Origin of the sequence: Kineococcus endophyticus, from assembly GCF_040796495.1 — a bacterium.
In the GTDB taxonomy this organism is placed as follows: Bacteria; Actinomycetota; Actinomycetes; order Actinomycetales; family Kineococcaceae; genus Kineococcus; species Kineococcus endophyticus.
Genome location: NZ_JBFNQN010000004.1, coordinates 54,452 through 110,529, shown reverse-complemented (window position 1 = coordinate 110,529; position 56,078 = coordinate 54,452). Strand labels below are relative to the sequence as shown.

Annotated in this window: 61 protein-coding genes (2 of these 61 running past the window's edge); 32 read left to right on the top strand and 29 right to left on the bottom strand. The window is 74.9% G+C overall.

Translation table 11 applies throughout. The features are described from left to right. Window positions 1–643: the 5' portion of an ABC transporter substrate-binding protein gene (locus tag AB1207_RS06630; protein ID WP_367637113.1), read on the bottom strand. It extends 947 nt beyond the left edge of the window; 643 of the gene's 1,590 nt are visible here — the first part of the coding sequence; it begins with the start codon at window positions 641–643; its stop codon lies beyond the left edge, outside the window. Window positions 644–865: 222 nt separating this feature from the next. Here AB1207_RS06630 and AB1207_RS06625 point away from each other — a divergent pair, with 222 nt between their 5' ends. The 3 genes from AB1207_RS06625 to AB1207_RS06615 are packed head-to-tail and all read left to right on the top strand — an operon-like array spanning window position 866 to window position 3,880. Beyond that, window positions 866–2,041, top strand: coding sequence for a four-carbon acid sugar kinase family protein (locus AB1207_RS06625; protein ID WP_367637112.1), 1,176 nt, complete (start codon window positions 866–868; stop codon window positions 2,039–2,041). Then, the gene (gene pdxA, locus AB1207_RS06620; RefSeq protein WP_367637111.1) at window positions 2,038–3,069 is read left to right on the top strand and encodes a 4-hydroxythreonine-4-phosphate dehydrogenase PdxA; all 1,032 of its coding nucleotides are present in this window, start codon (window positions 2,038–2,040) and stop codon (window positions 3,067–3,069) included. The genes AB1207_RS06625 and pdxA overlap by 4 nt, the downstream gene beginning before the upstream one ends. A gap of 7 nt (window positions 3,070–3,076) precedes the next feature. Then, entirely contained in the window at window positions 3,077–3,880 is an 804-nt protein-coding gene (locus AB1207_RS06615) for a DeoR/GlpR family DNA-binding transcription regulator (protein WP_367637110.1), read from the top strand. A gap of 415 nt (window positions 3,881–4,295) precedes the next feature. On the opposite strand, the gene AB1207_RS06610 is transcribed toward AB1207_RS06615, so the two are convergent. After that, entirely contained in the window at window positions 4,296–5,210 is a 915-nt protein-coding gene (locus AB1207_RS06610; RefSeq protein WP_367637407.1) for an NAD-dependent epimerase/dehydratase family protein, read from the bottom strand. 64 nt (window positions 5,211–5,274) lie between these two features. Here AB1207_RS06610 and AB1207_RS06605 point away from each other — a divergent pair, with 64 nt between their 5' ends. Further along, window positions 5,275–6,366: a Gfo/Idh/MocA family oxidoreductase gene (locus AB1207_RS06605; protein WP_367637108.1), complete on the top strand. Its 1,092-nt coding sequence runs from the start codon at window positions 5,275–5,277 to the stop codon at window positions 6,364–6,366. Then, on the top strand, window positions 6,363–7,292 hold the full coding sequence (locus tag AB1207_RS06600; RefSeq protein ID WP_367637107.1) for an NAD-dependent epimerase/dehydratase family protein: 930 nt from the start codon (window positions 6,363–6,365) through the stop codon (window positions 7,290–7,292). The genes AB1207_RS06605 and AB1207_RS06600 overlap by 4 nt, the downstream gene beginning before the upstream one ends. Window positions 7,293–7,298: 6 nt before the next feature. Here AB1207_RS06600 and AB1207_RS06595 read toward each other — a convergent pair whose 3' ends face one another. Together AB1207_RS06595 and AB1207_RS06590 are read right to left on the bottom strand one after the other, a co-directional pair. Further along, on the bottom strand, window positions 7,299–7,802 hold the full coding sequence (locus AB1207_RS06595) for a GNAT family N-acetyltransferase (RefSeq protein ID WP_367637105.1): 504 nt from the start codon (window positions 7,800–7,802) through the stop codon (window positions 7,299–7,301). 1 nt (window position 7,803) lies between these two features. Beyond that, a complete protein-coding gene (locus AB1207_RS06590) occupies window positions 7,804–9,036 on the bottom strand; it encodes a VWA domain-containing protein (RefSeq protein WP_367637103.1) in 1,233 nt (410 codons plus the stop codon). A 70-nt stretch (window positions 9,037–9,106) separates the two neighbouring features. On the opposite strand from AB1207_RS06590, the gene AB1207_RS06585 reads away from it, so the two are divergent. The 5 genes from AB1207_RS06585 to AB1207_RS06565 all read left to right on the top strand — a co-directional run bounded on the left by AB1207_RS06585 (window position 9,107) and on the right by AB1207_RS06565 (window position 12,903). Next, window positions 9,107–9,931: an oxidoreductase gene (locus AB1207_RS06585; protein WP_367637102.1), complete on the top strand. Its 825-nt coding sequence runs from the start codon at window positions 9,107–9,109 to the stop codon at window positions 9,929–9,931. 62 nt (window positions 9,932–9,993) lie between these two features. Then, complete coding sequence (locus AB1207_RS06580; RefSeq protein WP_367637101.1) at window positions 9,994–10,926, top strand: aldo/keto reductase; 933 nt, start codon at window positions 9,994–9,996, stop codon at window positions 10,924–10,926. Between the two features lie 87 nt (window positions 10,927–11,013). Next, the gene (locus tag AB1207_RS06575; RefSeq protein WP_367637099.1) at window positions 11,014–11,856 is read left to right on the top strand and encodes a phosphatase PAP2 family protein; all 843 of its coding nucleotides are present in this window, start codon (window positions 11,014–11,016) and stop codon (window positions 11,854–11,856) included. Between the two features lie 7 nt (window positions 11,857–11,863). Then, window positions 11,864–12,469: a bacterial proteasome activator family protein gene (locus AB1207_RS06570; protein WP_367637098.1), complete on the top strand. Its 606-nt coding sequence runs from the start codon at window positions 11,864–11,866 to the stop codon at window positions 12,467–12,469. A gap of 101 nt (window positions 12,470–12,570) precedes the next feature. Further along, window positions 12,571–12,903 carry a hypothetical protein gene (locus tag AB1207_RS06565; protein WP_367637097.1) on the top strand — a complete coding sequence of 111 codons (333 nt, stop codon included), beginning with the start codon at window positions 12,571–12,573 and terminating at the stop codon, window positions 12,901–12,903. 34 nt (window positions 12,904–12,937) lie between these two features. On the opposite strand, the gene AB1207_RS06560 is transcribed toward AB1207_RS06565, so the two are convergent. Continuing rightward, entirely contained in the window at window positions 12,938–13,537 is a 600-nt protein-coding gene (locus AB1207_RS06560; RefSeq protein WP_367637095.1) for a TetR/AcrR family transcriptional regulator, read from the bottom strand. A 159-nt stretch (window positions 13,538–13,696) separates the two neighbouring features. On the opposite strand from AB1207_RS06560, the gene AB1207_RS06555 reads away from it, so the two are divergent. After that, the gene (locus tag AB1207_RS06555; protein ID WP_367637093.1) at window positions 13,697–15,934 is read left to right on the top strand and encodes an MFS transporter; all 2,238 of its coding nucleotides are present in this window, start codon (window positions 13,697–13,699) and stop codon (window positions 15,932–15,934) included. A 57-nt stretch (window positions 15,935–15,991) separates the two neighbouring features. On the opposite strand, the gene AB1207_RS06550 is transcribed toward AB1207_RS06555, so the two are convergent. The 5 genes from AB1207_RS06550 to AB1207_RS06530 all read right to left on the bottom strand — a co-directional run bounded on the left by AB1207_RS06550 (window position 15,992) and on the right by AB1207_RS06530 (window position 19,810). Beyond that, window positions 15,992–17,236 carry a saccharopine dehydrogenase family protein gene (locus AB1207_RS06550; protein ID WP_367637091.1) on the bottom strand — a complete coding sequence of 415 codons (1,245 nt, stop codon included), beginning with the start codon at window positions 17,234–17,236 and terminating at the stop codon, window positions 15,992–15,994. Window positions 17,237–17,302: 66 nt separating this feature from the next. Then, window positions 17,303–18,193, bottom strand: a complete 891-nt coding sequence (locus AB1207_RS06545) for an alpha/beta hydrolase family protein (RefSeq protein WP_367637090.1) — start codon at window positions 18,191–18,193, stop codon at window positions 17,303–17,305. Window positions 18,194–18,260: 67 nt separating this feature from the next. After that, window positions 18,261–18,455 (bottom strand): hypothetical protein, encoded by a 195-nt coding sequence (locus AB1207_RS06540; protein ID WP_367637089.1) that lies wholly within the window; start codon window positions 18,453–18,455, stop codon window positions 18,261–18,263. Then, window positions 18,421–19,260 carry a rhomboid-like protein gene (locus AB1207_RS06535; RefSeq protein ID WP_367637087.1) on the bottom strand — a complete coding sequence of 280 codons (840 nt, stop codon included), beginning with the start codon at window positions 19,258–19,260 and terminating at the stop codon, window positions 18,421–18,423. Before AB1207_RS06535 ends, AB1207_RS06540 begins: the two co-directional genes overlap by 35 nt. Window positions 19,261–19,345: 85 nt before the next feature. Further along, window positions 19,346–19,810: a GNAT family N-acetyltransferase gene (locus AB1207_RS06530; RefSeq protein WP_367637086.1), complete on the bottom strand. Its 465-nt coding sequence runs from the start codon at window positions 19,808–19,810 to the stop codon at window positions 19,346–19,348. A gap of 226 nt (window positions 19,811–20,036) precedes the next feature. On the opposite strand from AB1207_RS06530, the gene AB1207_RS06525 reads away from it, so the two are divergent. From AB1207_RS06525 to AB1207_RS06510, 4 genes are all read left to right on the top strand, one after another. Beyond that, entirely contained in the window at window positions 20,037–20,585 is a 549-nt protein-coding gene (locus AB1207_RS06525; protein WP_367637085.1) for a DUF1062 domain-containing protein, read from the top strand. A gap of 81 nt (window positions 20,586–20,666) precedes the next feature. Next, on the top strand, window positions 20,667–20,957 hold the full coding sequence (locus tag AB1207_RS06520; RefSeq protein ID WP_367637084.1) for a hypothetical protein: 291 nt from the start codon (window positions 20,667–20,669) through the stop codon (window positions 20,955–20,957). Between the two features lie 121 nt (window positions 20,958–21,078). Further along, a complete protein-coding gene (locus AB1207_RS06515; RefSeq protein ID WP_367637082.1) occupies window positions 21,079–22,056 on the top strand; it encodes a chymotrypsin family serine protease in 978 nt (325 codons plus the stop codon). 56 nt (window positions 22,057–22,112) lie between these two features. Further along, window positions 22,113–22,334 carry a hypothetical protein gene (locus tag AB1207_RS06510; protein WP_367637081.1) on the top strand — a complete coding sequence of 74 codons (222 nt, stop codon included), beginning with the start codon at window positions 22,113–22,115 and terminating at the stop codon, window positions 22,332–22,334. Here the strand turns inward: AB1207_RS06510 and AB1207_RS06505 are convergent. Next, a complete protein-coding gene (locus tag AB1207_RS06505) occupies window positions 22,315–23,217 on the bottom strand; it encodes an HAD family hydrolase (RefSeq protein ID WP_367637080.1) in 903 nt (300 codons plus the stop codon). The two genes, AB1207_RS06510 and AB1207_RS06505, sit on opposite strands and share 20 nt — an antisense overlap. A gap of 306 nt (window positions 23,218–23,523) precedes the next feature. Here AB1207_RS06505 and AB1207_RS06500 point away from each other — a divergent pair, with 306 nt between their 5' ends. Beyond that, window positions 23,524–24,789, top strand: coding sequence for a sensor histidine kinase (locus tag AB1207_RS06500; RefSeq protein WP_367637078.1), 1,266 nt, complete (start codon window positions 23,524–23,526; stop codon window positions 24,787–24,789). Between the two features lie 16 nt (window positions 24,790–24,805). Here the strand turns inward: AB1207_RS06500 and AB1207_RS06495 are convergent, their stop codons facing one another. The 4 genes from AB1207_RS06495 to AB1207_RS06480 all read right to left on the bottom strand — a co-directional run bounded on the left by AB1207_RS06495 (window position 24,806) and on the right by AB1207_RS06480 (window position 30,113). Next, window positions 24,806–26,269 (bottom strand): diguanylate cyclase domain-containing protein, encoded by a 1,464-nt coding sequence (locus AB1207_RS06495; RefSeq protein WP_367637076.1) that lies wholly within the window; start codon window positions 26,267–26,269, stop codon window positions 24,806–24,808. Then, window positions 26,266–27,504, bottom strand: a complete 1,239-nt coding sequence (locus tag AB1207_RS06490; RefSeq protein ID WP_367637074.1) for an EAL and HDOD domain-containing protein — start codon at window positions 27,502–27,504, stop codon at window positions 26,266–26,268. Before AB1207_RS06490 ends, AB1207_RS06495 begins: the two co-directional genes overlap by 4 nt. A 34-nt stretch (window positions 27,505–27,538) precedes the next feature. Beyond that, entirely contained in the window at window positions 27,539–29,140 is a 1,602-nt protein-coding gene (locus tag AB1207_RS06485) for a GAF domain-containing protein (protein WP_367637073.1), read from the bottom strand. Window positions 29,141–29,291: 151 nt separating this feature from the next. Beyond that, window positions 29,292–30,113 (bottom strand): HAD family hydrolase, encoded by an 822-nt coding sequence (locus AB1207_RS06480; protein ID WP_367637072.1) that lies wholly within the window; start codon window positions 30,111–30,113, stop codon window positions 29,292–29,294. Window positions 30,114–30,222: 109 nt separating this feature from the next. Between AB1207_RS06480 and AB1207_RS06475 the strand changes: the two genes are divergently transcribed. Beyond that, the gene (locus tag AB1207_RS06475; RefSeq protein WP_367637070.1) at window positions 30,223–30,879 is read left to right on the top strand and encodes a hypothetical protein; all 657 of its coding nucleotides are present in this window, start codon (window positions 30,223–30,225) and stop codon (window positions 30,877–30,879) included. On the opposite strand, the gene serS is transcribed toward AB1207_RS06475, so the two are convergent. Further along, entirely contained in the window at window positions 30,863–32,137 is a 1,275-nt protein-coding gene (serS, locus tag AB1207_RS06470; RefSeq protein ID WP_367637068.1) for a serine--tRNA ligase, read from the bottom strand. The genes AB1207_RS06475 and serS overlap by 17 nt on opposite strands. Window positions 32,138–32,225: 88 nt before the next feature. Between serS and AB1207_RS06465 the strand changes: the two genes are divergently transcribed. Beyond that, window positions 32,226–33,323 carry a diacylglycerol/lipid kinase family protein gene (locus AB1207_RS06465; RefSeq protein WP_367637067.1) on the top strand — a complete coding sequence of 366 codons (1,098 nt, stop codon included), beginning with the start codon at window positions 32,226–32,228 and terminating at the stop codon, window positions 33,321–33,323. Here the strand turns inward: AB1207_RS06465 and AB1207_RS06460 are convergent. From AB1207_RS06460 to AB1207_RS06445, 4 genes are all read right to left on the bottom strand, one after another. Beyond that, a complete protein-coding gene (locus tag AB1207_RS06460; RefSeq protein ID WP_367637065.1) occupies window positions 33,268–35,136 on the bottom strand; it encodes an EAL domain-containing protein in 1,869 nt (622 codons plus the stop codon). The genes AB1207_RS06465 and AB1207_RS06460 overlap by 56 nt on opposite strands. A gap of 222 nt (window positions 35,137–35,358) precedes the next feature. Beyond that, entirely contained in the window at window positions 35,359–36,303 is a 945-nt protein-coding gene (gene pheA / locus AB1207_RS06455; protein WP_367637064.1) for a prephenate dehydratase, read from the bottom strand. A 59-nt stretch (window positions 36,304–36,362) separates the two neighbouring features. Continuing rightward, the gene (locus AB1207_RS06450) at window positions 36,363–36,668 is read right to left on the bottom strand and encodes a WhiB family transcriptional regulator (RefSeq protein ID WP_367637063.1); all 306 of its coding nucleotides are present in this window, start codon (window positions 36,666–36,668) and stop codon (window positions 36,363–36,365) included. Window positions 36,669–36,746: 78 nt separating this feature from the next. Further along, a complete protein-coding gene (locus tag AB1207_RS06445) occupies window positions 36,747–38,024 on the bottom strand; it encodes a glycosyltransferase 87 family protein (protein ID WP_367637062.1) in 1,278 nt (425 codons plus the stop codon). A gap of 141 nt (window positions 38,025–38,165) precedes the next feature. Between AB1207_RS06445 and AB1207_RS06440 the strand changes: the two genes are divergently transcribed. The 3 genes from AB1207_RS06440 (at window position 38,166) to AB1207_RS06430 (ending at window position 43,160) form a co-directional block, all read left to right on the top strand. Then, window positions 38,166–40,373: an alkaline phosphatase family protein gene (locus tag AB1207_RS06440; RefSeq protein ID WP_367637061.1), complete on the top strand. Its 2,208-nt coding sequence runs from the start codon at window positions 38,166–38,168 to the stop codon at window positions 40,371–40,373. A gap of 202 nt (window positions 40,374–40,575) precedes the next feature. Then, a complete protein-coding gene (locus tag AB1207_RS06435; protein WP_367637060.1) occupies window positions 40,576–42,036 on the top strand; it encodes an aldehyde dehydrogenase family protein in 1,461 nt (486 codons plus the stop codon). 14 nt (window positions 42,037–42,050) lie between these two features. Next, on the top strand, window positions 42,051–43,160 hold the full coding sequence (locus tag AB1207_RS06430; RefSeq protein WP_367637059.1) for an NAD(P)-dependent alcohol dehydrogenase: 1,110 nt from the start codon (window positions 42,051–42,053) through the stop codon (window positions 43,158–43,160). Between the two features lie 15 nt (window positions 43,161–43,175). On the opposite strand, the gene AB1207_RS06425 is transcribed toward AB1207_RS06430, so the two are convergent. Beyond that, window positions 43,176–43,619: a MarR family winged helix-turn-helix transcriptional regulator gene (locus tag AB1207_RS06425; RefSeq protein ID WP_367637058.1), complete on the bottom strand. Its 444-nt coding sequence runs from the start codon at window positions 43,617–43,619 to the stop codon at window positions 43,176–43,178. Between the two features lie 72 nt (window positions 43,620–43,691). Here AB1207_RS06425 and AB1207_RS06420 point away from each other — a divergent pair, with 72 nt between their 5' ends. The 7 genes from AB1207_RS06420 (at window position 43,692) to AB1207_RS06390 (ending at window position 49,816) form a co-directional block, all read left to right on the top strand. Then, window positions 43,692–44,927, top strand: coding sequence for an FAD-dependent monooxygenase (locus AB1207_RS06420; RefSeq protein ID WP_367637057.1), 1,236 nt, complete (start codon window positions 43,692–43,694; stop codon window positions 44,925–44,927). A gap of 55 nt (window positions 44,928–44,982) precedes the next feature. Beyond that, window positions 44,983–45,597, top strand: coding sequence for an RNA polymerase sigma factor (locus tag AB1207_RS06415; RefSeq protein WP_367637056.1), 615 nt, complete (start codon window positions 44,983–44,985; stop codon window positions 45,595–45,597). Beyond that, the gene (locus tag AB1207_RS06410; protein WP_367637054.1) at window positions 45,584–46,411 is read left to right on the top strand and encodes an anti-sigma factor; all 828 of its coding nucleotides are present in this window, start codon (window positions 45,584–45,586) and stop codon (window positions 46,409–46,411) included. Before AB1207_RS06415 ends, AB1207_RS06410 begins: the two co-directional genes overlap by 14 nt. A gap of 72 nt (window positions 46,412–46,483) precedes the next feature. After that, window positions 46,484–47,416, top strand: coding sequence for a metal ABC transporter solute-binding protein, Zn/Mn family (locus AB1207_RS06405; protein ID WP_367637053.1), 933 nt, complete (start codon window positions 46,484–46,486; stop codon window positions 47,414–47,416). Next, window positions 47,413–48,228 (top strand): metal ABC transporter ATP-binding protein, encoded by an 816-nt coding sequence (locus AB1207_RS06400; protein WP_367637051.1) that lies wholly within the window; start codon window positions 47,413–47,415, stop codon window positions 48,226–48,228. Before AB1207_RS06405 ends, AB1207_RS06400 begins: the two co-directional genes overlap by 4 nt. Then, entirely contained in the window at window positions 48,228–49,139 is a 912-nt protein-coding gene (locus AB1207_RS06395) for a metal ABC transporter permease (RefSeq protein ID WP_367637049.1), read from the top strand. The genes AB1207_RS06400 and AB1207_RS06395 overlap by 1 nt, the downstream gene beginning before the upstream one ends. A 44-nt stretch (window positions 49,140–49,183) precedes the next feature. Further along, window positions 49,184–49,816, top strand: coding sequence for an FMN-dependent NADH-azoreductase (locus tag AB1207_RS06390; protein ID WP_367637048.1), 633 nt, complete (start codon window positions 49,184–49,186; stop codon window positions 49,814–49,816). A gap of 19 nt (window positions 49,817–49,835) precedes the next feature. Here AB1207_RS06390 and AB1207_RS06385 read toward each other — a convergent pair whose 3' ends face one another. Then, a complete protein-coding gene (locus AB1207_RS06385) occupies window positions 49,836–50,612 on the bottom strand; it encodes an SDR family NAD(P)-dependent oxidoreductase (RefSeq protein WP_367637047.1) in 777 nt (258 codons plus the stop codon). A 69-nt stretch (window positions 50,613–50,681) separates the two neighbouring features. Here AB1207_RS06385 and AB1207_RS06380 point away from each other — a divergent pair, with 69 nt between their 5' ends. Then, on the top strand, window positions 50,682–51,638 hold the full coding sequence (locus tag AB1207_RS06380) for a phosphotransferase enzyme family protein (protein ID WP_367637046.1): 957 nt from the start codon (window positions 50,682–50,684) through the stop codon (window positions 51,636–51,638). 17 nt (window positions 51,639–51,655) lie between these two features. On the opposite strand, the gene AB1207_RS06375 is transcribed toward AB1207_RS06380, so the two are convergent. After that, window positions 51,656–52,279, bottom strand: a complete 624-nt coding sequence (locus tag AB1207_RS06375; RefSeq protein WP_367637044.1) for a TetR/AcrR family transcriptional regulator — start codon at window positions 52,277–52,279, stop codon at window positions 51,656–51,658. Window positions 52,280–52,378: 99 nt separating this feature from the next. Between AB1207_RS06375 and AB1207_RS06370 the strand changes: the two genes are divergently transcribed. After that, complete coding sequence (locus AB1207_RS06370; protein WP_367637043.1) at window positions 52,379–53,128, top strand: SDR family NAD(P)-dependent oxidoreductase; 750 nt, start codon at window positions 52,379–52,381, stop codon at window positions 53,126–53,128. A 6-nt stretch (window positions 53,129–53,134) separates the two neighbouring features. Here AB1207_RS06370 and AB1207_RS06365 read toward each other — a convergent pair whose 3' ends face one another. From AB1207_RS06365 to rpmB, 6 genes are all read right to left on the bottom strand, one after another. Then, the gene (locus AB1207_RS06365) at window positions 53,135–53,977 is read right to left on the bottom strand and encodes a phosphotransferase family protein (RefSeq protein ID WP_367637042.1); all 843 of its coding nucleotides are present in this window, start codon (window positions 53,975–53,977) and stop codon (window positions 53,135–53,137) included. 94 nt (window positions 53,978–54,071) lie between these two features. Beyond that, window positions 54,072–54,572 (bottom strand): GNAT family N-acetyltransferase, encoded by a 501-nt coding sequence (locus AB1207_RS06360; protein WP_367637041.1) that lies wholly within the window; start codon window positions 54,570–54,572, stop codon window positions 54,072–54,074. Window positions 54,573–54,584: 12 nt separating this feature from the next. Next, entirely contained in the window at window positions 54,585–54,707 is a 123-nt protein-coding gene (gene ykgO / locus AB1207_RS06355) for a type B 50S ribosomal protein L36 (protein WP_367637040.1), read from the bottom strand. 22 nt (window positions 54,708–54,729) lie between these two features. Continuing rightward, window positions 54,730–55,035 (bottom strand): 30S ribosomal protein S14, encoded by a 306-nt coding sequence (gene rpsN / locus AB1207_RS06350; RefSeq protein WP_367637038.1) that lies wholly within the window; start codon window positions 55,033–55,035, stop codon window positions 54,730–54,732. Continuing rightward, window positions 55,035–55,202, bottom strand: a complete 168-nt coding sequence (rpmG, locus tag AB1207_RS06345; protein WP_367637037.1) for a 50S ribosomal protein L33 — start codon at window positions 55,200–55,202, stop codon at window positions 55,035–55,037. The genes rpsN and rpmG overlap by 1 nt, the downstream gene beginning before the upstream one ends. Then, window positions 55,202–55,438 (bottom strand): 50S ribosomal protein L28, encoded by a 237-nt coding sequence (gene rpmB / locus AB1207_RS06340; RefSeq protein WP_367637036.1) that lies wholly within the window; start codon window positions 55,436–55,438, stop codon window positions 55,202–55,204. Before rpmB ends, rpmG begins: the two co-directional genes overlap by 1 nt. Window positions 55,439–55,522: 84 nt before the next feature. Here rpmB and AB1207_RS06335 point away from each other — a divergent pair, with 84 nt between their 5' ends. Together AB1207_RS06335 and AB1207_RS06330 are read left to right on the top strand one after the other, a co-directional pair. Beyond that, window positions 55,523–55,774, top strand: a complete 252-nt coding sequence (locus AB1207_RS06335; protein WP_367637035.1) for a type B 50S ribosomal protein L31 — start codon at window positions 55,523–55,525, stop codon at window positions 55,772–55,774. Between the two features lie 110 nt (window positions 55,775–55,884). After that, window positions 55,885–56,078, top strand: the 5' portion of a protein-coding gene (locus AB1207_RS06330) for an ABC transporter ATP-binding protein (RefSeq protein WP_367637033.1). 715 nt of this gene lie beyond the right edge of the window; only the first 194 of its 909 coding nucleotides appear in the window; it begins with the start codon at window positions 55,885–55,887; its stop codon lies beyond the right edge, outside the window.

Below are 56,078 nucleotides of genomic sequence, written 5' to 3'. Positions count from 1 at the left end.
GGTAGGTGCCGGTACCGCGGTCGTGGGAGGTCATGACGAAGGGCCCGGAGCCGAGGCCGTCCTGCAGTTCCTCGGGGCGGTTCGCCGCCGCGGGGGTGATGAGGATGTTGCTCATGAGCGCGTCGAGGGTCGGCAGCGGCCGCTCGGTGTCGAGGGTGAACGTCCGGTCGTCGAGCGCGGTGACCGTGGGGATCTCGGGGAAGAAGCTCGCGACGAAGCTGGCGTCGGTGTCGGCGTAGCACTGCAGGGCCGTGGCCACGTCCTGGACCGTGACGGGCGACCCGTCGGAGTAGCAGGCCTCCGGGCGCAGCCGGACGGTCCACCGCGTCGGCTCGGTGAGCTCGAAGCTCTCCGCGAGCACCAGCGCGGGTTCCACGTCCGTGCCGATCTCGGTGAGGGCCTGACGGACGGCCCTCTGCACGGTGACGGCGGCGTCGAACTGGTTCAGCTTGTTGTCCAGGCTGACGAGCGAGCGGTTCAGCGCCAGCGTGAGGGTGTCCGGGCCCGGGGCACCGGTGGGACCCGCACAGGCGGTGAGCCCACCCAGGCCGCCGCCGACGAGTCCGAGGCCCGCCCCGCCGGCGAGCAGCGTGCGGCGGCTGAGCGGGGAGCGACCGGGTGGTCGGGGTGTCGCGGTGGTCATCGGTGACCCCTCATCTCGGCGGGACGGACGGGCTCGTCCTGATCTGCTGGTGCTCTGCTGGTGGTCGAGTGCTGGTCGGTCTGCGGGCGCCGGTGCCGGGGGTGCCGGACGGCGTCGTCCGACGAGCACTGTGCCACCCGTGCTCGAAACGCGCAACGCTCTAGCGCGAAACGCGCAGGCTGTGGAAGCATGGCCGCCACCAGAGCCACGAGGAGGTGACCCGTGACCGCACCCGCTACCCCCCGCACCGCCCCCACCAGCACAGGCTTGCGACGCGTCGTGGCCGACGACCTCTCCGGCGCCGCCGAGGTCGCCGGCGTCCTGCTCGCCCGTGGCCGGGACTGCGAGGTCATCCTCGACGGCTCCCCCCGCGACTCCCTCGCCACGTCCCTCCGCAGCCCGGCGGACGAGGGCGTCACCACCGTCGTCGACACCGACCACCGGGCGGTCGACCCCGCGTCGGCCCGCGACGCCGTGCGGGCCGCCACCGCGGACCCGGCCGGGGCCGCACTCGTCGTCGTCAAGGTCGACTCGCTGTGGCGCGGCAACGTGGGGCCCACCGTCGACGCGCTGCGCGACAACGGTTTCCAGGTCGTCGTGGCCGGCGCGCTGCCGTCGCTGGGCCGGACCGTGCGCGGGGGGCTGCCCGTCGTCGGTGACGTCCCCCTCGCCGACACCGCGCTGTGGGCCCTCGAACCGCACCCCGCGCCGCGAGCTGTGGCGGACCTGCTGGACGGGCCGGTCACCGCCGTCCCCCTCGACGTCCTGCGCGCCGGGTGGACGCTCGGCGGGCAGGACCTGTCGGTGCTCGACGGGGAGACCGACGCCGACCTGCGCGCCGCTGCGACCGCCGCCGTCGACGCCGTGACCGGCGGCCGTCGCGTGGCCCTCGTGGGCAGCGCCGCCCTCGTCGCCGCCGTCGCCGACACCACGTCCGCGCCGCCCCGCGGCACCGCCGCCCCCCTCGTGGCGCCCGGGCACCGGCCGGTGGTCCTCGCGGTCGGCAGCGGCTCGGCCGCGGCGACTGCGCAGACCGCGCACCTGCGAGCAGCCGCCCTCGTGGACGATCACACCCACCTGCTGACGATCGATCCGGTGGACCGACCAGGCGAGGCCGTCGCCGACCTCGCGCGCCGCGTCGGCCGGACGCACCCCGCCGCCGACCTCGTCCTCACCGGCGGTCAGACGGCCCGCGCCGTCCTCGACCACCTCGGCGTGCGCCGGCTGCGGCCGGTCGCCCAGCCCGACCACGGCGTCGTCGTCAGCCTCGCCGACGACGGCCGCCTCGTCGCCACCAAACCCGGCAGCTTCGGGCAGGACCCGACGCTCACCGACCTCGTCCGGCTGCTGCGTGCTCTGCGCAGCGGCGCCCCCACCGCACCCCAGGAGATCCTGTGACCCCCTCGACCGCCGTCATGGACGCCCGGCCCGCGATCGCCGTCACGATGGGCGACGGCGCCGGGGTCGGCCCCGAGGTCACCGTCGGGGCCCTCCTCGACCCCGCCGCCTACCGGGACGGGCGGCCCGTCGTCGTCGGGGACGCCGAGCGGCTTCGGCAGGCCGCGCGAGCCCTGGGCGTCGAGGCGGACGTGGTGGTCGTCGAGGACGTGACCGCCGCCGAGTTCACGCCCGGTCGCATCAACGTCGTCGACCCGGGCCTGCTGCCCGCGGACCTGCCGTGGGGCGAGCTGTCTGCCGAGGCCGGTCACGCCGCCCACGAGTACGTGCGCATCGCCTGCGGACTCGCGATGGCCGGGGACGTCCAGGCCATCTGCACCGCGCCCCTCAACAAGGCGGCCCTCCACGCGGCCGGTCACCTGTACCCGGGACACACCGAACTCCTCGCGCACTTCTGCGGTGTGGAGGAGGTGTCGATGATGCTGACGACCCCGCGCATCAAGGTCATCCACGTCACGACCCACATCGGGCTCCTCGACGCGATCGCGCGCATCGAACCCGGTCTCGTCGAGCGCACCATCCGTCGCGGTGCCGAGGCCCTGCGGCGGGCGGGGAACCCGAACCCCCGCATCGGGGTCTGCGCCATCAACCCGCACGCCGGGGAGAACGGCCTGTTCGGGTACGGCGAGGAGGCCGAGAAGATCACTCCGGGTGTCGAGGCCGCGCGGGCGGCGGGCGTCGACGCGGTCGGCCCGCTGCCCGCCGACACGGCGTTCTTCCTCGGCGGTCGCGGTGACTACGATCTGATCGTCGCGATGTACCACGACCAGGGCCACGGCCCCGTGAAGGTGCTCGGGATCGAGGCGGGGGTCAACATCACCGTGGGGTTGCCCGTGATCCGCACGTCGGTCGACCACGGCACGGCGTTCGACATCGCGGGAACCGGACGGGTGGAGGTCGGCAGCATGGTCGAGGCGTTGCGGCAGGCCACGGAACTCGCGGGTGCGCCCGCACCGACGGGGGCGTGAACCGGGCGTGAGCGAACCCGCCACCGCGTCGGGGACCGAGGCGCGACGCCGGGAGATCCTGCACCTGGCCAGCACGTCCGGGCTGGCCAGCGTCGAGGAACTCTCGGCACGGCTCGGCGTGACGGCCTCCACGATCCGCCGCGACCTCGCACGGTTGCGGGACCAGGGCCTCATCACCCGGACCTACGGCGGCGCCGCCCCGTCCGTCGCGCACCCGGAGCAGTCGCTGCGGCAGCGCACCGGTGAGGCGTTCGAGGCCAAGCGCGGCATCGCCCGCTGGGCGGCCCGTCAGGTGCGTCCGGGTGAGACCGTGATGCTCGACGCGGGGACGACCGTCGGCGCGCTCGCCCACGAACTGCGACGGTGCGCACCGCTCACCGTCGTCACCACGGGCCTGACCGTCCTGGACGAACTCGCCGACGCCGACGACGTCGAGGTCGTCTCCCTCGGGGGTTCCCTGCGCCACCTCAGCCAGGGTTTCGTCGGCCCCCTCACCGAGGCCGCGCTGGAACGCGTCACCGCCGACGCCGTCTTCCTCGGCGCCGACGGGGTGAGCGCCGAGGACGGGATCTGCGAGGCCGACCAGCAGCAGACCCGTCTGAAGGAACTCATGGCGCGACGCGCGGACCGCGTGCACGTCCTCGCCCACGCCGCCAAGCTCAGCCGCCGCCCGTTCCACGCCTGGGCGCCGATGCCCGCGGGGTGGACGCTCGTCACCGACGAGGGCGCCGACCCGTCCGCCCTCGCCCCGTTCCACGCGGCGGGCGTGCGGGTCGTGGTGACCGACGGAGAGGGTGCCGAGGTTCCCTGAGCCCGGGTCGGGGCCGGCGCCAGCACGGCCGGGCACCCACCAGGACACCCTCGAATGTCACCACGTGGGGTGAGACGTGGGTGTCCTCCGCGCGTCGCCCTGGCGACGTCGAGCGGACACCCACGGGTGTTCCCACGCCCGATCCCACGTAAGACCGGCTACGGGACCGGCCCGACGGTCGTGATCGCGACCGGGACGCCGGTCCCAGGCCCGGTCCGACCACCACGCGGGCTCCGGGCCCTCCCGCGCGGTCCGGACCCGTCGGGGAGGACGTCGGGACCGCGGGTGTCAATAGGTCTCCGCCGTCACCGGCCACAGCACCCCGACGAGCCACTGCGCCAGCAGCGCGAGCACGACGACGACGAGCACCAGCAGCGGCCCGAGCACGCGCACGTCCCTCATGCCCGCCCCGACCTCACCCCTGCTGCCGGGGGTCCCGCAACACGTCCCGCCACGAGTGCTGCGGCTCGAACCCGAGCAGGTCGCGGGCCTTGTCGATGCAGTAGAACGTCTCGTCGCGACCCATCTCGCGCCGCACCTCGACGCCCGCGTAGAACTCCTCGACGACCTCCTGCGTCGTGGCGGCGACCGACATGTCGGCGTTCGCCACGTTGAAAACCTGGAACCCCAGGCCGTCCGTCTGCAGGGCCTTCAGCGTCGCCTGCCCGAGGTCGCGGGTGTCGATGTAGGCGAAGACGTTGCGACGGCGCAGGGACGGGTCCTGCAGGAACGCCGGGAACTTCTCGGCGTACTCGTGGGGCTCGACGACGTTGTTGATGCGGAACCCGTAGACGTCCGCGCCCGTGCGCGCCTGGAAGGAGCGGGAGACGACCTCACCGGCGACCTTCGACATCGCGTAGGAGTCCTCCGGCACGACGGGGTGCTCCTCGTCGACGGGGACGTAGAGGGGTTTGCGCTCGCCCTGGGCGAAGCAGATGCCGTACGTCGTCTCCGAGGAGGCGAACACCACCTTGCGGATCCCGAGCCGCGTCGCGGCCTCCAGCACGTTGTAGTGCGCACGGATGTTGGTCTCGAACGTCGTCGCGTCCGGGGCCCGCAGGATCGTGGGGATCGCGGCGAAGTGGACCACGGCGTCGTAGGCCGAACCCCCGGGAGCGCGACCGGGGCCGTCGAGGTCCGCCGTCGTCGGCATCCCCGCCAGCGCCGAGTACACCTGGCCGGTGTCGGTCAGGTCGACGTGCAGGTCGGTCACGTCGGGGTGGCCGAGCGGGCTGAGGTCCGCGTTCGTCACGTGGTGCCCCTGGGAGGCCAGGTAGGGCGCGACGTGGTGTCCGGCCTTGCCGCTGCCGCCCGTGAAGAAGATGCGCATGCGCCCACCCAACCACCCCGTCGGGAACTCGCCAGGCCAGAGCACGGGGTCTACGGTCGCGGACGTGGACGCAGCCCCCCTCCGCCTCGGCGTCGTCGGCACGGGATTCCGAGCCGGACTGTTCCTGGACCTCGTGGCCCGGGTGCCGCACCTCGTCGAGGTGACGGGCGTCCTGGGCCGCAGCCGCGCCTCCACCGAGGCCGCGGTGGCCGGTCGGGGCCTGCCCGTCGCCGACGACCTCACCGGTCTGCTGGGAACCGCGCCGGAACTCGTCCTCGTCGCGGTGCCCGTCGCTGCGGCACCCGCAGTCGTCACCGACCTCGTGACCCGCGGCGCGCGGGTCCTCACCGAGACGCCCCCGGCCCCGGACCTCGACGGACTGCGGGCGCTGTGGGACGCAGTGGGTGCGAGCGGGCGCGTCCAGGTCGCCGAGCAGTACCTGCTGTTCCCCCACACCGCCGCCCGCCTGCGCGTCGTGCGGGACGGCCGGATCGGGGACGTGACGTCGGTCCAGGTCTCCTCCACGCAGACGTACCACGCCACGTCGCTGGTCCGGGGATTCCTGGGCGTCGGTGCCGCGCCGGCCCGTGTCGTCGCGAGCGCCACCACCGCGCCCCTGGCCGACCCCATCGCCCGCCCGGGCTGGACGGGCGACGCCACCCCCCGACCGCAGACCACGACGGTGGCGACCCTCGACGTCGGGGACGGTCGCAGCGCGCTCTACGACTTCACCCAGACGCAGACGCGGAACCCGTTGCGCACCCGGCGACTGGTGGTGCGCGGCAGCCAGGGCGAACTCGTCGACGACCGGGTGGTGCGGCTGGCGGACGCGACGACCGTCCTCACGTCGTCGCTGGAACGCCGGCAGACCGGTCACCAGCAGGACGTCCAGGGTCTCGACCTGGACCAGATCTCCCTCGAGGGCCGGGTGGTGTTCCGCAACCCGTTCGTCGGGTCGCGGCTCTCGGACGAGGAGGTCGCGCTGGCCGAGCTGTTCCGGCGGTCGACCGCATGGGTCCGCGACGCGGGTCCCGAGCCCTACCCGCTGGCCGCCGCCGCGCAGGACCACCTGCTCGGCCTGGCCATCACCGAGTCCGCGCGCACGGGGCAGCCGGTCACGACGACCCGCGAGGCGTGGGCGGGCGCGCTGGCGTGAGGGCGGTCGTCCTGGGGGTCAACGGGATGACGGGGCGCGCGATCGCCACCGCGCTCGTCGCCGCGGGCCACGAGGTCGTGGGCACCGGTCGTTCCGCGGAGCGGTTCCCGGCCGTGCTGCGCGACCTCGGGGTCGAGTTCCTGCGGTCGGACCGCGACGACCCGGCGCAGGTCCTCGCCGCACTGGGGCCGGGCGCGGACGTGGTCGTCGACGTGGTCGCCTACACCGCCGCGCACGCCCGCCGCGTCCTGGCCGCCTCGTCGGGCATCGGGTCGGTGGTCGTCGTCTCGAGCAAGGCCGTCTACGTCGACGACCGGGGACGGCACTCGAACAGCGACGACCCACCGGACTTCGGTCGGCCCGTCGCGGAGGACGACCCCGTGCTGCCCCCGGACCCCTCGGGGAACCACGCCTCCCGCGAGGGGTACGGGCCGAACAAGAGGGCGGTCGAGGAGGTGTACCGGTCGGCCGACGTTCCGGTCTCGGTGCTGCGCCCCTCGCGCATCCACGGCCCCGGAGCCACCGCACCGCGGGAGGCGTGGGTCCTGGACCGCATCCACGCGGGGCAGCGGGTGTTACGGCTCCCCCACGCCGCGGACGCCGGGAACCACCCGACCGCCGCGGCCAACCTCGCGCGTCTCGCGGTGCTGTGCGCGGAACACCCGGCCCACCGGGTGCTGAACAGCGCCGACCCGGGAACCCCCACGGCGGGCGAGGTCGTGCAGGCGGTCGCCGCGGCCGCCGGCGTGGACGTGGACGTCGTCGACGACCCCGCCGGCCAACCCTCGCCGTGGAGTTCCTGGCCGCCGTTCTTCCTCGACACGAGCGCCGCCGAGGCGCTGGGGTACCGGCCCGTCGGGACGCACGCCGAGACGGTCGTCGCGAGCGTGCGGGACCTGCTCGCCCGCCGGAGGGCGTCGTCCTGACCGGCCTCAGGCCGTCGGCACCCAGAACCTCAGCTTCTCGCCGCGCCGTCCCTCGAACAGCCCACCGTTGGCCTCGATGACCCGGCGGGAACCCACGTTGTCGACGTCGCACGTCACGAGCACGCACTCCAGCCCCAGCGCGTTCGCGACCGGCAGCACGGCCGCCAGCATCGCCGTCGCGTGCCCGCGCCGCCGCGCGGCGGGGGCGACCCAGTACCCGACGTGCCCGCCGAGGTCGCGCAGCCGCGGGGTCAGGCGGTGCCGCACCTGCACCCGCCCCAGGAACTCCGCCCCGTCCACCCACCACAGGTTCGTGGAGGGGACGAAACCCTCGGGTCGTGGAGTGCCCTCGCGGGCGTCGGCGACGAAGCGGTCGGTCCAGGCGTCGAACTCCGCGTCGTCCATCCCCGCGACCCCGGCGTAGGTCGGGTGGTCGTCCCACTCCCCCGACCGCGCGGCCCGGCGGACCGAGCCGGCCAGGGACGAGCGCGGGGCGACGAGGGACGGCACGTCAGGACAGGCCCTGCAGCGCAGGCGCTCCCGGCGGGTAGTACGCACGCATCCAGCTCGGGAACTCCTGCAGGATCCGGTCGTACAACTCCTCGTCGCTCACCGCGTCGAGGTCGTCGAGGGCGAAGAAGCCCGTGTTGTCGTACTGCCGGTCAGCCAGGGTGTCGAGCTTCTCGAGGATCCCGTAGTTGCTGCGACCGATGCCGATGAACTGCCAGAACACGGGTTCGCGCTCGACGGCGCGCAACGCCTTCTCGGTGCCCTTGTTGTCGGTGACCCCGCCGTCGTGGAAGAACAGCACGAGGGTGGGGATGTCGAGGGGTTCGCGGGCGACGTAGCGCGCGACGTCCTCGATGACGGCCTTCTCGTTGTTCCAGCCCTCGGCCTCGGTGTAGCGCTTGGCGGTGTAGGTCTGCAGCCACTGCGGCAGGTCGCCGATGGTGATGTCCTCCAGGCGCTTGGCCCGGCCGCCCATCGCCCAGGCCTGCATCTCCGCGCCGTCGTCGACCTGCGCGGCGACGGGCGCCACGCGTTCCACGGCGCGGGAGAACACGCCCTTGCGGTAGAGGGAACTCGTGCTGCCGGAGACGTCGAGCACGACGACGACCCGACACCGCAACCCCGTCATCTTGTGCTTGGTCAGGACGAGCGCGACCTGCTGCTTGCGCAGGTTCAGCGCCTTGCGCATGTCGACGGGCAGCTTCTCCTCACCCTTGGTGAGGGACACCGCAGGGGCAGCAGGTACGGCGGCGGGTTCCACAGAGGGTTCGTCGACGTCCACCCCGAAGTCCGTGGCCAGGCCGGCGAGGCCGTTGTCGTACCCCTGACCCACGGCGCGGACCTTCCACGCGCCGCCGCGCTGGTAGACCTCGGCGAGGACGACGACGGTCTCCGCGCCCAGCCGGGACGGGGAGAACTCGACGGTCGACGACCCGTCCTCCAGGACCAGCCGGACGGTGGTGCCGGCGAACGTCGAGCCCTCGGTCTCGGGGCTGGCCACGACGACGACCCGGTCGGCGCCCGGGCGCAGTGCGCCGAGGTCGAGCGCGAGCTGCCGCCCGTCGAGCCGCACCCCGGGCGCGGACGGCTGGTTGAAGAACACCATGTCGGCATCGCCGCCGACCTTGCCGTCGGGGTTCACGACGAGGGCGGTCACGTCGACCGGTCCCTCCACGCGCACCCGCAGGGACGAACCGGTGAGCGGGGCGTTGCCGCCCTCGGTGAGCGTGGTCACCGTCCTGTTCTACCGGACCGGGGAGCAGTCCCGGGCAGACAGGGGAGGTGAGGGGTGACAGGGTGCGGGCATGTCCACCTGGTTCATCACCGGCTGCTCGACCGGCCTGGGGCGCTCGCTCGCCGAAGCCGTCCTCGCCCGCGGCCACCGCGCCGTCGTCACCGCCCGCGACGCCTCGAGGGTCGAGGACATCGCGGCGGGTCACCCCGACTCCGCGCTCGCCCTGTCCCTCGACGTCACCTCCCCCGAGCAGGTGGCCGCGGCCGTCCGCGCGGCCGAGGAGCGGTTCGGCGGCATCGACGTCGTCGTCAACAACGCCGGGTACGGCTACCGCGCCGCCGTCGAGGAGGGGGTGGACGCCGACGTCGAGCGGCTGTTCGCCACCCACGTCTTCGGGGCGGCCTCCGTCCTCAAGGCCGTCCTGCCCGGGATGCGGGAACGCCGCAGCGGGACGGTCCTCAACATCTCCTCGATCGGGGCCCACGTCTGTCCGCCCGGGTCCGGGTACTACGCGGCGGCCAAGGCGGCCCTGGAGGCGATGTCCCGCTCGTTGCGCACCGAGCTCGCGCCGCTGGGCATCCGCGTGACGATCGTCGCCCCGGGCGGGTTCCGCACGGACTTCGCGGGCCGGTCGCTGACGCAGTCCCCCGAGCCCATCGCCGACTACGCCGAGACCGCCGGTCCCCGGCGCATCGAGAACGACACCGCGCACGGCACCCAGCCGGGCGATCCCGCGAAGGCCGCCGAGGCGATGATCGCGCTGGCCGAGGCGGAGAACCCGCCGTCCGCGGTGTTCCTCGGGTCCGACGCGCTGTCGGCGATCGAGGGCGTGCTCGAGCAGCGCCGCTCGGAGGTCAACGTCTGGCGCGAGCTGAGCACCAGCACCGACTTCTGACGCGGTCCCCGTCCAGGTCCCGTCCGGATGTCGTGGACGACGCCCTGTGGTTGCCTGACGCCATGACACGCATCGGGACCTCTGACCTCGACGTCCGCCCGCTCAACCTGGGCGGCAACGTCTTCGGCTGGACCGCCGACGAAGCCACCTCGCACGCCGTCCTCGACGCCTTCGTCGAGGGCGGCGGGGACTTCATCGACACCGCCGACGTGTACTCCGCCTGGTCCGACGGTGGCGCCGGGATCTCCGAGACGATCATCGGGAACTGGCTCGCGAAGACCGGCAAGCGCGACCAGGTCGTCATCGCCACCAAGGTCGCCAGCAAGGAGGACCGCAAGGGCCTGGGCGCCGAGAACATCCGCGCGGCCGTCGACGAGTCGCTGCAGCGCCTGCAGACCGACCGCATCGACCTGTACTGGGCCCACCAGGACGACAGGGACACCCCGCTGGCCGAGACCCTCGGCGCGTTCGACGAGCTCGTCACCGCCGGGAAGGTCCGTGCGATCGGCGCCTCGAACTACACCGGCGCCCGCCTCACCGAGGCCCTGGAGACCTCGCGGCGCGAGGGCTTCGCGAGCTACGTCGCCGCGCAGAACCACTACAACCTCGTCGAGCGCGAGGAGTACGAGCGCGACGCGCTGCCCGTCGTGGAGGCGAACGGGCTGGCCTCGCTGCCCTACTTCTCGCTGGCCTCGGGGTTCCTCACGGGCAAGTACCGCCCGGGCCGGCTCGCGGACTCCCAGCGACAGGCGAACGCCGCGGCCTACCTGGACTCCCCGCGCGGCCCGCGCGTCCTGGAGGCGCTCGACACCGCGGCCGCCGCGCACGGCGTCGACGTCGCCACCGTGGCCCTCGCGTGGCTGCGCTCGCAGCCGACCGTCGTCGCCCCGATCGCGAGCGCCCGCACGGTGGAGCAGCTGCCCGCGCTGCTGGCCTCGATGGACCTCGAGCTGACGTCCGAGGAGCTCTCCGCTCTGGACCACGCCTCCCGCTGAGCGGGAGGTCGGCGGCTCACAGGAACGACACGTTCCCTGCACGCGCTGCGGTACGCACGGCTCGCGTGCGTACCGCAGAGTGGAGGGATGAGCACGACTGCCGAGCACCAGCCCTGGAGCCCACCCCGCACCGCGTCCGCCCGCCGGACCTGGTCCGCGGTGGCGCTCGGGGCTGCGTGGTGGCAGCTCGCGGCCCTCGGCGTGCTGTACGTCGTCTGCGTGCGGACGGCCACGGGGCAGCGGCACGAGAACCGGCTGCACACCCTCGCCCTGGAGAACCGCGGCTCGGAGACGGGGTGGCTGCGCACGGCGTTCGACCTCGTCGACCGGTTGCAACCCCACCACCTCGTGCTCGGGGTCGCCGTCGTCGGGCTCGTGGGGGTCGTGCGGGGCCGCCTGGGCGCGGCGGTGCGCGGCGTCGTCGTGGCGGCCGGGACGCTCGGGGTGACGGAACTGCTCAAGCTGGTCCTGCTGGAGCGGCCGGACCTGCTCGAGCACAGTTCGTCGGCCAACAGCCTGCCGAGCGGGCACACGTCCGCGGTGCTCGGCCTGGCCCTGGGTCTCCTGGTCGCCGGGCCGCGCTGGCTGCGCGCTCCGCTGGCGCTGGCCGGCGCGGCGGCCGCGGGCGCGATGGGCGCCTTCGTCATCGCCGACGGGTGGCACCGGGTGAGCGACGTCCTCGCCTCGGCGCTGGTCGGCTCGATCGTCCTGTGCCTCGTGCAGGTCCTCCCGCACCGCGGTGAGCGGCGCCGCGGCGCGCTCGTGCGGCTCTCCCTCGTCGTGCCGGCCGCCGCGGCCGCCGCGCTCGTCGTCGTCTACGCCGGCGACGCCTCGCTGACGACGTCCTACCTCCTGGCCGGCACGGTCGTCGCCCTCACCGTGCTGGCGGCCTCGCTCGCCCTCCCGCGAGAGGTGGCGCGCAGGGGCTGAGGGCAGGATGGGGGTCATGTCCGAGCACACCCACGGCTTCCCCGAGGACCCGACCCCGCCCGACGCCCCGCGCGAGACCAGCGACGGCCCGGACCCCCGCGTCGTCGTGGTGACGCCGCAGGGCATGGGCATCGCCGAGCCTCCCGAGGACGGCGAGCCCGGACCGGCCGACATGGTCTCCCAGCCCGCGAAGGTCATGCGGATCGGCAGCATGATCAAGCAGCTGCTGGAGGAGGTGCGGTCGGCGCCGCTGGACGAGGCGGGGCGCAACCGGCTCGCCGAGATCCACGAGCGCTCCCTCAGCGAGCTCGAGGACGGCCTGTCCGCCGACCTCGTCGAGGAGCTGCGCCGGATCGCGCTGCCGTTCGCGGAGGGGCAGGCCCCGTCCGAGAGCGAGCTGCGGATCGCCCAGGCCCAGCTCGTCGGCTGGCTCGAAGGCCTGTTCCACGGCATTCAGACCGCTCTCGTCGCCCAGCAGATGGCGGCGCAGGCGCAGCTGCAGGAGATGCGGCGCGCGCTGCCCGGCGGCAGCGTCCCCGGGGGCCCGCAGGGCCGGCCCGGGGGCGACGGGATGCCGCGCGTGCAGCCCGGCGGGACGGGGCAGTACCTCTGAAGCTCGCGTTCTGGCGGCGCACGCCCGACCCCCTCGGCGAGGGGGTCTGGGCGCGCGCCGCGCACTCCGCCGACCGCGCCGTCCGCCGCGTCGAGATGGTCGTGGACGGCACCCCGCCCGGGCCCGCCCGCGTGGCGCTGGAGGAGTTCCTGCCCCGCGTGGACCTCGTGGCCCGCGCCGTCCGCGCGCAGTGCCTGCGGGCGCAGCAGGAGGCCCCGTCGGCGGGGGACCTGCTCGTGCCCGGGGGACCCGACGGGGAGCACCCGGAGATCCACCGGCGCCTGACCCGCACGGCCACCGCGTGCGCGCAGGTCGCGGAGGCCGCCGCGATGGTGCGGGTCGCGGGCGCCGACGGTGGTCCGGCGGACCCGGGGCTGCTCGCCGCCGTCGAGCGCGCCGTCGTCAAGGCCGAGACGCTGGCCGACCTGCGCTGATCCCCGCCCCGCGGACGCCGGGCGTGCCCGCCGCTCAGGACCGGACGGGTGCGGTCCAGAGACCCACGAGGGCGTCGACCAGCCCGTCACCGCACTCGGTCCAGGTGGCCCGGGCCGGTTCCCGGCCCTCGGCGAGGTCGGCCTCCCGGTCGGCGACGACGTGGACGCTGAGGATCCGGGCCATGTCGCTGCGTTCGCGCAGGACCGCTTCGGGCAGGTCCGGCAGGCACGACCGGAACCCGTCCACCGTGCGCCGCAGCGGTTCCGAGCGCAGGGCGTGCTCGACGTAGCGCGCGTGCCGGCGCGGGTCGGCGGCGAGCTGGGCCGACAGCCGCCCGAACCAGGTCGGCGACCCGAGCGACTCCAGCACGACGATCGAGGGCCGCACGAGGCAGTCGACCCAGTCGCGGACGTCCCCCGACCCGGCGATCCGCTCGACGAGGTCCGTCCGGACCTGCTCGACGGCCTCCCGCCGCCGTTCGACGACGGCCTCGACGAGGTCGGCGGTGGTGCCGAAGTGGTAGCCGACGGCCGCGTTGTTGCCCTGGCCCGCAGCCGCACTGATCCGGCGGTGCGAGACCCGCTCGATCCCCTCCTCGGCGAACAGCCGCTCGGCCGCGTCGAGGATCGCCACCCTCGTCGCCTCGCTCCGCGCTGCGTTGCGCACCTGCGCCGTGACCATCACCCCTCCTTGGTTGCCCCTTGCAACGACCATTGTCCCCGTGGTCCACTGAGTCAAGCAGTTGTCTTAACTCTCCCGCCCCGAAGGACCTCGATGTCCACTCCCCTGCCCGTGAGCGCACCCGAGCGCCCCGAACGTCCCGTCGGCGTCGTCGTCGCGGTCCTCGCCCTCGGCGGGATCTCCGTCGCCCTCATGCAGACGCTCGTGATCCCGATCGTCTCCCAGCTCCCGACCCTGCTGGGGACCACGACGTCGAACGCGGCCTGGGCCGTCACCGCCACGCTGCTCGCCGGGGCCGTCGCCACCCCCATCGCCGGACGGCTCGGCGACATGGTCGGCAAGCGTCCGCTGCTGCTGGCCAGCCTCGCCGCCATGGTCGTCGGTTCGGTCGTCTGCGCGCTGTCGGACAGCCTCGCCCCGATGGTCGTCGGCCGGGCGCTGCAGGGGTGCGCCGCGGGCGTCATCCCCCTCGGGATCAGCCTGATGCGGGACGTCCTGCCCGCCGAGAAGCTCGGCCCGGCCACCGCGCTCATGAGCGCCTCGCTGGGCGTCGGCGGCGCCCTGGGCCTGCCGGCGGCCGCGCTCATCGCCGACCACCTCGACTGGCACTGGCTGTTCTGGGTGTCCGCCGGTCTCGGCGCCGTCGTGCTGCTGCTCGTCCTCGCGCTCATCCCCTCGGTCCGCACCGCCCGCGGCGGACGCTTCGACGCCCTCGGTGCCGTGGGCTTGTCGGCCACCCTCGTCGCGCTGCTGCTGGGCGTCTCGAAGGGGAAGGACTGGGGCTGGACCAGCGTCGAGACGCTCGGCTGCCTCGTCGGCGGCGTCGTCCTCGCGGTGCTCTGGGGCAGCTGGGAACTGCGCCACCGCGCCCCGCTGGTCGACCTGCGCACGACGGCCCGGCCGCAGGTGCTGCTGACGAACCTCGCCTCGGTGGCCCTCGGGTTCGCGATGTTCGCGATGTCCCTCGTCATCCCCCAGCTCATCCAGCTCCCCCGGCAGACCGGGTACGGCCTCGGTGAGTCCATGCTCGTCGCCGGGCTCGCGATGGTCCCCGGGGGCCTGGTCATGATGGTGACCGCGCCCGTCTCGGCGAAGGTGACCCGCCGGTACGGCCCCAAGGTCAGCCTCGTCGTCGCCGCGCTCGTCGTCGCCGTCGGCTACGGCACCGGCGTCTTCCTCACCCACGAGGTCTGGCAGTTGTCGATCGTCACCGGGATCATCGGCGCCGGTGTGGGTTTCGCCTACGGCTCGATGCCGGCGCTCATCATGTCCGCCGTCCCGGTGCGCGAGACCGCGTCCGCCAACAGCTTCAACACCCTCGTCCGCTCCGTCGGGTCCTCGGTGGCCAGCGCCGTCTCCGGCGCCGTCCTCGCCTCCTCGGCCACCGTGGTCGGCGGCGTCGCCATCCCCGCCGAGAACGGTTTCCGGACCATCCTCCTCGTCGCCGCGGGAGCCGCCGCGGTCGCCGCCGTGATCGCCGCACTCATCCCGCGAGCCGCCGCCGAGAGCCCCGCGGCCGCGGCCGGAGCACCCGCACCCGCAGCCGCACCCGCCGTCGGGCGGTCCGTCGTCGGCACCGTGCTGACCGACGGGACCCGACCGCTGGCCGGCGCCGTGGTCACGATCACCGACCCGGCGGGACGGCAGGTGGCCCGCGGCACGTCCGCCGACGACGGGACCTTCGCTCTGGCCGTGCCCACCGGCGGCACCTACCTGCTCATCGCAGCCGCCGGGCACCTGACCCCGCAGGCCGTCCTGGTGGCCATCGGCTCCGGACCGGTCCGCGCCGACGTCGTCCTCGCCGGGCGGTCCACCGTGGCCGGGCGCGTGCTGCGCCAGGGTTCACCGGTCGCGGCGGCCGTGGTGACGCTCACGGACGCCACGGGCCGGGTGGTCGCCTCCGCCGGAACGGACGCCGCCGGGAACTACGCCCTCGAGGGGCTCACGGGCGGGTCCTACGTCGTGACGACCCGCGCCGACGGCAGGCGCCCCGCGGCCCGCGCGGTGCAGGTCGGCGACGACGAGGCCCAGGCGCTCGACCTCGTCCTCGAGGTCGGCGGCCGCGTCGACGGCACCGTCACCGCCGGCACGGGCGTGCACACCGGGGCCGTCGTCACCCTCACCGACGCCGACGGCGAGGTCGTCGCGACCACGACGACCGGACCCGACGGCCGGTACGCCTTCGACGACGTGGCCGGCGGCGACTACACGCTCACCGCCTCGAGCTGGGCGCCGGCGACCGGCAGCGTGCAGGTCGACGACGGGCTCACCGCCCGCGCCGACCTGCACCTCGGCGGGGTTCCGCAGCCGCGTCAGGAGTCCGCGCCGACGGTGACCACCGAGACGTGAACCAGTGCCGCGTCGCCGCCCACCGCTGAGTCCCGGGACGAGCGGTGGGCGGAACCGTCAGCGGACTCCGGGGTCCTCGACGTCGAGGGTGAAACCCCTGTCGCGCAACCGGTCCGCGAGGACGGTCCCGATGCCGGTGGCCGGGGTCAGGACGCCCGCACGGGCGGGCAGGCGGTCGCCGTCGACGGCGAGGGCCAGGGCGCTCTGCCCGAGCATGACGGCCGTCGCGGCGTAGCCCGGGTCGCCCTGGGCGGCGACGGTGACGGTCGCGCGGCGGCCGGACTCCGTGCGCGCGTCCACCCGCAGCCGGAAGTGACCGGTGCGGCGGGTGCGTTCGCTCGGGCCCGTCCCCGGGGCCGGCAGCAGGCGGTCGAGGAGCGGCCGGACGGGTCCGACGGCCAGCAGCCCGGTGAGCCCGGCCAGGACCCCCGTGACGGCGCCGGCCGTGAGGGCCGCGGTGCGCCCGGAGAACGCCATGACCTCCGCGTACCGCAGCCTCGGTCCGTAGGCGTGGCCGAGCAGCGCGTTGCTGCGCCGCACCACGCGGGTGTTGTAGGAGGCCATGACGAAGGGCGCGACCCAGTCCCCCGTCGCCGCGCGCCGGTGGGGGCGGAAGGCGTCGCGCTGCGGACCCAGGTCGGGTTCGGCCGCCCGGTCGGGGCTCAAGGCGTACGGGTCGCGCACGAGCCGGCGCGCGGCCTCGTCGCGGCGCGCGGTGTCCAGCTGCAGGCGCAGGGAGTCGACCGTCCCGCCGCTGAAACCCCCACGCGCGGAGAGGACGTCCAGCGTGGCGCTCGCGAGCGGACCGGCGTCGTGCGCCTGCGCCCACTCGTGCGCGAGCAGCACGGCCAGGTCGGAGGGCACGGAGTCGAAACCGCAGGAGTGCACGATGCGGGCCCCGCTCGCGCGGGCGGCCTCGTCGGCCGCGTCGATGCTGCGCCGCACGAACAGGACCTCGCCCGTCAGGTCGGCGTAGTGGGTGCCGGCCCGGGCGCACGCCTGCACGAGGGGCAGTCCGTGCCGCAGGTACGGGCCGACCGTGGAGACGACGACGTGCGTGGACTCGGCCAGCCGTCGCAGCGACGCCTCGTCGGAGGCGTCGGCCACCACCAGGGGCCAGTCCGCGGCGCGGGGTCCGAGGTCCCGCGCCACGGCGGCCAGGCGCTCGGGCGAACGGCCGGCCAGGGCGATCCGCGTCCCGGCGGGTGCGTGCGCGGCGAGGTGCTCCGCGGTCAGCCGCCCGACGAAGCCGGAGGCCCCGAACAGCACGACGTCCAGGTCTCGGTCCGCGTCTCCAGCCACGCCGTCACGCTAGCCCGCAGGCGACGGTCCCACGCGCTGCGGGGAGGCCTCCGGCGACGTCACCCTTCACAGGGCGAGGAGGAACTCGACCGCCGTCGCCAGCACGTCCGCGGGGAGTTCGTGGCCGCCGTCGAAGGGCAGTCCGGTGCACACCCCGGGGGCGAAGGCGTCGAGCACGTCGCGGACGCCGTCGGCCGGGAACAGCGGGTCCGCCCCTCCCGCCGTCACCAGCACCCGCTGGTCACGCAGTTCTGCCGCGAGGGCCGGGAGGTCGCCGGCGGGCACCAGGCCCGGGACGAACCAGGCCGGGTTGTGCGGGATCCGGTCACGCACGAGCGAGGCCACCGTCGCCGCGCCGCAACTCACGACTCCCCTGCTCAACCGCGGGTCGAAGGCGAGGGAGAACAGGGCGACCTGCCCTCCGAGGGAGTGCCCGACGATCCCGAGCCGGGAACCCGCGCCGACCTCCTCGCGCAGCCAGGTCGTCGCGACGGCGACGTCGCGCGTGTGCTGGGCCTGCAGGGAACTCCCGCGTGCGACCCGGTGGAACGCGTCGAGCTTCTCGTCGGCGGCCGGGTCCGTCGTCCAGCCGCGCTGCCGCTCCTCGAAACCCTCGAGGTCGGGGCACACGACGACGGCGCCCGCCTGGGCCGTCCTGAGCCCGTAGGCCAGGTGCGGGGCACCGGCGATCCCGGCGATCTCGCTCTTGCCGCGGCCGAACTCACCGCCGTGCTGGTGCACCGCGACGACCGCCACGTTCCTCGGCTGCTCCGGGGTGAGGAGCCAGCAGGGGACCTCGCCGTCCGGGGTGACGAGGACGACGTGCTCGACCGCGACGTCGGGCGCACCCGGAGGTGACGGCGCCGGCCGGCGGCGCACGTCGAGGGGCTCGTGGGTCGCAGCGGGGGCGAGGCCGAGCAGCCGTCGCACCAGCGCGCGGTCGTGGGTGTCCACCATGCCGCGAGCCTTGCGTGACCCGGTCCCGCCCGGCAAGCCGCCCCCGGGGGAACGGTCCCGGGCGCCGTCAGGCCGGCCGGAACTCGGCCTTCGGCGCGAGCGACGCGACCGGCGGACCGGGCGTCACGACCGTGTCGGGGGTGAGCACGTCGTCGCCGCCGGCGGGACCGGGGACCCCGGCCGGCGCGGAGGGGACGAACAGGGGGGCGACGAACCGTGCCGAGGGGTCAGCGGGCGTGGGCCCGTCGGCGACCGCGGACACCGCGGACACCGCCCGCGCCGCGGCGGGCCCCGCCGGGGAGTGCGCCCCCGACGCCCCGGCAGCGCTGCCGACGAGCAGGCTCCCGGCCAGGCCGACCACGGCGGTCACGACAGCTCGACGGTGCCTCACGGGTTCCTCCTCGCGCCGGACGGGTGACCTCCCATCGGCGCGGACGGCCCGCCCCTTGAGCCGGCGGGGCCAGCGGGGCCAGGACCAACCCGAGGCCCAGCGCGACGAGGTGGCCGACGCCCGTGAACCCCGGGTCGACGGCCAGGGCGAGGAGGGCGACGGCGACCGCACCGACGACCCCGGCCGTCCGCCACCGGCGCGGACCGGAGGCCACGAGGAGACCCGCCACGCACGCCAGCCCGTAGCTGACCCCGACGTCGACGGCACTGCGGACGGAGGGGTCGACCCACCCGAGCCGCAGCCCGGCGAGGAGGAGTCCCGCGACGACGCCGGTCGCGCCGACGTGCCCCACCGCGAACGCGCCGAACGTCGCGGCCCGGCCGAGGCGCCGTTGCGCCAGCGCCAGGACGGGGACGAGCAGACCCAGGACGAGCAGCCCCGGACCCGACGGCACCACCACGGCGCTGAGGAGCAGGACGCGCAGGGGGTGCACGGCCAGGTTGTCCAGGTTGGTGCTGGCGGCGAGGACGGCCCGGGCGCGGTCTGCGGCGGGCAGGAACCACAACCCCGCGAAGACCACCAGCACCAGCCCGGCGTGCACGAGCGCCACGTCGCACGCCCGTCCTCCGGTGCGGACGCGCGAGTGCGGGGCGACGGCGGTCGTGACTGCGCTCACCCGTCGAGACTGGGCGGCCCGCCTGTGCCCCGGCCCTGTCCCGGCTGTCGACGCGACCTGACGTCCGCGATCCCCCGTCGCGGTCTCAGGAGGGTTTCTTGAAGTACACGGCCGACTCCTCGAAACCCAGAGCACGGTAGAACTCCCCGGCCCGCCGGGTCGCGAGCGCCACGTACACCGCGCCGGCGCCGCGGGCCCACTCCCCGGCGGCCTCGAGCAGCAGGCGTCCGCACCCCGACCCGCGGAACTGCGGGGCGACCACGACCTCCTCGACCCAGCCGACGTTCCCGTTCGCGTGGAACGCGGGGTGCACGAGGACGTGCACGTACCCGACCACCGGGGTTCTCCCCGCCGGTTCGACGGCGGGTTCGACGGCGGTTGCGACCAGCACCGTCGCGGCGTCGTCGGCCAGGACGTGCGCCAGCGACCGGGCGAAGGCGACGCGTTCGGGGACGAAGGAGGTGGCGAGTTCCACGGCCAGGGGCAAGAGCGCCTCCTCGTCCTCCGGCTGCGCGGGACGGACCAGGAACTCGGGGACGTCGGGGCTCACGGACCCGTTCTCCCACGACGGGACCCGGTGGCGCGACCCTGCGGGAAAACTCGTCGCCCGCGTCGGCTCTGCGCCGCTACGTTCGGCGGGTCCCGTTCCCCGACCGAGGGTGAGCCGTTGTCCATCCGGTGACGTTCCCGAGCGCTGTCCCCTCGCGCGTGGCCCGGTGTTCCGTGGTGCTGCGTGCTGCTGGTGCTGCCCACGAACCCACCGAACGGTGCCCTCCATGCCCACGACCACCTGGGCGGTCACGCCCACGCGCCTGCCCCTCGTCGCCCGCCGCTGCCACCGCTGTCCCGCACAGCGTTCCCGGGCGAGCGGCCGGTTCCGTCTCAACGCCAACGGGAGGCTCCTCGACGCCTGGCTCCTGGTGCTCTGCACCGGCTGCGGCGACACCGCGAACCTGACGGTGTTCGAACGGACCCACGTCCGGTCCGTCGACCCCCGGCTGCTCGACCGCCTGCACGGCAACGACCCAGACCTCGTCTCCGAACTCCTCCGCCACCCCGGGACGGCGCACCGGAACCGGTTCTCGCTCGACTGGGACGGCGCCTGGTCCCTGGACACCGGGGGCACCGTGGAGCCTTGCGACAGCCTGGAGATCGCCGTGGAGAACCCCGCGCGGATCCCCGTGCGACCGGTGCGCTTGCTCGCCGAGGGTCTGGGCCTGCCGCGCGCCGCGGTCGAACGGCTCGTCGCGGACGGCCGGATCGTCGCCTCCGTCGACCTCCGGTCGAAGCGGTCGACGGGTTTCGCCGTCCTCCTGAAACCCTGACCCGGCTCCGGAACCACTGCTCGACCGGTCCCGCGGGGCCGGTCGAGCGGCCGGGGGAACGCGCTCGCTACCGTCGTCCCCGTGCGCGACGTCGCCCTCGCCCGTGCCGTCCAGGTCGCCTCCGCCGTCGCGTTCGGCGGTGGGCTCGTCCTGGCGATGGCCCCCCTGCCCCTCAGCCCCTACGGCTGCACGTCGGCCGTGCACGCCGACCTCGGGGACACCGGCGACCTCGCGCCGGCCTGCGGGCAGCAGCGCACGGACCGGCAGGACCTCGTCGCGGGACTGCTCGTCGGCTCGCTCGCGGCGGCGGGCGGCGCCGAGACCTACGTCCGCCGCGTCCGGCGCGCCGAGGACGACCGCCACCGTCGGTGACGTCGGCAGGGGACGTGCGGAGGGTCGCTCGGAGGGCTTGTGTCGGAGGTCGGTGTCACGGTGTGCTCATCCCGGAGGACCACCGGGTGATGACAGCGGACACGACCAGGGGGAACGTCTCGTGCACATCGACAACGCTCGTGAACTGAAGGCCCGGCTGCTCTCGGGCGTCGTGCAGGCCTCCTCGCTCGAGACGCCGACCGGCGTGGCGAGCGTCGGGATCAGCGTCGCCTCCCGCGGAGGGGACGGGCCCCGCTACGGGCTCGCCGTCCGCTACTCCGGCGACCGCGGCGCGGTCCTCGCCGACAGCGCCCGCACCCTCGCGGCGGGTGCGGCCGGGGACGAGGTCGACATCCGCGAGATCGGGCTCGTGAAGGCGCTGAGCGCCCCCACCGAACCCGGGACGTGGGCGCCGGAGGCGCTGCAGCGCAAGGTGCGACCGCTGCACCCGGGGCTCTCGATCGCCCAGCAGGACGTGACCGCCGGAACCCTCGGCGGGTTCGTCACCGTCGAGGGTTCGGACGGGTTGTACGTCCTGTCCAACAACCACGTCCTGGCGAACTCCGACCAGGCCGCCCTCGACGACCCGGTCCTGCAGCCCGGTCCCCACGACGGCGGACGGGCCGGGGACCGCGTGGGCCGGCTGGCGCGCGCGGTGCCGCTGGAGGCGGGGGGCGGCAACACCGTGGACGCGGCCCTCGCGCTGCTGGAGGACGACCTGACCGGGGTGGACCTGAGCTACCCCGTGGGCCGCCTGACGGGGTGGGCCGAGCCGGACGACGAGGTCGCCGTCGAGAAGGTCGGCCGCACGACCGGCTGGACGACGGGACGCATCAGCGCGATCGAGCTCGACGACGTCGCCGTCCAGTACCCCGTCGGGGTCGTGAGCTTCGACGGCCAGATCGAGGTCACGGGGGACGCGGGGGCGTTCTCCGCCGGCGGGGACTCGGGCTCGGTCGTCTACCGGCCCGACACCCGGCAGGCCGTCGGCCTCCTCTTCGCGGGCAGCGAGCGGGGCGGCGAGAACGGCGCCGGCCTGACGTTCTGCAACCCGATCGGCCTTGTGCTCACGGCGCTCGGTGCGACACTGGTCGTCTGAGCACGCGCGGCCCCTGGTCCTCCGGCGGTCGCGGCGGACGGACCAGGGAGCCGGGAGTGAGCGACCGAGACGCTGCACGGGCCGCGAAGTCGCAGGTGCAGAGCCTGATCGGCGGTGACCCGCGCGTCAACGGCGTGGGCCTGACCCACGTCGGCCCGGACTGGGCCGTGAAGGTCAACGTCGTCGACGACCAGGACTACCCCGACCTGCCCGAGCGGGTCGAGGGCGTGCGGGTCGTCGTGCGGGGCGTCGGCGGCATCAGCGCCCACGCCAGCTGAGCAGCCGCTCCAGCACCTGGGCGACGCCGTCGTCGCCGCAGTCGGGCGCGACGTCGTCCGCAGCCGCCCGCGCGTCCGGGTGCCCGTCGGCCATCGCGTAGGACCGCCCCGCCCAGCGCAGCATCTCGAGGTCGTTGGGCATGTCGCCGAACGCCACCACCTGCTCGGCCCGGACACCGCGGTCGCCGGCGACCTCGGCCAGCGTCGTCGCCTTGCTGACCCCGGCCGCCATGATCTCGATGAGGGAGTCGGCGGCGTTGGAGTGCGTGACGTTGACCAGGCCGTCCAGCTCCCGGTGCGAGACCGCGACCATCTCGTCGCTCAGCACGCCGGGGCACTTGGCGAGGATCTTCACCACGGGCGGGGCGTCGACGAGGAGCTCGTCGAAGGCGGCGACGCGCTGCTCCAGTCCCCCGTCGAACCGGGTGGCGTACTCGGGCTCGCGGCGGAACCCCACGACGGCCTCGAGGGCGAAGCCGATGCCGGGCAGCACGGGCCGCAGCCGGGCCACGACCTCGCGCAGCACGTCCGGGGCGATGGGGTGCTCCAGGACGACCCGGCCGGCGTCCAGGTCGTAGACGACGGCGCCGTTGGCGCACACGACCTGGCCGCGCAGCCCGGCCTCCTCGGCCAGCGGCGTGACCCAGCGCGGGGGCCGACCGGTCACGGGGACGACGGGGATCCCGGCCGCGTCGCAGGCCGCGAAGGCGGCCAGGGTGCGGGCACTCACGGGGCGGTCACGCGGGATGACGGTGCCGTCGAGGTCGGTCGCCACGAGCGCCCACCCCTGCGCGAAGGCGCGCTCGGCACCCTGGTCGACCAGCTCGTCGGTGGTCTCCCGTCCGCGGTCGACGTCGGCCGGCGCGGGCACCTCGGGAGTCACGAGCCCATCCTCGCACCTGGTCGGACCCCGGAGCCGGGCGCGCTCGTCCCCGACGCGTCGCTGCCGCGACCGCCCGGCCTCCGGGACCGACCTCTGCGACCTCGCCGTCCGGCGGCCCGTCTCCCCCGAGGGGGCCGCCGGCCGGCGCCGGTCCGCCGGCGCGCCATCGTGGGGGCGGGCACCGACCCCACGATCGTCCCCCGGCGTTCCCGCTCGCGACCACCCTCCGGAGGTGCGGTGCGGCGCGACCGCACCCCCTCCCTCCGGAGGGGTCGTCCCCGCACGGCCGGCTGCGATCCTGGGCCGGTGTCCGGCGACGCGCCCTCCCGCGGCACCCCCCTGCTGTCGGCCGAGCGCCGCGCCGCCGCCGCGGAGTTCCTGCGCAGCCCCGGCGGACGGGTGCTCACCCAGGCGCTGCTCGTCCTCGCCTCCGTCGTGGACGCCGTGTCCAAGGGCGTGACGTGGTCCAGCCGCACGTCGGTGCTCGTCTCCGTGCTCGCCGTCGTCGGCGTGCTGCTGCGCCGCCGCTGCCCGCTGCTGGCGCTGCTGGCCTCCCTGCCCGGCGTCTGGTGGTCGACGCTGCAGGTCGCCCCCGGTGTCCTGCTGGCGAACTTCACCTACCGCCGCAGGCGGTCCGCCCTCCTGGTGGTCGTGACGATCACCGTGGCCCTGACCGTCGCCAACACCGTCATCTACTGGTACCCGGGGCCGGGCTTCCTCGTCCTGAACCTGCAGTCGGCCGTCTACTTCGCCGGGTACGTCGGCAGCGCCAGCCTGGTGGGGCACCTGCTGCGGGTGCGCCGCGAGCAGGCCGACCGGCTGCGCGAGCTGCAGGCGAGCCGGCACCGCGAACGGCTGCTGACCGAGCGGGCCGCCCGCGCCGACGAACGCGCCCAGCTCGCCCGCGAGATGCACGACGTCGTGTCCCACCAGATCTCCCTCATCGCCCTGCAGGCGGGCGTCCTCCGCGTGACGCTGCGCGGCGCGGACCCGGTCCCCGCCGCCGTGCGCACGACCGAGACCATCCGCAGCCTGGCGGTCCAGGCCAACGACGAGCTGCGGCAGGTCCTCGGCGCGCTGACCAGCGACGCCGTCGCCGCCTCGCTCGACGCCGTGCGGACCGTCGACGACATCGCCCACCTGTGGCAGCGGTCCGGCGTGCGCGGGCGGCTGCAGCTGCCGGACGCCGTGGACACCGCGAGCGTGCCCGCCCCCGTGCAGCGCGCGGTGTACCGCATCACGCAGGAGGCCCTGACGAACGTGCGCCGGCACGCCGACGGTGCGGACGTCGTCGTCCGCGTGCGGCTGGGTCGCGACCGCGACCACGGGGACGGGTTCCGCTCCGGCGTCCACGTCGACGTCGAGAACTCACCGCCCGCGGGCACCGGCGCGGAACCCGTCGTCGCGCGCAGTGCGGCGTGCGGTCTGGGCGGGGGCGGCGCCGGGCTCGTGGGGATCAGCGAGCGCGCCTGCGCGCTGGGCGGGTCGCTGCAGGCCGGTCCCACGGCCGACGGCGGGTTCGCCGTACGGGCGTTCCTCCCCTGCGGCGTCGTCCGGGCCACCCCGGCCTGACGTGCGCCGGACCGGCTCAGGCCGCCCGGCGCGCCCCGCCGCCCTCGGACTTCGCCCGGTACATCGCGACGTCGGCGGCGTGCAGCAGCGCCTCCCCGCGACCGCGGCCGGTGGCCCCCGCGACGACGGCGGCCGGGCCCACGGTCGACTCCGGGCCCGCGACCCCCACGCTGGCCGAGACGCGCAGGTGGTGGCCGTCGACGTCCCGCGGACCGAGCTGCCCGACGAGGGCCTGGGCGATGTCGTCGGCGCGCGCGGTGCGGGGCCCCGTGAGGAGGACGACGAACTCGTCCCCGCCGAGGCGGGCGACCAGACCGTCGCTGCCGACGACGTCCTCGAGGCGGGCGGCGGTGTCCCGCAGCAGGAGGTCACCCGTGCGGTGCCCGTGACGGTCGTTGACGGCCTTGAACCCGTCGAGGTCGACGAGCAGGACGGCCAGCGGCACCCCGTCGTCGACGCGCTCGACCTCGGCGAAGAAGGCGCGCCGGTTCGCCAGCCCCGTCAGCTCGTCGAGCAGCGAGAGCCGGTGGCTGCCGAGGAGCGAGACGAGCGTCCGCGTCAGCAGGACGAGCTTGGCGGCGACGGTCGTCAGGGCCGCGACCTCGCAGAGCAGCACCAGCGTCGACGTCCCGGGGTGGGCGGTGCGCCAGGCCGCCGCCGCCATCGTCATGGCGAAGACGCTGACCGGGGCGGCCACCGTCGCCCAGCCGAGGTCGGCGACCACGCGCGGGTGGTCCGTCGGCGCGCGCACCGCGCGCACGAGCAGGGGCAGGGCCAGGACCCGCAGGCCGGACGCCGCGGGGGCGAGGAGGGCGGACGCCTGGCCGCCGGCGAGCAGGTGCCCTAGGTCGGCGGTCTCGGCGGCCAGGAGCACGGCGAACACCAGCAGGACGCGCGCAGGGCGCCGCCGGTGCCCGGGGGCCACCAGGCCGCAGTTGGCGGCGGCGAAGGCCGTGAGCACCAGGACCAGTGCGGGCCGTGCGGTCCACGCGAGGGCGGTCAGCGTGCCGGTCCCGCGCGCCGTGAGGGCGGGCACGAGCGTCGCGCTGAGGACGGCGGTGAGCCCGAACAGGCTCGCGACGCCGTCGAACCAGGCGTTGACGTGCGGCACCACGGCACTGCGCTGGTAGTGCAGGAGGCGCAGGTTGCCCGCGAAGAGGGCGGCGTACGCGCCGACGGCGGTGAGGACGGCGAGGCCGGGCACCACGGCGACGGGGACGTGTCCCGGAAGGAGCAGGCTCCACGTCCCCGGCGCGCCCAGCAGCAGCAGCGCGGCGCCGACGGCGAACCAGCGCCAGACCCGGTCGGCGTCGGCCCGGTGCCACAGGAGCGCCGGCGCGAACCCCAGGGCCGGGACGGCCAGCAGGACCGCGGCCGCGGCCTGGGGCCGCTGGGAGGGGAGGACCGCGGCGGCGAGTCCGGCCAGCACCCCGACCGGGACCAGACCCCGGGGCGGCACGCCGGGGGCCGGGCGGGTCACCGCCCCGGGCCGCGTGGTGCGCGGAAGGCTGCGACCCGGGACCGGGCGGCGACCTGGGCGCGCAGGTAGACCGCGGCCACGTCCTGGTCCGCGGGGTCCCCGTCGCCGTCGAGGACGAGGGCCTCGTGGTCGCGGACGGTCGTGAGGGCCGCGCCGAGCGGACCGCCGGCGGTGACCAGGGCGTCGCGGACGGAGGCGTCGAGCGCGCACCCGCGGGTGAGTTCGACGGGGTCGAAGGCCAGCGCCTCGGCGGCCGCGGACAGCAACCCGACGGTGAACGCGGGTTCGGCCGCGGTGGGCCGCAGGGCCCGGCAGGCCTCGGCCCGCGTGAAGATCCAGGTGAGGGTGTCGTCGGGGACGCGGGCGGAGCCGGATCCGGCGAGCAGCACGAGCAGGACCCAGCTCATGAGTTCCCGGCGGCCGAGCATGACGACGGCCTGCCGCAGCGAGGTGATGCCGCCGCGCGGCGCGTGGGCCGCCGAACTCACGGTCTTCAGCACGCGCAGGCTCAGGGCGGGGTCCTGCGCGAGGAGGTCGACGACCTGCCCCACGTCGGCGTCGGTGTCGGCGAGCAGGGCCACGAGTTGCGCGCAGGTCAGGTGGGAGGGGTTGAGCGTCTGGCGCTGCAGGACCTCGGGGCGGTGCAGCAGGTACCCCTGGAACAGGTCGACGCCGAGGTCGCGGCAGACGTCGAACTGCGCCTGGGTCTCCACGCGCTCGACGACGAGGACGGCCCCCGGGTTCACCTTGCGGACGAGGTCGACGACCTCGGGCAGCCGCTCCCCCGTCGCGTGCAGGTCGACCTTGACGTAGTCGGCGTGCACGACGGCCGGGACCCGGGAGACCTCCCCGTCGAAGTCGTCGACGGCGATGGGGAAACCCTTGCGCCGCAGGTCGCCGAGGCCGACCATGAGCCGCCGGTCGACGTCGACGTGCTGCGGGAGTTCGAGCACGACGTGCCCGGGCGGGAACGGCAGCTGCACCTGACCGGAGAAGAACGAGCGGGTCGCGTTGAGGAACAGGGGACGGCCGCCGGACAGGTCCTCGACGCCGAACTCCCCGAACACCGCCGCGACGACCTGCGCGGTGGCGCGGTCGTGCTCGGCCTCGCCCGTCAGGCGGGCACGGTTCGAGGCACCGCTGCGGTGCAGGAGTTCGTAGCCGAACACCTCCCGCTCGGCCGTGTGGACCGCCTGCAGGCCGAGGGAACTCGTCGCCCCCGCACGGGGGGTCACGAGTCCGCCGTCCACCGGAACCGTCACGTCGACGTCACCCCAGGATCTCGCGGGTCACCGCGAACTGCTCGGTCAGGACACCGCCGATGACGGACTGCGTCTGGTTGATCTCCCCGACCGCGGCGCTGATCTGCGCCAGGGAGGAGGTGACGGCACCGACGCGCGCCTGGATGGTCGCCACCCGGGCCCCGACGCTGCTCGTCGCGCGCTCGGTCTCCCCCGACAACTCCTTGACCTCCTCGGCCACGATCGCGAAACCGCGCCCGGCCTCGCCGGCACGGGCCGCCTCGATGGTCGCGTTCAGCGCCAGCAGCTTCGTCTGCGCGGCGATCGACTGGATCGCCCGCACCACGTCGTTGATCTGCGCCGAGGCCTCCTCCAGCGCGGCGACCTCCGCGTTCGCCTCCGCGGCCAACGCCTCCCCCTGCGCGGCGACCCCCGTCGCCGCGACCACGTTCCGCTCGACCTCCTCGATCGAGGACAACAGGTCACCACCGGCCTGCTGCAACCGACCCGCCGCGGCGAACCGCTCCATCGCCTGACCGATGAGGAACGCCGTGTTCCGCAGCGCCGCGCGCCGGCTCTCCGACATCACCAGAGTGCGGGTGGCGAAGAAGTCCATCGTCCCCACCACGCGGCCGCCGACCACGACGGGCAGGCAGACGCCCGACTTCACCCCTGCCCGCTGCGCCACGGGCGCGCGGACGCAGTCGGTCATCTCCCCCAGGTCCTCCACGAACACCAGGTCCTGCGCCGCCCACGTCCGGCCCGACAACCCGACGCCCTTGGCGAAGGAGGCCGCCAGCGTCACCTGCCGGAACTCCTGACCGGCGTCGCCGGACTCCAGCTCGAAGCGCAGGACGTGCCCCGAGGCCGGCCCGGTCTCGTCCAGCCGCCAGAACGAGCCGTACTGCCAGTCGAAGTCGGCGCGGATCGTGTCCAGCGCCACCCGCAGCGCCGCCTCCTCGCTGGTGGCCGCGGTCAGCTCACGGATCAGCGTCGAGACGGCCTCGACGTCCTGCGCCGCCTTCTCCTGCCGCGCGGCCTCGGCCAGCCGGGCCAGCGTCGTGGACACCAGGGTGGCGACCGTGCGCAGCACCGCGGTGCGGCCCGCGGACAGCGTGACGCGCTCGGTGGTGAAGAAGTCCATCGTCCCGGCCACCTCCCCGGCCTCCAGCACCGGGAAGCAGATCCCCGACCGGATCCCGGCGCGCTGGGCCACCGGCGCGCGGACGCAGTCGGTCAGCTCACCGAGGTCGGCCACGTGCACGAGGTCGCGCTGGCGCCACGCCCGTCCCGACAGGCCCACGCCCTCGGCGAAGGACGCCGCCAGCGTCACGCGGCGGAAGTCCTCCCCCGCCGGGCCGTCCACCCGACCGCTGTCCTGCGCGAAGACGAGGACGGGTGCGGCACCGGCTCCCGTGCCGGGTCGGCGTTCCAGGCGCCAGTACGACCCGTAGGCCCAGCCGAAGCGGGACCGGATCGTCTCCAGCGCGGTCTCGACCGCAGCCTGCGGGGTGGTGGCCTGCTGCAGGGCACGCACGAGGTCGGTCACCGCCTCGAGGTCGGCACCCGCCGCCTGCACGTGACCCGCCGCGGCCTCGGCCGCCCGCCGTGATGCGGTCGATCGGAACATCGGACTCCCCGTCTCCATCCCGCGGCACGAGGGGCCAGGGACGCCTGTCGTGCCGCGCCGGCTGCTTCCAGCCCTGCAGTCATCGGCCGACAGCGGTGAGGCCTTGAGCGCTGTCCGCCGGGGGGTCGCCGGGGGTCGCCGGGCGGGAGGGTCAGGCGGTGGGTCCCACCGCGAGCAGACCCTCGAGCACCTGGGCGAGGCCGTCCTCGTCGACGGTGCCGGTGACCTCGTCGGCGGCCGCCTGCACCTCGGCGGGCGCGTTGCCCATGGCGACGCCGCGCCCGGCCCAGCGCAGCATCTCGACGTCGTTGCGGCCGTCCCCGACGGCCAGGGTGCGGCCGGGATCGACGTCCAGGCGCAGCCGGACCTCCTCCAGCGCACTGGCCTTGGTCACCCCGTCGGGGGCGAGGTCGAGCCAGGCGGTCCAGCCCACGGAGTAGGCGACGCCGTGCAGGCCGACCTCGTCGACGAGGCGGGAGAACTCGGCGGACGTGTGCTCGGGGCTGCGGATGATGACGCGCATGACGGGTTCAGCGAACAGCTCGTCGAAGGGGACGATCTGCATGTCGCCCGTGAGCTCCCCCTCGGGGAAGGGCGCCGTCAGCTTGTAGCCGCGGCCCAGGACCTCCGTCGCGAACAGCCCGGCGGGCAGGTGCTCGCGCAGCAGCTCGGCCACGCCGGAGGGGTCGAAGGTGTGCAGCGAGACGACGCGGTAGCCCTCGTCCACGGCCGGGTCGAGCTGGACGGTGACGGCGCCGTTGGAGCACACCACGAAGCCCTCGCGCAGGCCGAGGCGCTGCAGCACCGGCAGCGTGCCGTGCAGCGAGCGTCCCGTCGCGACGACGACGTGGGCCCCGCCGGCGGCGACCCGGCCCACCGCCTCGCGCACGCGGTCGGACAACGACTCGTCCAGGTCGACGACGGTTCCGTCGACGTCGAGCGCCACGAGCACGCCCTGAAGGCCCCCACTCACGCTCGGCAGCCTACGGGGTGGGCACCGGCGGGCGCCGCCCGAGCACCGCGGCTTGCCGCCCGCGGGGCGGGCTGGTCGGATGCCGGGGACGGAGGCCGGGAGGGGTGACGTGGACGACAGGACGGGGCCGTTGGGGGCCTGGGACGCGCCGGACCTCGACGCGGCGGAGTTCGCGGCCGCCCTGCAGGAGCACCGCGACGACGTGGACGCGCGCTTCGCGGCCCTCGGGTTCGGTCCCGACGTCGCCGCCGCGACGCTCGCCGACGTGCCCCGCAAGCTCGCGGCCTACGGGACGACGGGGCCCGTCGCGATCGACGTGCGCTGGTTGCGGGGTCTGGCCCGCGCGGACGTCGTCGCGCTGGGCCGGCTGCAGTTCGAGCGCACCGCGCGGGAGGGACGGCACGCCGTCCACGTCCCCGAGGGCGGACCGCTCACCGACGCCGACCTCGACGCCTCGTTCGCCGCCGCCCGCGAACTCCTCGGGGCCGGCGCGTTCAGCTGCCACTCGTGGTTGCTGGACCCGCTGCTGGAGGCCCTCGGGCACGGCAGCGGGGTCGTGCGGTTCGCCCGGCGGTTCTCCGTCGCGACGGTGGAACGCGACGACGACGCCGACCGGGCCGTGGCGAAGTTCGTGTTCCGCGACACCCCCGACGCCGTGCGCTCGGGGGCCGCCGAACCCCGCACGCGGCTGGCCCGGCTCGTCGCGGACCGGCTGCGTGCGGGCGGGCACTGGGCCCAGCCGCTGGGGTTCAGCCGACCGGCGTGAGCACGTCCAGCCCGAGGAACGGCTGCAGCGCAGCGGGAACGCGCACCGAACCGTCGGCCTGCTGGTGGTTCTCCAGGATGGCCACGAGCCAGCGCGTCGTCGCCAGCGTCCCGTTGAGCGTCGCCACCGGACGGGTCCCCGAACCCTCCGCGAGGCGCTCGCGCACCCCGAGGCGACGGGACTGGAACGTCGTGCAGTTCGACGTCGAGGAGAGTTCGCGGTACGTCCCCTGCGTCGGGACCCACGCCTCGCAGTCGTACTTGCGCGCCGCGGAACTGCCGAGGTCGCCGGCCGCGGTGTCGATGACCCGGTAGGGCACCTCGATCGCGGCGAGCATGTCCTTCTCCAGACCCAGCAGCCGCTGGTGCTCGGCCGCGGCGTCCTCGGGGCGGCAGAACGAGAACATCTCGACCTTGTGGAACTGGTGGACGCGGATGATGCCGCGGGTGTCCTTGCCGTACGACCCGGCCTCGCGGCGGTAGCAGGCCGACCAGCCCGCGTACCGCTTCGGACCCGAGGACAGGTCGAGGATCTCGTCGGCGTGGTACCCGGCGAGGGCGACCTCGCTCGTCCCCGTGAGGTAGAGGTCGTCCTCCTCGAGGTGGTACACCTCGGCCGCGTGCGCGCCGAGGAACCCGGTGCCCGCCATGACCTCCGGCTTCACCAGCGTCGGCGTGATCATCGGGGTGAACCCGTTCTCGACGGCCTTGGCGACGGCCAGGTTCAGCAGCGCCAGTTCCAGCCGGGCCCCGACGCCGGTGAGGAAGTAGAACCGCGACCCCGAGACCTTGGCGCCGCGCTCGGTGTCGATGGCCCCGAGCAGCTCGCCGAGTTCGAGGTGGTCGCGCCAGGCGTCCAGGCCCTCGGGCAGCTCGGGGCGGGTGCCGACCTCCTCGAGCACGACGTAGTCGTCCTCGCCCCCGGGCGGGACGCCGTCCTCGACGACGTTGGGGATGAGGCGCAGGGCGGCGTCGAACTCCTCGCCCACGGCGGCCTGCTCGGCGTCCGCGGCCTTGACCCGCTCGGCGAGTTCCTTGACCCCCGCGAGGAGCTTCTGCTTCTCCTCGCCCTTGGCGGCCGCGACGTCCTTGCCGCGGGACTTCTGCTCGGACCGCAGCTGCTCGAACTGCGCGATGGCCGTGCGGCGGCGGGCGTCGAGGTCCAGGGCGCGGTCGACGGCGCCCTCGTCCTCGCCGCGGGCCCGCTGGCTGGCGCGGACGGCGTCCGGTTCGTCCCTGAGGAGTCGCAGGTCGATCACGCCACGACACTAACGGGTCCACCACCGCCGGACCGACCGAGTTCACGCCCCGCTGCCCTCCCCCGGGGGCGCCCGCTAGCGTGGCCGGATGACGGTGGCGGACCTGATCGACACCGGCGCGGTCGCCGTCGTCCTCGCGCTGGCCCTTGCGGTGGTGTTCGCCCTGCTCGCCCGCGAGCGCCGGCGGACCCGGCGGTTGCAGGCCGCGCAGGTGCCCCCGACGACGCCGCACGTGCCGGCCACGCAGCAGCGGCGCGCGGCCATCGTCGTGAACCCGACGAAGTTCTCCACCCTCGACGAGCACTCGCTGCGGCGGCGGCAGGCGTACGTGGCGGCGGTGTTCCGCTCCCACGGCTGGGACGACCCGCTGTGGTTCGAGACGACCCCCACCGAACCCGGCCGGCAGCAGGCGCAGGAGGCGCTCGCGCAGGGCGTCGACCTCGTGCTGGCCGCGGGCGGGGACGGCACGGTGCGCTCGGTGGCCGAGGGACTGGCCGGCACCTCCACACCCATGGGCCTGCTGCCGGCGGGGACGGGGAACCTGCTGGCGCGCAACCTCGACGTCCCGCACACCGACCTCGCGGCCGCGCTCGACCTCGTGTTCTCCGCGCAGGACCAGCGGATCGACGTGGGCTGGCTGGAGGTCGACCGCACGGGCCGGGACGCCGACCCCGAACGGCACCTGTTCCTCGTCATGGCGGGGCTGGGGTTCGACGCGGCGATGATGGCCGGCGTCGAGGACCGCCTCAAGCAGCGGCTGGGGTACGGCGCGTACGTCGTCTCCGGCGCCCGGGCGCTGTGGGGCCCGCAGGCGAAGGTGCAGATCTCGGTGGACGGTTCGACGCCGACGCCGTCGCGCACGCGGGCGGTCATCGTCGGCAACTGCGGCAAGCTGACCAAGCAGCTGGTCCTCATGCCCGACGCGGAGATCGACGACGGCGTCCTGGACGCGGTCGTGCTCTCCCCGCGCGGGGGCATCGGCTGGGGCGAGGTGGCGTGGGCCATCGCGACCCGGGACCGCCGCGGTCAGCGGCGGGTGCAGCACCTGCGGGGCGAGCGGTTCGAGGTGAGCTGCGCCGACCCGCAGGAGGTCGAGCTGGACGGCGACCCCATCGGGACCGCCCACCGCATCACGCTGACCGTGGACCCGGGAGTGCTGCTGGTGCGCTGCCCGCCGCTGCGCTGAGCGAGCGGGCCGTGAGCGCGTGGGCGGCGAAGCACGCCGCCGCCGTCGCCGCGTCGCGCAGGACGGCGGACAGGTCCGGTTGCGGCCGTCGCCAGCACTGCGACAGGACGTAGCGGGTCCCGTCGGCCGCGACGACGGGGACGGTCAGGACGGCCGCCGCCCCCCACCGCTGCGCCAGGTCGCCGTCGACGACGGAGCTGGTCCGGGCGTCGGGCACCCAGACGGGCCGCCGGGTGGCGATGGCCCGGGCCACGGCGCTGCGGCCGTCCTCGGCGTACACGGCGCCCTGGACGGCGCGGGGCGCGTCGCCGAGGTGGTCGACGACCTGCCACCGCTCGTCGCCGGCGGGCCGGCCGACGAGCACGGTGAAGTCGGGGCGGGTGAGGTCGTGCACGGCGCGGGCCAGGACGTCGGCGACACCGGCTTCCCCGTCGGCGCGGTCCACCTCGGCCGTGGCCTGCAGGATCGCCTGGACGCGGTCGAGCTGACCGGCGGCGTCGACGCCCTCGAGGTGGTCGGCGAGGACCCCGGCGAGCAGGCGCAGCTGCTCGCGGCGGGCGTCGTCGACGGTGAGCGGCCCGCGGTCGTAGACGCACAGGACGCCGAGGACGCGGCCGAGGGCGTCCAGGACGGGCACGCCGACGTAGTGCCGGACGCCCGAGGCGGCGATCTCGCCGCCGGCGGTGCGGTGGTCGTCGGTGACGTCGACCTCGAGGACGTCGCGCTGCAGCACGGCCCAGGCGCACGGCGTCCCGTCGCGCCGGACGCGCGTGAAGTCGTGGCCGTGGGGGGCCAGGAGGTGCACGTGCTCCCCGGTGACGACGTTGAAGCTGGCGAACTCCGCGCCGAGGAGACCGGCCGCGAGGGCGGTGGTGCGGCGCAGCAGCCCCTGGGAGGCGGCCGTCGTGCCGAGGACCCGGTGGGCGAGCTCGACGCGTTCGCTCTCGTCGGCCGGCCGGGGGGCGGGCACCGGTCCGCTGACACGCGCTCCGGGGAAGTCGACGGGCCCGCCGCCGGCGGTGGTGAACACGTCCTCCGCCGGGACCGGGCGCGCGAAGTGGTAGCCCTGCAGGACGTCGGCGCCCAGGGCGCGGACGCGTTCGGCGGTGCGGGCGTCCTCGACGCCCTCGGCGACGACCTCCATGGACAGCCGGTGCGCGAGGTCGACCAGGGCCCGCACGATGGCGGCGTCGACGGGCGCCTGCGCCGCGGCCGCGACGAAGGTGCGGTCGATCTTCAGCTCGTCGACCTCGAGCTGGCGCAGCATCGTCAGCGACGTGTAGCCGGTGCCGAAGTCGTCGAGGGAGACGCGGGCGCCCGCCGCGCGCAGCGCGGCCAGGACCGCCGCGGCCCCGCACGGGTCGGCCAGCAGCGCCGTCTCGGTGACCTCGAGGGTGAGCACGCCGGGCTCGAGGCGGTGCTCGGCGAGGACCGCACGGACGGTGTCGAGCAGGTCGGGGTGCTGGACGAGGGCGGCGGACAGGTTCACCGAGACACCGATGTCGTGGCCCGCGGCGCGCCAGGCGGCGCACTGGGCGGCGGCCCGCTGCAGGACCCACGTCGTCAGCGCGACCATCGTCGGGGTGCCCTCGGCGCGGGGGACGAACGCGCCGGGACCGAGCAGACCGTGCTCGGGGTGCTGCCAGCGCACGAGCGCCTCGACGCCGACGACGCGGTGGGTGCCGGCCGCGACGATCTGCTGGTAGTGCACCCGCAGCTGACCGTCCGCGATGGCGGCGGGCAGCTCGGCCTGCAGCGCGAGCGCGGCGGCGTCGGCTGCGGGCGGCGTCGCGGGAGACGTCGGACTGGTCACGTCCTGTGCATCGGCGCATCACGTCCAGTTCTAGATGCGCCGTGCGGGTGGCGGCGGGGTCGGGATCGTCGTCACGACGGGCCGGTAGGTCCGGCCCTCCGCTCCAACGATCCGGGCGCGGCCGCGAGCGGGTGGGCCCGCTGTCCAGCGCTGCGCGCTGGCTCCAGCATCCGGCTCACCCCGTGAGCCGGCTGCCTCGACGAGCCCACCCCCGGAGGGGCGTCAGGAGGCGGCGCCGGCGCGGAGCCGGTCGAGCCAGCTGCGCGCCTCCTCGAACTCGCTCTCGCTGGGCCCGGAGCCCGTGATCGTCCGGCCGCCGTCGGCGCGGGGGTAGCTGCCGACGAACCGGACGCGCTCGGAGACGCGGTGCAGACCCATGAGGGCCTCCCCGACGCGGGCGTCGGTGACGTGGCCGTCGCAGTCGATGGAGAAGCAGTACCGGCCGAGGGCGTCGCCCGAGGGGCGGGACTCGATGCGGGTCAGGTTGATCCCGCGCGTGACGAACTGCTCGAGGGCCTCGACGAGGGCGCCGGGCCGCTCCTCGCGCAGGAAGACGACGAGCGACGTCTTGTCGTTGCCCGTGGGCGCGGGCGTCGTGCCGGCGCCGGGGCGGGACAGCAGGACGAACCGCGTCTGGGCCCCCTCGCGGTCCTCGATGCCCTCGGCGAGGACGTCGAGCCCGTGCCGGGCGGCGGCGAAGGGGGCGCAGACGGCGCCCTCGAAGCCGGCCGGTTCCCCGCCGGCGAGCTCGTCGGCGAGGGACTGGGCGGACGCGGCCGTGGACGTCGCGGGCACGTAGCCCACGCCGGGCAGGTGGGCCTGCAGCCAGCGCCGCACCTGCGCGTAGGCGTGCGAGTGCGTGCTGACGCGCGTGATGTCGCCGAGGCCGACGCCCGGGCGGGCCGCGAGGACGAACGTCACGGGGATGACGACCTCGGCGACGACGACGAGCGGGTCACCGACCGCGAGCCCGTCCAGCGTCGCGGGGACACCGCCCTCGACGGAGTTCTCGATGGGCACGCACCCCACGTCGGCCGCACCGCTGCGGACGGCTTCGATGGTGGCGTCGACGCTGGAGAACGCCTGGGCGGGCGCGTCGCCGACGACGGTCCGCATGGCGGCCTCGGAGAAGGTCCCGACGGGGCCGAAGAACGCGTAGCGCAGCACGGTCCCGCACAGTAGCCGTCCCCCTCCCCCGACGGGGACGGCCGGGACCGGGGCGGCGCTCAGCCGGCCCGGCGCAGCTTGCGCTTGTCGGTGCGCCCGCTCCAGATCGCGTCGCGCTGGTCCTCGGTCAGCCCGCCCCAGACGCCGTAGTTCTCCCGGTGCGTCAGGACGTGCTGCCGGCACTGGCGCAGCACGGGGCACTCGGCGCAGATGGCCAGCGCCGCGGCGTCGCGGTGCTGGCGTGCTGCTCCCCGTTCCAGCTCGGGGTGGAAGAAGAGCTCGGAGTCGGCGTCCCGGCAGGCGCCCGAGAGCTGCCACTCCCAGGCGTCGACGGTGGGGCGGAGTCCCTTGCTGGTCTCACTCACGGCATTGCCCCCCTCAAGTGGTGTCACGCGGTGTTCGCGCGTGGACCTGTGATGCCCTGTGGGGGAAAAATCTAAACGCTATGCGACCGATCCGTCACTACCCGTGATTGAGGGGGGGGTGTGTCGGACGAGCAACCGCCACAGGACGACCACCGCGGCACACGCCCACCACAGGTCCCCGTTCTGCACGAAGCGCGCGACGGCGGTCGGGACGCTGCGCTCGGCGAGCAGGTTCGCGCCCCACCACGGCCACGCGATCCACAGCAGCAGGAGCCCGGCGACGGCGGCGACCACCCGGGCCCGCACCCGGGCGTCGCCGACGAGCGCACCGAGCACGACGACGCCCCACAGGTAGTGGTGCAGCCACGACACGGGCGAGACGAGCAGCGCGACGAGCCCGCACGCCGCCACCTCACCGACGAGGTTCCCGCGCCGGAACAGAGCCCGCGCCAGGGCGAAGCCGGCGACGGCGGCGGCGAGGGCCAGGACGCCCCACAGCGCCGTCGTCGCCCCGTCCGAGAGGTACAGGCGCAGGACGAAGCCGCGCAGCGACTGGTTGGACGACCCCGCGTTGGGACCGAGGCGGTCGGAGTTCAGCAGCGCCGACGTCCAGAACTCCAGGGACCCCTCGGGGGCGATGGCGAAGGTCGCGACCGTCACCCCGACCGCGGCCAGCACGGCGTTGCGCAGCTCGCGCCACTGCTTCGTGATCGCGAAGTGGACGAGGAACACGCCCGGCGTCAGCTTGATCGCGACCGCGATCCCGACGAGCGCGCCCCTGGGCCAGCGCAGCGTGAAGCGCCCGATCCGCAGGCCGTCGGAGCCCTTGACGAGGTCGAGGAGGCACAGCGTCACGAGGACCGCGTTCACCTGCCCGAACCGGATGTTCTCCCCCACCGGCGAGATCCACACGCACGCCGCGACGACGAGGCCGTGGGCCAGGCCCGTCCAGCGGCCCGCGCGGTCCAGCAGCGGCCGGAAGGCGAGCCCGACGACGACGTACAGCAGGAGGAGCTGGAACCCCGTCCACACCCACCCCGCCACCGTCCACGGCATGAGCGCCAGCGGGATCGACAGCACGGCCGAGAAGGTGGGGTACGTGAACGGCAGGAGCTGGGGCACCTCCGTCTCGAAGAGGTAGACGGGCCGGCCGAGGAGCAGCGAGCGCCCGGCCTCGCGGTAGACCTCGAGGTCGACCTGCCACTGGTCGTCGGGGTAGGCGACGAGGTAGCGGTGCACGATCGGCGCGACCGCCGCCAGCACGACGAGCACGCCGAGCGCCCGCCACAGGCCCGCACCCCCCCGGGAGCGCACTCCCGTCGGTCCGGCCGGCTCAGCGGTCCCCTGCGTCAGCACCCCCCGATCCTCCCCCAGCGGGGCACGGGTCCCGACCATCCCCACCCCTAGCCTGGGACCGTGCCCCACCCGACCACCCCCCGAGCCCGCGTGGAAAACACTCTTTCCGCCCCCCGCACCCCCCTCGCAGGGGCGGAAAGTGTGTTTTCCGCCCGGGGGTTGGCAGCGGCGGTCGCTGTCCTCGGGGTGCTGGCGGTCGTCCTGGGGGTCGGCGCGGCGCCGGCGCAGGCGGCCACCAGCGCGGGGGAAGGGCGTGCCCCGCTCGTCGTCGTCGGGTTCTCGGGCGTGCGGTGGACCGACGTGTCCGAGCAGGCGACCCCGGCGCTCGCGTCGATGACCTCGGGTGCGATCGGGACGGTCGCCGTGCGCAGCGTCTTCACGGCCGCGTGCCCGGCCGACGGCTGGCTGGGCCTGTCCGCGGGTCGGCGGGCCACGGACTTCGACGGGACGTCGGCCCAGCACGCGAGCGCCGCGTGCGCCGCGGTCCCCGCTCCGGCCGTCGCCACCGACGTGGTCGGCGGACCGACGACGGTCCCCGGGTTCGACGAGTTCCGCCGGATCGCCGACGGCGACACCTTCGGCGCCGTCCCCGGCACGCTCGGGGCCGCGCTGTCCTCCGTGGACTCCCTGGCCGTCGGACCCGGTGCGGCGATCGCGCTCGCCGACACCTCCGGCCGTGTCCCCGACTACGTCGCGGCGAGCACCCCCGCCGAGATCGGCGGGTACGTGCAGGACGCCCTCGAGAACGGCACCCGCGTCGTGGTCGTGGACGCGGGGGTCGTGCGCGACCCCGATGACCTGCCCTCGCGGGAGCAGGCGCCGGCGGAGTCGCGCGCCGCGCAGGTCGCCGAGGTCGACGCGCGCGTGGCCGCCGTCCAGCGGGCCGTCGCGGACTCCACCGGCGCGGACGCGACGACGCTCCTCGCCGTCTCCCTCGCCGACGCCGGCGCCACAGCGCACCTGCAGTTCGCCGCGGCGACCGGCCCGCAGCCGGGCTCGGGCGACTACGAGGGGTTCCTGGGTTCGCGCTCGACCCGGCAGACGGCCATCGTCCAGACGACCGACCTGACGCCGACCGTCCTGGCGCTGGCCTTGGGCTCGGACCACGGGACGCCCGGCCTGGTCGGCGCCCCCGTGACGAGCACCGACGCCGACGCGTCCGCCGCCGACCGCGAGCGCAAGGTCCGCGACCTCGACGCCGCGGCCCAGGCCGTCCAGCCGCTCGTCGGGCCGTTCTTCACGGTGTGGGGCGCCTCGCAGATCCTGCTGTACGGCGTCGCGACGCTCGCGCTGCGCAAGGCCTGGGGCGGCACCGCGGGACGCCGGCGGATCCTGGCCTGGCTGCGCGCGGTGGCCGTCGCCTTCGCCGCCGTGTGCGCCTCGACGTTCCTGGCCAACACGATCCCGTGGTGGCGGGCGGGGGACTCCACCGCGAGCCACCTGCTGGCCGTGACGGGGGCCGTCGCGGTGTACGTCGTCGTCATCACGGCCCTGGCGCTGCTCGGACCGTGGCGGCGGCACGCGCTGGGGCCGCTGGGGTTCGTCGGGTTCGTGGTGGCGGCCGTGCTGGCCGTCGACTGCGCCACGGGCTCGCGGCTCATGACGTCGAGCCTCAACGGCCTGCAACCGGTCGTCGCCGGCCGCTTCTACGGCATGGGCAACCCGCAGTTCGCCCTCTTCGCGGCCGGCTCGCTGCTGTTCACGGTCGCGGTGGCGGACTGGCTCGTGCGCTCCGGCCGTCGGCGGGCGGCGGTCGTGCTCGTGGCGGTGATGGGCCTGCTCGCCACGTACGTCGACGGCGTCCTCGGGGCCGACTTCGGCGGGCCGCCGGCGATCCTGCCCGCCTTCGGGCTCCTCGCCCTCGTCGTGGCCGGGGTGAAGGTCACGCCGAAGCGCGTCGTCGTCCTCCTCGGCGCGACGCTCCTGGTGCTCGCCGCCATCTCGGTGGCCGACTGGCTGCGGCCCGTCGACGACCAGACCCACCTGGGCCGGTTCGTCCAGACGGTCGTCGACGGCGGGGCGTGGCAGGTCGTCGAGCGCAAGGGCGAGCAGAACCTGCGGATCCTGTTCAGCAACTGGATCCTCAGCCTGGTCCTCGCCCTGGCGACCGTGTTCATCGCCGTCGTGCTGGCCCGGCCGCGGGTCCTGGGCGTCTCGGTGCTGGAACGCACCTACGAGCGCCACCCCGTCCTGAAGCCCGGGCTAGCGTGCCTGCTCGTGCTGCTGGTCATCGGGTTCGCCGTGAACGACTCCGGGGCCGCGGTCCCGGCCGTCGGCGCGATGCTCGCGGTCCCGCTGCTCATCGCGTGCATCACGCGGGTCGTCGAGGACGGGCCCACCCGGCCCTGACCGCGCCGCCTCCCGCGGGGATCGCTGACGCAGCCGGCTCGCAGGTTGAGCCGGCTGCTGGAGCCAGCGCGCAGCGCTGGACGACGATCCCTCCCCCCGGCGCGCCCCAGAGGTATCTACCATTGACAGGTTTCCTGACGCATCGCACGCTGTGCCCACCGCCGACGAAGCCGTCGGACGGCCCCGGACACGGAGGTGCGACATGGCGGAGGCAGTGCCCGCGGCCCTGGGTGGCCTGTTCATCGACGGGCGGCGCGTGGAGACGGCCGAACGGCTCGACGTCGTCGACCCGGCGACCGGCCGCGTCGTCGGGAACGTCGCGCGCGGCGGGGTGGAGCACGTCGACGCGGCGGTGGCCGCGGCGCGCGCCGCCGGTGAGGGCCCGTGGGGGCGCACCACGGGCCGGGACCGCTCCAAGGTCCTGCTGCGCATCTCCGAGCTCATCCGCGAGAACGCCGACGAACTCGTCCGCCTCGAGAGCCTCGACGTCGGCAAACCCGTGGGGCTCTGCCGCCCGGTGGACGTCGAGACCGCCGCCGAGCAGTACGCGTACTGCGCCGCGCTGGCGCAGACGATGGACGGTTCCGTCCGCTCGACCCCGTTCCCCGCGCACGCCTACACGGTCCGCGAACCCGTCGGCGTCGTCGCGGCCATCACGCCCTTCAACTTCCCGCTCGTCCTGTCTAGCACGAAGATCGCCCCCGCCCTGGCGGCCGGGAACACGGTCGTCCACAAACCCGCCGCCGACACCTCGCTCAGCGCTCTGTTCATGGCCCAGCTGTTCCTCGACGCGGGAGTTCCCGCGGGCGTCGTCAACGTCGTGACCGGTTCCGGCGGCGTGGTCGGCGAGGCGCTGCTGCGGCACCCGGGCGTCGACAAGGTCGCGTTCACCGGGTCCACGGAGGTCGGCCGGCACGCCGCCGCCGTCAGCGGGCAGAACCTCACCCAGGTCACGATGGAACTGGGCGGGAACGCGGCGAACATCGTCTTCGCCGACGCGGACGTCGAGTCGGCGATCGGCGCCGCGGTCAAGGCGTTCGTCTTCAACACCGGGCAGTTCTGCATGGGCGGACCGCGCCTGCTCGTCGAACGCCCCCTGTACGAGACGGTCCTCGGGATCCTCGCGCAGGCCGTCCCCGGGGTTCCGCTGGGCGACCCGCGCGATCCCGCGACCGTGGTCGGTCCGCTCGCCTCGGCCCGTCAGCGCGAGGTCGTCGAGGGGTACGTCGAGCAGGCCAGGGCCTCCGGCGCCCGCGTCGTGTGCGGGGGCGCGCGCCCCGAGCTCCCCGGCGACCTCGCAGACGGGTTCTTCTACTGCCCCACCGTCCTGGCCGACGTGAAGAGCACCGACCCCGTCGTCGCGGAGGAGGTGTTCGGCCCGGTCCTGACGGTGCAGCCGTTCGACTCCGAGGACGAGGCCGTCGAGATGGCGAACGGAACCCCCTACGGCCTGGCCGCGGGCCTGCAGACGCGCGACGTCGCCCGCGCCCACCGCGTCGCCTCGCGGTTGCGTGCCGGCATCGTCTGGGTGAACGACTGGGCGCTGCTGGACCCGGCCGTGCCGTTCGGTGGCGTCGGCGCCTCGGGGTTCGGCCGCGAGTACGGACCGGAGGCGCTGCACTCCTACACCCGCACCAAGTCCGTCGTCGTCTCGCTGGCCTGAGGGAGGAACCCGCCGTGCCCACCACCACCGAAGCCCTCGTCGTCGAGTCCGGAGGAGCGTCCGCCCGCGCCGTCGAGGTGGAACTCGACGATCCGCGCCCGGACGAGGTGCTCGTCCGCACCGTCGCCGTCGGGTTGTGCCACACCGACCTCACCGTCGCCTCCGGCGCCCTGCCGTTCCCCCTGCCAGGGGTCCTCGGCCACGAGGGCGCCGGGATCGTCGAGGCCGTCGGGTCCGCCGTCCGCGGGGTGTCCGTCGGCGACGAGGTCCTCACCTCGTTCACGTCCTGCGGCGACTGCAGGAACTGCCGCCAGGGCCACCCCGCCTACTGCGTCCAGTGGTTGCCACTGAACCTGCTCGGCGGCCGCCGCGCCGACGGCAGCCCCACGATCACCCGCGCCGGCGAACCCCTCGGCGGGCACTTCTTCGGGCAGTCCTCGTTCGCACGGCACGCCCTCGTCGACGAGCGCAGCCTCGTCCGCGTCCCCGCCGGTTCCCCGCTGCCGACGCTGGCCCCGCTCGGGTGCGGTTTCCAGACGGGGGCCGGTGCGGTGTGGAACGCGCTGCGCCCCAGGCCCGGTGACGCGGTGGTCGTGCTCGGGGCGGGAGCCGTCGGGCTGGCCGCCGTCGCGGCCGCCGCGCTCACCCCCGCGACGCGGATCGTCGCCGTCGACCGCGTGGCCCACCGGTTGGAGACGGCGCGCAGGTTCGGAGCGACGCACGTCGTGGACACCTCCGCCCTCGACGGCGACCTCACGGCGGTCCTGCTCGACGTCACCGGCGGCGGGGCCGACGGCGTCGTCGACACCACAGGCGTTCCCGCGCTGCTGCGAGCCGGGGTGGACGCGCTCGCCCCGCGGGGAACCGCCCTGGCGGTGGGGGCGCCGCCGTTCGGCGTGGAGGTCGGCGTGGACGTGAACGGTCTGCTGCCGGGCCGCCGGGTGGAGGGCATCACCCTCGGCGACGGCGACGGCGCGACGTTGATCCCGGCGCTCGTCGACCTCGTGGCGGACGGCCGGATGCCGTTGGGGGAACTGGTGCGGACGTACTCCTTCGACCGGTTCGACGAGGCCGTCGCGGACATGCACAGCGGCGCGACGGTGAAACCCGTGCTCGTCCCCTGACGCGGGGCCCCGGGTTCAGGGGTGCCGGGCGAGCAGGTCGGCCAACCGCACCAACCAGGCGCGGACGACCTCCTGCTCACCCGGCGGCAGTTCCCGCGCCGCCGCGTCGATGTCGGCCACGACCGGGGTCCACACCGCGCGTTCGCGCTCGCGCGTCGCCGTTTCGAGGTGGACGACGACCCGCCGGCGGTCGGTGGGGTGCGCGACCCGGTGGACGTCACCGGCCTCCTCCAGCCGGTCGACGAGGGCAGTGGCCGAGGCCGTGCTGATGCCGAGGTGCCCGGCGAGCTCGGCGGGCCCGAGCGGCCCGTACATGTCGAGCAGCCCGAGCGCGGTCGTGTCCGTCGCGCTGCGCCCCGACCCGCGGGCGATGCGGTTGCCCAGTTCCCGCGACGCGTGCATGACCTCGCGCACGGCGACGACGACGGGCGAGAGCCCGGGGACCATCTCCTCCGGCACGTGCGACTCCCTCGGGTTGCTAGAGAGCCTAGCGACCAGTTCACTGAACGACATCGACCCCCGGAGGATCGCATGTCGTCCCAGTCCCACCACGGAACCGTCCTGGTCTCCGGCGCCGGCGTCGCCGGTCCGCTGCTCGCGCACTGGCTCGACCGCGCGGGCTTCGCCGTCGTCCTCGTCGAACGCGCCGCCGCCCGCCGCGAGGAGGGGCAGAACGTCGACGTCCGCGGCGCCGGGCGGGAGGTGCTGCGCCGCACGGGCATCGAGCAGGCGGCGCTCGCGGCGCACACGACGGAGGAGGGCACCGCGTTCGTCGACGAGCGCGGCCGTCCGCGCGCGGTCCTGCCCGCGGCGCAGGGCGAGAGCGACGGCGCCACCGCCGAGCTGGAGATCCTGCGCGGCAAGCTGTCCGGGCTGCTGCTCGACCTGCCCGCCGAACGCACCGAGCGCGTGTTCGGCGACCACGTCACGGGTCTGGACGACCACGGGGACGGCGTCACCGTCACCCTTGCCTCGGGCGACGTCCGCGAGGTCGACCTCGTCGTCGTCGCCGAGGGCGTGGGCTCGCGCACCCGAGACCTGGTGTTCGGCGGCGACCCGGTCCGGCCGCTCGGCATGTACTGCGTCTACGTCACGATCCCGCGCACGGCCACGGACGACCGGACCTGGCGCTGGTACAACGCGCTCGAGGGCCGCAGCGTCCACCTGCGCCCCGACGACACCGGCACGACGCGGGCGCTGCTGAACTTCCTGTCCCCCACCCGCGGCCTCGCCGACCTCGACCCCGCCGCCCAGGTCACGGTGCTGCGCAGGGTGTTCCGCGACGCGGGCTGGGAGACCGACCGCGTCCTGGCGGCCCTGGACGGCACCCCCTTCCACTTCGAGGACCTCGCCCAGGTGCACCTGGACCGCTGGAGCAGCGGACGCGTCGTGCTGCTGGGGGACGCCGCGCACTGCGCCTCGCCCGTCAGCGGCATGGGCACGACGCTCGGCCTCACCGGCGCCTACGTCCTGGCCGGCGAACTCGCCACGGCCCACGCCCGCGGCCGCTCGCACACCGACGCCTTCGCCGCCTACGAACGCCGCCTGCGGCCCCTCGTCACCCGCGCGCAGGACCTGCCCCCGGGGACGCCCGCGGTCGCCAACCCGCGGACGGCCTGGCACCGGCAGGCGCTGTGGACCGGCGTGCGCGTGCTGACGAGCCGGCCCGCCCGCGCCCTCGGCGGGCTGACGGGCCGGTTCACGAACCCGCCCGCCGACGCGTTCACCGTGCCGGACTACCCGGACCTGCCCGCCCGGGCGGGGTGACGCCGGCCGTGCCTCCCCGGGTGGCGGGTCGGCCCGGCCGCCCTACGGTGGTGCCGTGAGCCCGCGGCCGGAGTCCCCGGCCGGGACGGACCGGTCGGGCGACTGGACCGCACCGGCCGCGTGGGACGACGCCGAGGTCGGACGCGCCGTCCGCGCGGGCGACGAGCGGGGGCTGCGCGAGGCCTACGAACGCTTCTCCCCCCTCGTCAACGGGCTGGCCCGCCGCCGGCTCGGCGAGCAGGACGCCCAGGACGTCGTGCAGGCCGTCTTCGTCGCCGCCTGGCGCTCGCGGGAGAACTACGACCCCGACCGGTCCTCGTTCGCGGCCTGGCTCGTCGGCATCACCCGGCACCGCATCGCCGACGCGCTCGCGCAGCGCTACCGCTCCGAGGTCGTCACCGAACCCGACCAGCTGCACGGCGGGGACGCCGCCGTCCTCCACGAGCCGCTGCCGCAGGACGCCGTGGCCGACCGGGTGGTCCTGCTCGCCGAGATCGACGAGCTCGGCGAGCCCCAGCGCACGCTCGTCCGGATGGCCTTCTTCGACGACCTCACGCACGCCCAGGTCGCCGCCCGCACGGGACTGCCCCTGGGCACGGTCAAGAGCCACCTGCGCCGGTCGCTGCACCGGCTGCGCGACCGTCTGGAGGTCGACCGTGCGGCCGACTGAGGGCACCGGGGTCCCGCACCTCGACGAGGACGAGGCGGCGCTGGCCGGCCTCGGCGAACCCCTGGGCGCCGCCGCGCACCAGCACCTCGCCGACTGCGAGGAGTGCCGGGCGGAGGTGGCCGGCTGGGCGCGCCTGGGCGCGGCCCGGGCGGCCGAGGACGTCCAGGCACTGGCACCCCCGGCCGGCACGTGGGACCGGATCGCCCACGAGGTCGGCTTCGACGCGGCGACGTCCGCCGACACGCGACCCACCGTCCTGCAAGCGGTTCCACCCCTCGCCCCGTCGCCATCCCCGGCACGCCTCGACGGGCACCGCCGAGCGCGCCCGGCGGGACGGGGGCCCCGTCGCCGGCTCGCCCCGCCCGTCGCCGCGGCCGCCCTCGCCGGCCTCCTCGTCGGCGGGGTGGCGGGCGTCGCGGGCTCGCGGCTGGCCACCGGGTCCGAGCCTGTCGCCGCGCGCCCGAGCGTCGTGTCCTCGGCCACGCTGCGGCCTCCGGGCGCGACGGACGAGGGCGTCGACGGTCCCGGGGGGACGGCGCAGGTCGCCGACGAGGACGGCTCCGTGCGCCTGCACCTCACCGTGCACGGCGTCAGCTCCCCCGCGCAGGGCTACCTCGAGGCGTGGCTGCTCGACGCCGACGGCGGCATGGTGTCGCTGGGCACGATGGCCGGCGACGACATGACCGTCACGGTCCCGGCCGGGGTGGACCTGTCGCGGTTCGACGTCGTGGACGTCTCGCGCGAACCGCTCGACGGGGATCCCGGGCACTCCTCCGACAGCGTCCTGCGCGGCCGGCTCTCCCAGGGGGCGTGAGGCGCGCTCGGTGGAGGGTCGTGACAGGCGTACAGTTGTTGCGAACCGTTCCCATCGTCAGGAAGCCGTCGCATGCCGTCGCGCCGTTCGACCCTCGCCCTCGCCTCCGCCCTGACCGCCGTCGTCGCCCTGTCCGCCTGCGGCGGCGGCAGCGACAGCGCCTCGCCGGCCGCCGCCTCCGCCAGCGGAGGCACCGGTCTGAGCATCGTCGCCTCGACCAACGTGTGGGGCTCGGTCGCGAGCTCCATCGCCGGGGACGACGCGACCGTCACGTCGATCATCAGCGACCCCAGCGCGGACCCGCACAGCTACGAGGCGAACACCCGCACGCAGCTGGAGCTGTCCAAGGCGACCCTCGTCGTGGAGAACGGCGGCGGCTACGACGACTTCGTCGACACCATGCTGAAGGCGGCCTCCGCCAAGGCGACCGTCCTGAACGCCGTGGACATCTCCGGCAAGCAGGCCGCCGCGGGCGAGGAGCTCAACGAGCACGTCTGGTACGACGTCGAGACCGTCCGCAAGGTCGCCCAGGAGATCGAGGCCTCCCTCGCGAAGGCCGCCCCGGACGACGCCGCCACCTTCGAGGCGAACCTCAAGAGCTTCGAGAGCGGCCTGGACACCCTCGAGCAGAAGATCGAGACGGACAAGGCCTCCACGCAGGGCAAGGCCGTCGCGATCACCGAACCCGTCCCGGGGTACCTGCTCGAGGCGCTCGGTGCCGAGAACAGGACGCCGGAGAAGTTCTCCGAGGCCATCGAGGAGGAGACCGACGTCCCGGTCGACGTGCTGCAGGAGACCCTGGCACTCTTCAGCGGACACCAGGTCCAGGCGCTGGTCTACAACGAGCAGACGACCGGCCCGCAGACCGAGAAGGTCCTCGACGCCGCCAAGAGCAACGGCATCGCGGTGGTGCCGGTGACCGAGACGCTCCCCGAGGGCAAGGACTACACGACGTGGATGACCGGGAACGCCGACGCGATCACCGCGGCGCTGAGCGGGAAGTGAGGTCGGGGACCCCCGCCCTCCGCCTGAGCGGCGCGTCGCTGGCCTACGGCGACCGCCGGCTCTGGTCCGGCCTCGACCTCGACGTGGCCCCCGGCGAGTTCATCGCCGTCCTCGGCGCGAACGGCGCCGGCAAGTCCAGTCTGCTCAAGGTCGTCCTCGGCCAGCAGCCCCTCGAACGCGGCACGGTCGAGGTCGCGGGCCGCCCCGTCCAGCGGGGGAACCGGCGCATCGGGTACGTACCGCAGCAGAAGGGCCTGGACCCCGCCACTCCGCTGCGCGCCCGGGACTTCGTCCGCCTCGGTCTCGACGGCCACCGCTGGGGTCCGCTGCTGCCGTCCCGCCGCACCCGCGCGAGCGTCGACCGTGTGCTGGAGGCCGTCGGCGCCACCGCCTACGCCGACTCCCCCGTGGGCCGGTTGTCCGGCGGGGAGCAGCAACGGCTGCGGGTCGCGCAGAGCATCGTCGGCGACCCCGACCTGCTGCTGGCCGACGAACCCCTGCTGTCCCTGGACCTGAACCACGCCGCCGCCGTCAGCGCGTTGTTCCACGAGTCGCGGCTGCGCACGGGCGCGGCCGTCGTCTTCGTCACGCACGACGTGAACCCCGTCCTGCCCTACGCCGACCGGGTGCTCTACCTGGCCGGCGGCCGGTTCCGCGTCGGCCCGCCCGACGCCGTCATGAACTCGGCGACGTTGTCGGAGCTGTACGGCTCGCCCGTCGAGGTGCTCCGCTCGGGTGGGCGCGTGCTCGTGGCCGGGGGCGCGGCCCCCAGTGAGCACCCGCACGCCCACGACCACGAGGAAGCCTCCTGATGCACAGCGTCCTCCCCGGTGCCCTGCCGGGTTCCATCGCGTGGGACCGGGTCTTCGACTTCTCCGACTACGGCGCCCTGCTCGCGCTCGTGCACAACTCCCTCTACGCGGGGGCGCTGCTCGGCCTCATCGGCGGGCTGGTGGGCGTGTTCATCGTCGCGCGCGACCTGCCGTTCGCCGTCCACGGCATCGCCGAACTCAGCTTCGCCGGCGCCGCGTTCGCGCTGCTCGTCGGCGTGAACGTCGTCCTGGGTTCCCTCGTCGGGTCGGTGCTGGCCGCGGTGCTGTTCGGGGTGCTGGGGAACCGCGCGCGCGAGCACAACTCCGCCATCGGGGTGCTCATGCCGTTCGGCCTGGGCCTGGGGGTGCTGTTCCTGGCGCTCTACCAGGGGCGGGCCGCGAACAAGTTCGGGTTGCTGACCGGGCAGATCGTGGCGGTCGACAACCCGCAGCTCGTCTCGCTGGCCGTGCTGTCCGCCGTCGTCCTGGTGGCGCTGCTCGTCATGTGGCGGCCGCTGCTGTTCGCCTCCCTCGACGCCGACGTCGCCGCTGCGCGGGGTGTTCCCGTGCGCCTGCTGTCGCCGGTGTTCATGCTCGTCCTCGGGCTCGCCGTCGCGATGAGCGTGCAGATCGTCGGGGCCCTGCTCGTGCTGGCGCTGCTCGTCACGCCGGCCGCGGCCGCGACGCGGATCAGTTCGTCGCCGTTCGTCGTGCCGCTGCTGTCGGTGGGTTTCGCGCTGACGGCGATGGTGGGCGGGATGCTGCTGGCGCTGGGGTCCTCGGTACCCATCAGCCCGTACGTCACGACCGTCTCGTTCACGATCTACCTCGTCTGCCGGGTCGTGGCGCGGGTGCGCCGGCCGCCGGCCCGGGTCGAGGCGTCCCGCCCGGTCGTCGCCGAGGTCGTCTGAGCCTGCGGCGTCCCCGGGGCGGGGGCGCTGGGTAGCCTTCGCCCATGCCGCACCTGTTGCACCTGGACTCCTCCGCCGACCTCGCGACGTCGCGGTCGCGCGCCCTCACGGCGGCCTTCGCGCAGGCCTGGACCGGTCGCGGGGCCGAGTTCACGGTGACCCACCGCGACCTGCACCGCGACCCGCTCCCGCACTTCGCCACCAACGAGCAGCACTGGCCCGCGGCCGACCGCCTGCCCGGGGCGCAGGTCCCGGCCGACCAGGACGCCCTGACGGCGCAGATCCACTCCGAGCTCCTGGCCGCGGACGTGCTGCTCGTGGGCGCTCCGCTCTACAACTACACGGTGCCCTCGACGCTGAAGGTGTGGCTCGACCACGTCCACATCCCGGGCGCGCTGGCCGGGGAGGGTTCGCAGCCGCTCGCGGGCCGGCCCGCCGTCGTCGTCAGCTCGCGCGGCGCCACGTACGACGCGGGCAGCCCGACCGAGGGCTGGGACCACGGCGTCCCCGTCCTGCAGATCATCCTCGGCGCCAGCCTCGCCATGGACGTCCACGTCGTCCAGACGAGCGCGACGCTCGCCGACCGGCTCGCGGACCTCGCCGACCTGCGCGAGCGCGCCGACGCCGAGTTCGCGGCCGCACGCGAGGCCGCGCAGGAGCTCGCGCGCCGGCTCTGATCCCGGTTCCTGCCGGGCCTCAGGGCAGGATCGCGTCGACGTAGCCGCCGTCCACCCGGACGGCGGCCCCCGTCGTCGCCGAGGCCAGCGGGGAGGCGAGGTAGCAGACCATGTTCGCGATCTCCTCGGGTTCGATGAGCCGCTGCAGCAACGACTGCGGCCGGTACCGCGTCATGAACTCCCGCTCCGCCTCCTCCCACGGGCCGTCGCCGACGAGCTCGCGGACGAAGCCCTCCACGCCACCGGTGTGGGTCGGCCCGGCCAGCACGCTGTTCACCGTCACGCCCGTGCCCGCGACGGCCTTGGCGAAACCCCGGTGGACGCCGAGCAGGGCGGTCTTGGAGACGCCGTAGTGGATCATCTCGGCCGGGGTGACGACGGCCGAGTCGCTGGACGTGTAGAGCACCCGGCCCCATCCGTTCGCCGTCATGCCCGGCAGGTAGTGCCGCGTCAGGCGCACCGCGGTGAGGACGTTGACCTCGAAGTAGCGGCGCCACTCGTCGTCGTCGATCTGCAGCGGGTCGGCCGACCCGAAGATGCCGAGGTTGTTGACGAGGACGTCGACGGCCGGGACCGCGGCGACGAGCGCGGCGTGGCCCGCCTCCGTCGTGACGTCGCCCGCGACGGTGCGGGCCGCGCCCTCGACCGTGGCGGCTGCCGCCTCGAGGCGACCGGGGTCGCGGCCGGTCAGCACCACCTCCGCCCCGCACCGCGCGAGGCCCTGCGCGATGGCGAGGCCGATGCCCGAACTGGAACCCGTGACGAGGGCCGTGCGGCCCGTGAGGTCGATGCGCACGAGGAGTTCCTACCCCTCCCGCACGCTTCGCGCACACCCCCCGCGGGGTGCGGCGGTTACGGTCGGGCCGTGCTGGCGCCGGGGTTGTCGATGCTGTGGGAGGACGACGGCGCCACCTCGGCCCTGCGGGAGCGGTTCGGTTTCGCCGACCTCGACGAGGTGTCGGGCTGGGCCGGGGACCTGCTCCGCCGTTCGTGGGGTCTGCGCGCCGGACCCTGCTCCCGCCTCGTCCTCAGCGGGGAGAACGCGGTGGCGTGGGTCCACGCCGCCGACGTCGGTCCGCTCGTCCTGAAGTTCTCCTGCGCGGCGGACCGCTTCGCGCGGCTCGACGCCACCACGACCGCCCTGGACCACCTGTCCCGCGCCGGGGTCCCCGTCGCCGCGCCCCGGCGCACCCCCGACGGGACTTTCCGCGTCCGGGCCGCCGGTCCTGGGGGCGACCTGTCCACGGGGGTCTTCCTAGAACTGGCGGGCGACTGGCTCGACGTCTCGGACGCCGCTGCCGTCCACGACGCGGGGGCGTGGCTGGCCCGCACCCACGCGGCGCTCACCGGTCTGACGACGGACCTTCCCCCGCGCGCCGCCGGAACCCTGCGCGACCGCGTCGGGGCCTGGCTCACGGCCGCCGATCCCGGCCACGTCCCCGACGCCTCCCGTCGGCTGGCCCGGCTCCTCTCGCAGGCGCCGGACCTCTCGGGGGCGCCGCAGGTGGTGCACGGCGACTTCCGCGCGGCGAACGTCCTCGTGCGGGACAGCCGCGTCGTCGGGGTTCTCGACCTCGACGACGCCCACCGCGCCCACCCCGTCGAGGACCTGGCGCAGGCGAGCGTGTACCTCGCGACCCGGTTCCGCGCCTGGCGACCCACGCCGCCGCAGGTCCGCCGGACCCTGGTGGCGGGGTACGCGTCCGTGCGGCCCCTCGACGCGGCCGAGCGTGCGTGGCTGGACCTGCTCGTGCTGTGGTTCGGGCTGTGCGCGGTGCCGGGGCCGTCCGACCCGGGTGGGTGGGCCGCCGCGGTGGAGTGAGCCCGCCCTGGTGCCGGTCAGTCCCGCGGCGCGGCGGACCGGCGCCTGCGGGGCGCGGGGCGCGGCAGCAGGTCCAGGGCCGACTGCGCGACGCCGCGCAGGGTGGCCGCATCGGTACCGGCCTCACCGAGGGCCTCGATGCCGCGGTGGACGGCGACCAGGAGCCCCGCCACCTGCTCCACGTCCGCGTCAGGGCTCAGATCGCCGTGTCGCCGGCACCGTTCGAGTTCGGCGGCGAGGGCGCTGCGCAATCCGTCGAACGCCTCGCGCGAGCGGGCGGCGACGACGTCGTCGTGCTCCGCGAGCTCAGCCGTGCCCTTGGCGAGCAGGCAGGCCCGGTGGCCCGGTTCCGCGCTGGACGTGGCGTGCTCGAGCAGGTACCCGGTCAGCCGTTCCAGCGCGCCGTCGTCACCACCGTCCAGCCGCTCGGCCGCGGAACCGACTGCGGCGGCGCAGTAGTCGTCGAACACGCGGCGGAACAGTTCGCGCTTACCCCCGAACGCCCCGTAGAGGCTGCCCTTGCCCAGGCCCGTGGCGCTCGCGATCGCGTCCATGCTCGTCCCGGCGAACCCCGTCGCCCAGAACTGGTCACGAGCGCTGGTCAGCACGCTCGTCTCGTCGAACTCCCTCGGCCTGGCCACACCCGCAGCCTAGCCGTTGTTGACGGGTCGGTCCAGAACGTCCTACGTTGTGGACGATCCATTCCAGATCGGGTGGACCGAACCGACAGGAGGATGACGATGAGCGGGACGCTGGACGGCAAGGTGGCCGTGGTCACCGGGGGGACGAGCGGGATCGGGCTGGCCATCGCGCGCCGGTTCGTCGCGGAAGGGGCGCAGGTGTTCGTCACCGGGCGCCGGCAGGCGCAGGTGGACGCGGCGGATGCCGACCTGGGACCGCAGGCCATGGGGGTGCGCGCCGACGTCGCGGTCCTGTCCGACCTCGACGGCCTCTACGACGTCGTCCGCGAGCGCGCCGGGAGGATCGACGTCCTCGTCGCGAACGCCGGCGGGACCGAACCGCAGGTGCTCGGCGGCATCACCGAGGAGCAGTTCGACGCGACGTTCTCGACCAACGTCAAGGGCACGGTCTTCTCCGTGCAGAAGGCGTTGCCCCTGCTCTCGCCCGGAGCCTCGGTCATCCTCACGGGGTCGACCGCGTCGGTCCGCCCCGATGCGGGCCTGGAGGTCTACGGAGCGAGCAAGGCCGCGGTGCGCTCCCTCGCGCGCAGCTGGACGCTCAACGCCCCCGAGAACGGGTTCCGCGTGAACGTGCTGAGCCCCGGCCCGACCCGCACGCCCGGGCTGCTCGGCCTCGTTCCCGAGGAGCAGCGGGAGGAGTTCGCCGCCTCGCTGGGCAGCGCCCTGCCGGCCGGACGGCTCGGGGAACCCGACGAGATCGCCGCGGCCGCGCTGTTCCTGGCCTCCGACGCCTCCGCCTTCGTCCGCGGTGCCGAGTGGTTCGTCGACGGCGGCCGCACCAGCGCGTGAGGCGGGTCAGCCGGGGGCCGGGTCGTCCAGGAGCGCCTGCAGTTCGGCGAACCAGACCCGCGCGAGCCGTTCCCGGTCCGGCAACCGGTCGTCGCGGTCCCACCGCCACGTCACGATGAGGGCGTACATGACGATCCGACAGGCGTGCAGAACGGCGGGGTCCAACCCCGGGTAGTGCTGCGCGACCTCGTCCGGGGCGTGGGCGACGTCGAGTTCCACCGGCCCGCGGCAGCACGTCTCCCAGTCGACGAACCGGAGCCCGGCGGGGGTCGACAGGACGTTGCCGGGGTGGGGTTCCCCGTGCAGGAGTTGTTCGGGGCGCCCGGCCCGGTCGATCATCGCGACCGCGCCGGCCAGGGCGTCGAGCACCGTGCCACGGACGTCGTCGGGCGCGTCCGGCGTCCGCGTGCGGTCGAGCAGCAGGGTCCGGGCCGCGTCCACGCGTCCGGTGAACCGTGGCGCGTCCAGCGTCAGGTCGGGGCTGCGCATCCCCTGGTGCAGCAGGAGCAGAGCGTGCGCGTAGTCGTCCGGCGTCGGCAGCTGCCCGGAGTCCACCTCGTGCGCCCAGAACGTGACGACGAACTCGCCGCGCACGTGCGCCCGGACCGGAACCCTCGGATCGAGCGCGACGACCGGCGCCACGGCCGCCAGGGTGGTCGCCAGGTCGAGTTCGCGCTGCGCCTGCTCCACGTCCCGCACCGAAACGCGCGCGACCACGTCGCACGGCAGGAGCCGCAGCGTCAGCGCGTTGGAGGCGTGCAGGACGACGGCGTCGTCCACCGGCAACCCGGAGGACGTGGCGATCTCCGTCGCCGCCGCGACGGCGCGGTCCCGCTGTGACGCCTGCATACGGCCGACGCTACGCCCGCCACTGCGGTGCGTTCCACGACCTCCCGCCGTCGACGGAGTGTCGGAACGTGACGCAGTGGCCGGTCCAGCGCCGTCACAGCTCCTTCGCGAACCACAACTGCGCGTGCGGGTTGTCGTTGTACCGCTCGACCTCGCGGAAACCCGCTGAGAGGTAGAGCGCGCGGGCGGCGGTGAGGGCACCGTGCGTGTCGAGCACCAGCCGGATCGCGCCGCGGGCGCGGGCCCAGTCCTCGCACCACGTGAGCAGCGACCGGCCGAGCCCGCTGCCCCGGGCCTCGGGGGTGACGAACAGGCGCTTCACCTCGACCGCCCCGTCCGGCAAGGTCCGCACGCCGACGCAGCCCCGCCGCTCCCCCGCCACGACGAACGCGCCGTGCGGGGGGACGAGGTCGACGAGGTCGGCTGCGGGCGCCCCCTGCTGCAGGGGCAGACCGGTCGCGGCGGCCGCCTCGGCCCAGAACGCGGTGCGCAGGAACCGCCCGGCGGGTCCACCGGGCGGTTCCTCGTGCAGGTCCTCGTGCAGGTCCTCGTGCAGGTCCTCGTGCAGGTCCACGGGGAGGTCTGGAACGCTCACCCCGTCATCGTGTCAGCCCTGGCGGGCCTTCCACCGCGGGTTCCGCTTGTTGAGGACGAACACCTTCCCGTGCCGCCGGACGACGATGGAGCCGTCCTTCTGCTTCAGGGACTTCAGGGACTTGACGACCTTCACCGCAGCACCTCTCCGAACGGTCTCACCAGCTGGACTTCGTGACTCCGGGCAGTTCCCCGGCGTGCGCCATCTCCCGCAGGCGGACGCGGGAGATGCCGAACTTCCGCAGGAAACCCCGGGGCCGGCCGTCGGCGGCGTCGCGGTTGCGCAGCCGCGTCGGGCTCGCGTCCCGCGGCAGCTTCTGCAGCGCGAGCTGGGCCGCGGCGCGTTCCCCGGCGGGCAGGTGCGGGTTCGCCACCGTGCGCTTCAGCTCGGCCCGCCGCTGCGCCCAGCGCTCGACGACGGCGCGCCGCTGCTCGTTGCGGGCGGTCTTCGACGTCTTGGCCATCAGCGCTCCTCGCGGAAGTCGACGTGCCTGCGCGCGACGGGGTCGTACTTGCGGATGACCATGCGGTCGGGGTCGTTGCGGCGGTTCTTGCGGGTCACGTACGTGTACCCGGTCCCCGCGGTCGACCTCAGCTTGATCACCGGACGGACGTCGGCGGTCCTCGCCATCAGATGCGCTCCCCTCGCGCTCGGATCTGCGCCACCACGGACTCGATGCCGCGCTGGTCGATGGTCTTGATGCCCCGTGCCGACACGGTCAGCGTGACCGTGCGTCCCAACGAGGGCACGAAGTACTTCTTGCGCTGGAGGTTGGGGTCCCAGCGCCGGTTGGTCCGGCGGTGCGAGTGGGAGACGGACTTCCCGAACCCGGGTTCCGCGCCCGTCACCTGGCATCGAGCCGACACGTCATCTCCTCCTGGTCGCCGTACGGTCTGTGCAACACTACCGCTACTGACAACCATTCCCGACAAGCTCTGCGAGGAGACCCCGTGCGCCCCGCCATCCACCCCGTCTACGAGGCCGTCGTCTTCCGCGACAAGTCCGCCGGCACCGCGTTCCTGACCCGGTCGACGATCGTCACGCGCGACCTGCCGACGGTGGAGTGGGAGGACGGCGGCACGTACCCGGTGTGGGACGTCGACGTCTCCGCCGCCAGCCACCCGTTCTGGACCGGGACCGCCCGCGTCCTGGACACCGAGGGCCGTGTGGAGAAGTTCCGCCGCCGCTACGCCCGCCCCTGAACGACGGGAAGCACGCCTCGCGCCCTTCCGAGGGGCCTCCACGGGCGCGAGGTGTGCTTCCCGTCCCCGGCGCGGTTGTCCGCCCACCACCCCCGGGGCAGGGTGGGGCCGTGCCCGCACCCGCCGCCGCCGTCGAGGTCGACCACGTCACGCGCACGTTCGGGCCCCTCACCGCGCTCGACGACGTCAGCCTCGAGGTCGAGGCCGGGGAGGCCGTGGGCGTCCTCGGCCCGAACGGCGCCGGGAAGTCGACGCTGCTGTCGTTGCTGGCCGGTCTGCGCCGACCCGACCGCGGCACGGTCCG

Coding starts and splice junctions, on each gene's coding strand:
- AB1207_RS06610 (WP_367637407.1), bottom strand. CDS start 5,210: ATGCGCATCTTCTTCACGGGCGGCAGCGGCAAGGCCGGACACCACGTC.
- AB1207_RS06370 (WP_367637043.1), top strand. CDS start 52,379: ATGAGCGGGACGCTGGACGGCAAGGTGGCCGTGGTCACCGGGGGGACG.
- AB1207_RS06365 (WP_367637042.1), bottom strand. CDS start 53,977: ATGCAGGCGTCACAGCGGGACCGCGCCGTCGCGGCGGCGACGGAGATC.
- rpmG (WP_367637037.1), bottom strand. CDS start 55,202: ATGGCGAGGACCGCCGACGTCCGTCCGGTGATCAAGCTGAGGTCGACC.
- AB1207_RS06405 (WP_367637053.1), top strand. CDS start 46,484: ATGCCGTCGCGCCGTTCGACCCTCGCCCTCGCCTCCGCCCTGACCGCC.
- AB1207_RS06485 (WP_367637073.1), bottom strand. CDS start 29,140: ATGTTCCGATCGACCGCATCACGGCGGGCGGCCGAGGCCGCGGCGGGT.
- AB1207_RS06580 (WP_367637101.1), top strand. CDS start 9,994: ATGACACGCATCGGGACCTCTGACCTCGACGTCCGCCCGCTCAACCTG.
- rpsN (WP_367637038.1), bottom strand. CDS start 55,035: ATGGCCAAGACGTCGAAGACCGCCCGCAACGAGCAGCGGCGCGCCGTC.
- AB1207_RS06570 (WP_367637098.1), top strand. CDS start 11,864: ATGGGGGTCATGTCCGAGCACACCCACGGCTTCCCCGAGGACCCGACC.
- AB1207_RS06525 (WP_367637085.1), top strand. CDS start 20,037: ATGCCCACGACCACCTGGGCGGTCACGCCCACGCGCCTGCCCCTCGTC.
- AB1207_RS06545 (WP_367637090.1), bottom strand. CDS start 18,193: ATGGTGGACACCCACGACCGCGCGCTGGTGCGACGGCTGCTCGGCCTC.
- AB1207_RS06465 (WP_367637067.1), top strand. CDS start 32,226: ATGACGGTGGCGGACCTGATCGACACCGGCGCGGTCGCCGTCGTCCTC.
- AB1207_RS06435 (WP_367637060.1), top strand. CDS start 40,576: ATGGCGGAGGCAGTGCCCGCGGCCCTGGGTGGCCTGTTCATCGACGGG.
- AB1207_RS06395 (WP_367637049.1), top strand. CDS start 48,228: ATGCACAGCGTCCTCCCCGGTGCCCTGCCGGGTTCCATCGCGTGGGAC.
- AB1207_RS06575 (WP_367637099.1), top strand. CDS start 11,014: ATGAGCACGACTGCCGAGCACCAGCCCTGGAGCCCACCCCGCACCGCG.
- AB1207_RS06585 (WP_367637102.1), top strand. CDS start 9,107: ATGTCCACCTGGTTCATCACCGGCTGCTCGACCGGCCTGGGGCGCTCG.
- AB1207_RS06390 (WP_367637048.1), top strand. CDS start 49,184: ATGCCGCACCTGTTGCACCTGGACTCCTCCGCCGACCTCGCGACGTCG.
- AB1207_RS06420 (WP_367637057.1), top strand. CDS start 43,692: ATGTCGTCCCAGTCCCACCACGGAACCGTCCTGGTCTCCGGCGCCGGC.